Origin of the sequence: Pseudomonas sp. WS 5027 (genome assembly GCF_012985695.1) — a bacterium.
Classification (GTDB): domain Bacteria; phylum Pseudomonadota; class Gammaproteobacteria; order Pseudomonadales; family Pseudomonadaceae; genus Aquipseudomonas; species Aquipseudomonas hygromyciniae.
On sequence record NZ_JAAQWU010000024.1, the window covers coordinates 1 to 55,919 of the forward strand.

Here is a 55,919-nt window from a genome sequence, read left to right on the forward strand (position 1 = left end):
AAGCAGCCCCAAAACCAGCCGCTGCGGTGTATCTGGTACAACGCATTCGGCTTATTGGGGCTGCTTCGCAGCCCAGCGCGGGGCAAGCCCGCTCGCCACAACTGCGCTATCTGCCTGGATTTAGGCGTTGCGGCAAAGTTGTGTAGATACCTATGCCGCGATAGCAGTGTGTCAGCCACTTATTCATTAACTGATAGACCGTCATCGCGGACAAGCCCGCTCCCACAGTCGCGACCATTGAGTGCACACAAAAACGCAACACTGTAGCGCTTCGAATGTGATGGTCGCTGCTGCCCAGGGTTTATATAGTCCAGAGCAACAGCCACCCGCCATGAGCCCCAAGGCCCATCACCAGGAAGCGCTCAATGACCGATCTTCATGACCTCACGGCCGCCCAGTTGCTGGAGCAATTCTCCAGCCGCCAGCTCTCCCCCCTCGACTACTACGATCACCTGCTGGCCCACATCGACCGCTGGGAGCCGAAGATCCGTGCCCTGTACGCCTTCGATCCTGAGCAGGTGCGCCGACAAGCCCAGGCCTGCACCGAGCGCTGGAACAAAGGCCAGCCCAATGGCGCGCTCGATGGCGTGCCCGTGACCATCAAGGAGTTGGTGGCTACCGAAGGTACGCCGATTCCCCTCGGCAGCGCCGCCACCCGCCTGACTCCGGCCCTCAGGGACGCCCCACCCGCCGCGCGGATGCGTGAAGCCGGGGCGATTGTGCTGGCCAAGACCACTGTCCCGGATTTCGGCATGCTCTCCTCCGGCCTGTCGAGTTTCCATGGCATCACCCGCAACCCGTGGAACACCGCCAATAACACCGGTGGCTCCAGTTCGGGCGCTGCCGCGGCGGCGGCTGCCGGTTACGGGCCACTGCATATCGGCACCGATATCGGCGGCTCGGTGCGCCTGCCCGCCGCCTGGTGCGGCCTGGTGGGCTTCAAGCCGACCCTGGGGCGCATCCCGATCGACCCGTATTACACCGGTCGCACCGCCGGGCCCATGACCCGCACGGTCGACGACTGCGTGCTGATGATGCAACACCTGGCCCGCCCCGACGCCCGCGACGCCACCAGCCTGCCGCCGCTCACCCGCGAGTGGAGCAACCAGCCGCTGTCGGTCAAGGGCCTGCGTATCGGCCTGATGCTGGAGCCCGGCGCCGGCCTGCAACCGGAAGGTTTCGTGTGTGAAGCGGTGGAACAGGCTGCACGCCTGTTCGAAGCCCATGGCGCCAGAGTCACGCTGATCCCGCCGATCATGGACCGCGCCCAGCTCGACGGCCTCGACCAGTTCTGGCGCGCCCGGCAATGGGGCGACTTGTCGGCCTTGAGCAGCGAGCAGTTCGATAAAGTCTTGCCGTACATCCGCGACTGGGCCGCGCCCGGCGCCGATATCAGCGGCGTGCAGGCGGTGCAGGGGTTCAACCAGACCTTCGAGATGCGCCGCCGCGCCGCCCAGGCCTTCAGCGACCTCGACCTGATCCTGTCGCCCACCAACCAGGTCAACGCGTTCCCCGCCCAATGGCCGTCACCGAGCAATGATCCACAACTACCGTTCGAACACATCGTGTTCACCGTGCCCTGGAACATGGGCGAACAACCGGCGCTGTCGATCAACTGTGGTTTTGCTGCCGATGGCATGCCCATCGGCCTGCAGATGATCGCTCCCCGTTTTGCCGATATCTGGCTGCTGCAAATCGCAAAAACCTATGAGAGCTGGCGTGGCGCAATCCACCAATGGCCGAACCCGAACTGACCTTGACGCTGTAACAGAACTGCCCACCCACACGCCCGTTCCCTGGCCCCAAGGCCGGGGCCTGGGCGACCTATAACTAAAACCGAGGGGCTGGTATGCACACTGAACAATTGACTCGCGAGGGTCCCGAGCACACACCCGAAACGCCATCACCTGACGCCGGCAGGAAGAGCATCTTCGCCGTGGTGCTGGGCAATGCCGTGGAGTTTTTCGACTTTGGGGTCTACGCGACCTTTGCGGTGATGATCGGCCATACGTTTTTCCCGTCCGACAGCGCCTTCGTCAGCTTGATGCTGTCGGTCACGGCCTTCGGCATCGGCTTTATCGTGCGGCCCCTGGGCGCGGTGCTGATTGGCGCCTACGCCGACCGCGTCGGGCGCAAGCCGGCGATGTTGCTGACCCTGGTGATGATGGCGGTAGGCACCGGCAGTATTGCGATATTGCCCGGCTACGAGACCATCGGGATCGCCGCGCCGATCCTGCTGGTGGTCACCCGTATGATCCAGGGCCTGGCCTGGGGCGGTGAAGCCGGCCCAGCCACCACTTACATCCTCGAAGCTGCGCCGCCGCATAAACGCGGCACCTATGCCTGCTGGCAAGTGGTGGCCCAAGGCGTCGCCGCCATGGCCGCGGGGCTGGTGGGTTATACCCTGACCAAAGTGATGTCCCCCGAAGACCTCAACAGCTGGGGCTGGCGCGTGCCGTTCGTGTTCGGCCTGCTGGTGTTGCCGATTGGTATCTACATCCGCCGCAACCTGGCCGAGACCTTCCACGGCCAGGGCGAAACCACCAGCACCGGCGATCTGGTGCGCGAAGTCTGCGGCAAGCATCGGCGTGCCCTGGTCCTGGGTTTGCTGATTCTCTCGGGTAGCACCATCACCCAGTACTTCCTCAACTACATGACCACCTTTGCCCTGACCGAGCTGAAACTGCCCACCAGTATCTCCATGCTCTCGACCCTGGTGGCCGGTGCGGCCATGGCGGTGTGCGCAGTGGCCGGCGGCATGTTGTGCGACCGCTTCGGGCGCCGCGCAATTTTAATGACGCCACGGGTAGTGCTGTTGCTGATCCTGTTCCCGGCGCTGCAGTTAATGACCGAACACCCCAGCCCCTCGACCTTCCTCCTGACCCTAGCGGTGCTGTCCGGCCTGCATGGCATGAGCGGCGCGGCGTTGATCGTGTTGCTGGTGGAGAGCTTCCCCAAATCCGTGCGCTCGACCGGGTTCTCCATCGTCTACGCCTTTGGTGTGGCGGCGTTTGGCGGCACCGCGCAGATCATCATCACCTGGCTGATCGGCACCACGGGCGACCCGATGTCACCGGTGTGGTACCTGCTGATCGCCAACCTGGTGTGCCTCACCGCCGCCTGGTTCGCCAAGGAAACCCGGCCAGTGCTTCCCGGCACGCCGACCCGCGAAACCCGGCTCAGAGAAGCCCCGGTTCGCTGAACAGCGCGTATGCACCCTTCATGTAGGAGCGAGCTTGCTCGCGAAGACCGTCAACGATAACGCGCGCATTCTGGATGCACGCGGCGGTCTCCGGCTTTTCGCGAGCAAGCTCGCTCCTACAGTTTCTTCTCTGTGTGGGGATTAACCATGTATCCACGTCTTTTCCTGGTCGCCACCCTGGCGACCGGCACCCAGGCTTATGCGCAAGAAAACGCCCAGGCCAGCGCTCCCGGCTTTATCGAAGGCAGCAGCCTGGACCTGAACCTGCGTCACTACTATTCCAACCAGCACACCCAACGCAGCACTTACCTGAGCATCAAGAAACCCGGCGGCATCCAACCCACCCGCGTGCGCGAAACCTGGGTACAGACCGCCATGCTCAAGTACAGCTCCGGCTATACCCAAGGCGTGATCGGCGTGGGGGTGGATGTGGGAGTGTTCAGTGCGGTCAACCTGCAACGCGGGCATGGCAAGGTGGCCAATGGCGGCGACCGCGTGCTGGTGGACAGCGACGGCGACGCGATCCCGACCTGGAGCCGGCTGGGGGTGGGTGATGTGCGGTTTCGCCTGTCCAACACCGAGCTCAAGGCCGGACGCCTGATGACCGAAAACCCGATCCTGCGCTACAAGGACAACCGCGCCCTGCCCTCAAGCTTCCAGGGCGTGGGCCTGTACAGCAACGAACTGGACTGGCTGTCGGTCCAGGGCGGCAGCTTCGATCGGGCCATCCCGCGCACCGGTACCGGCGCCGAGCGCCTGACCACCACCTTCGGCAACCGCGCCTACAGCGGCGCACGCATCAGTTACCTGGGAGCCACGCTCAAGCCGGGCTACGGTCTGGAAGCCAGCCTCTACGGCTCACGCTTCGAGGACATGTGGGACCAGTACTACCTGGGGCTGACCCATCGCATCGGCGACAGAAACGCCGTCGCCCTCAAGACCGCCCTACACTACTACCACACCGAGGATTCCGGCCAGCAGCGCCTGGGTTATATCGACAACGACGCCGCCAGCCTGGCCGTGACCGCCAACCACCAGGCCCACAGCCTGACCCTGGCCTGGCAACAGGTGTTCGGCAACGAGTACTTCGACTATGTGTGGGAGTCCACCGGCAACTACATGGCCAACTCGCTGTACTCGGACTACAACGGCCCCAACGAAAAATCCTGGCAACTGCGCTACGACCTCGACCTGGCTGCCTACGGCGTGCCCGGCCTGACCGCCAGCCTGTGGCACGCCAAGGGCTGGGGCATCGACGGCACGCACTACGAGGGGGATCGCAACGGCCATAACACCGGCTACAACGTGCGCGGCCTGGACAACGCCAAGCACAACGAAAACGGCTTGATGCTGGCCTATGTGGTGCAATCGGGGAAGCTGAAAAACTCGGTCCTGCGCACCATCGTCTACAACCACCGCGCCAGCGGCGGGCAGATCGATGGCAGCTACGACGAATTCAGGATCGTCGGTAACTTCCCCATCAACCTGTTCTGACCCCCGCCCGTCGGCACCAGGCAATGCCGACGGGTAATTTTCAGAATTCTTACACCCTGTATGCGACTGCTCCGGCATTGGCTCGCCGCCGCCCTTGGTAAAAAACCTGTCCCTACGGACGGTTACCCAGGAACGCGGATGAAACCTTTGAAAGCAGCAGCGCTTTGCGTCATCAGTGGATGGATGATGCTCTTGAGTTCACCCGGCCATGCAGCGCCGCCGGGGATTGAATGGCTGGTGGATTGCCCGCGCCTACCCGGGCAGGCGCTTGATCATGAGGTAGTGGAACGCACCCAGTGCGGCATCGTCACCGTGCCGCAAAACCATCAGGCAGCGGGCGCACGCACGTTGCGCCTGACCCTCACCCGGGTCGGTGCCCGCCAGCCGCTGGAGCGCCGGGGCGTGATCTTCGTTCGGCCGGCCACGCCACAGGCAGACCTGCACGGGGTGTTCGCCGTGCATTTGGCGACGGTCTGGAAGTACTACAACAGCGAGGCTTACCGCACGCTGACCCAGTTCTACGATGTCATCGAATTGAGCCTGCGCAACGTGCGCGATGAGACTGCCAACGAACAGTCGGCCTGGGACATGGAATTCGTGCGCCAACAACTGGGCGAGCAGCGGATCAGCTTCCTGGGTATCGCCCAGGGCAATTCCGTGGGTGCTGGTTACGCTACGTTGTTTGCCGAGCGCGTCGAGCACATGGTGTTGATCCAGCCCAGCGACACTGCCCAGGCGTTAGCGCCACTGCCCGCGACCCTACAGCTCAAGGGCCCGTATCTACAGAGCACCACGGATGCCAGCCAGTGCGTCAACCGCTGGGCCGGCACCTACCTGGCCCAAGGCAGGCAGCCGCCGCCGTCGGCCCGTTGCCTGGCCGACTAAGGCCTCAATCCACCAGCGCGCACCGCTGCATCGCGCTGGCCAGCATCTCCTGGCACTTGAGCACCGCAACCGAACGCGGTCGGTTGCGGTACCCGCACAGGTCGATGCGGATCCGCCCCAAGTGCTCATCGGCAATCGGTACCGCCACCAGGCCATCTCCCAGGTCGCGGGCGTCGGCATCCACCTGGGGCAGGATCAACACCGCCGCCCGTTGTCGGGCCAGGCTTTTCTGCACCTCCAGGGAACTGGTGGTGAACACCGGCTGGATCGTCACCCCACGCTTTTTCGCCGCGGCCTCCAGGGCCTGGCGCACGCCGTACGCCGAGTCGGGGATGGCCAGGGGCTGGCCTTCAAGCTCGCGCAGTTCGATGCTATCGCGCTGGGCAAAGGGGTGTTCGGCACTGACCAGCACCCGATGCCATAGCTCACATTGCGCGGTGACTTCAACATCGGCCCGCTCCTGCAGATAGAACGCCAGGCCCAGGTCGGCCTCACCGCTGCACAGTGCATCGAGGGTGGCTGAAGCGCTGGCGATCACAATATTGAACGTGACCTTGGGATGGGCCCGGTAGAACGCCGCGAGCACCGGCGCCAGCACCGTGGAAACGATACTTTCTGACACATGAATACTGATGTTACCCGCCACCTGGCTTTGCCGGCTGGCGATCACATCGCGCACCTGATCGAGGCCGCGCAGGGTACTGGTGACCTGTTCGGCCAGGCACTCGCCCTCCACCGTCAGGCGGATGCCACGCGGGCCGCGCTCAATCAGGGCGGCGCCAAAGAAGTGTTCCAGGTGCTCGATCTGCCGGCTGACGGCAGTGGGCGTGACGTACAAACGCTCGGCCGCCTTACGCAACGAGGCGCAACGCGCCACCTCGTGAAAATACCGCAAGGCTCGTAATTGCATGGTCGGTTGCTCCTGCACAAAGACTGGAGCGCTAAGGCACGCAATTACTGCGCCAGGCTCAAGTTTTATGAGCACGACACATTCCCTGTGGGAGCGGCGGTGCGACGATTCGACTTGCTCGCGAATGCAGTGGGTCAGTGGTGGATATGTCGGCTGATACACCGCATTCGCGAGCAAGCCCGCTCCCACAGGGCGCCCATGGCCATGGTTTACGACCTGTTTTACCTGAAAACGACCCCTGCCGTTGACGCTCCGTCCCAAGCCCTATTAAGTGCTATTTATCCGCATTAATACGATAAATAGAAAACCATGCTCAGCCGCCCCCTGCGACGCAAACGCCAGAAGCTTTCCGATGTGATTGTCGAGTCGGTCAAGCGCTCGATTGTCACCGATGCACTCAAGCCCGGCGACCGCTTGCCCACCGAGCGCGAGCTGATGGAGAGCTTCCAGTGCTCCAAAGGCTCGGCCCGCGAAGCGCTCAAGGCCCTGGAAGTCGAAGGCCTGGTCAGCACCCGCACCGGCCCCACTGGCGGGGCCTATCTGAACCAGGCCGGCACCGAACCGGCCAGCCGCGCCTTGCGCAACTACCTGCACTTCCAGCACCTGGATGGCGAGCAGGTGTACCAACTGCGCAAGGTGATCGAGGTGGAACTGGCGGTGTCGGTGCTGGGGCGCTTGAGCGAGGAAGACTATCGCGCCCTGCAAGACAACGTGGATTTTTGCAGCGCCCCGGAAGACAGCGAGGCCGGCCAGCGTGAGCAACGCCTGGCGGAACTGGAATTCCACAACCTGCTGGCCAGGGCCTGCCCCAACCCGCTGCTGAGTTTCATGGCGCAGTTTCTCAACGACCTGCTGCGCGACCTGGTGGTGCTGAAAAAAGCCTACAAGCCCAAGCGCAAGCAATTCGACGCCGCCAACCTGGACTATCACAAGCAACTGCTGAGCGCCTTTCGCGCCGGCGACGAAGCGGCCGTGCGCAGCCTGATGCATGAACACATGTGCGACGCCGAACACCACATGACCGCGCTGGAAGGCCAGGTCAGCCCACACTTTCTGCTGGAGTTCGACCACTCCTGAACACACCACACATCCAATGTGGGAGCGGGCTTGCTCGCGAATGCAGTGGGTCAGCGATGGATATGTCAACTGATACACCGCATTCGCGAGCAAGCCCGCTCCCACATTTGGACCGCGTTTCACTTCAATAAAAAAGGCCTGCCCACAGGCCGTGCTCCACCGTATCGCCATTGCCACTCCTGCCAATAACTAAACCAGGGAGTCACCCCATGCAGCGTCGTACGTTGTTGAAAGCCAGCCTCACCGCCGCCGCCGCGCTCAGCCTTCCGCTGGGCGTGCGCAGTGCATTCGCCGCCGAACCGTTTACCTTTTACGGCCTCAAGTCCATGTCTGGTGCGTTTGCCAGTTATGGCAAATTTGCCGACATGGGTTCACGCCTGGCCGTGGCGCAGTACCCGGACTTGTTGGGGCGCCCGTTGAACTACAAGGTGATCGACACCGAAGGCAACGCCGGTAAGGCGGTGCGCAAGGTCCAGGAGGCGATTGGCCAGGATGGCGCGCGGTTCTTCCAGGGCTGCACCCTGTCGTCCTCGGCGCTGGCGGTGGCCAAGGAAGTGGCCAAGGTCGGCGGTGTATTCATGACCCCGGTGGGCGCCGATGAAGTCACCGGCAAGGACTGCAACAGCGCGACTTTCCGCTGGTCGGTGCCCACCTACGGGGCGATCCGCGAAACCCTGGTGCCGCTGATCAAGCTGCTGCCGGACGCCAAGCGCTGGTACACCATCACCCCGCAATACGTGTTCGGTGAAGCCTTGCTCGAAGGCGCCAAGGCGGTGCTGGCCGAGAGCGGCCTGGAGCATGTGGGCAACAGCTATCACTCGTTGCAAGAGCAGGAATTCTCCGGCTACCTGACCAACGCCATCGCCGCCCGGCCCGACGTGCTGGTGTTGCTCAACTTCGGCAGCCAGTCGTCCAACACCCTGCGCCAGGCGGTGAACTTCGGTATCAAGGAGCGCATGAAAGTGCTGCTGGTGTGGTCCGCCGGCCTCGACCAGTTCCAGGAACTGGGCAGCGATGTGCTCGAAGGTGTGTACCTCGGCGCGCAGTACTGGCACCAGGTCGACACCCCGCTCAACCGCGAACTGGTCAAGCTGACCCAGGCCAAGTACGGGATCAATCCCACCTACCCGCTGGCCGCTGACTACATCAGCACCAAGGTCATGCTCGACACCATCAAGGCCACCGGCAGCTTCGACGGCCCCACGGTGGCCAAGGCCATGCAGGGCCTGAGCTACGACGGCCCGACCGGCAAGGAAACGATCCGCGCCGGCGACCACCAGGTGATCAAGGATTACTACCTGCTGGTGGGCAAAGCCGCAGGCGACATGGCCGACAAGGACGACCTGGCCAAGGTACTCAGCGCCGGCCAGTCGTTCCCACCGGTAGAAGCCACGGGCTGCACGCTCGGCTGATCCGCCTACTTTCAGCGGTAAAACACGACAGGGCCGTTGACGCGGCCGCCTGTTGGAGGGTTCCTGCATGCTCAATCTTTATCTGTTCCAGATTCTCAACGGCCTGGGCCTGGGAATGATCTACTTCCTGATTGCGGTCGGGTTGACCATCATTTTCGGCCTGCTCAACTTCGTCAACTTCGCCCACGGCGCGTTTTTTTTGCTGGGGGCGTACATCTGCTACACCGCCGTCAGCCTCACCGGCAGCTTCTGGCTGGCCCTGCTGATCGCGCCCCTGGTGGTGGCCGCACTGGCCTGGCTGATCGAGCGATTATTGATCCAGCGGATCTACCACCTGCCCCACATGTTCCAGATCCTCGTGACCCTGGGCATCGCGTTGATCATCCAGGAAGCCAGCGTGATGATCTGGGGCCCGGTGGGCAAAAGCGTCGCCGTCCCGGAACTGCTGCGCGGGGTGTTGGTGGTCGGCGACTTTGTGTACCCCTACTACCGCCTGTTTTTGATTGTGTTCTCAGGGCTGGTGGGCCTGGGCCTATGGCTGCTGCTGGAGCGCACGCGCTTTGGCGCCCTGGTGCGAGCTGGCAGTGAGAGCACCGAGACCGTATCGCTGCTGGGCACCAATATTTTCCGCCTGTTCTCCATGACCTTCGCCCTCGGCGTGGCCCTGGCCGGCATCGCCGGGGTGCTGTTTGCCCCCTTGCGCGGCGCCCAGCCTTTTGTCGGCCCGGAAATCCTCGGCATTGCCTTCGTGGTGGTGGTGATCGGCGGCATGGGCTCGTTCGGCGGTGCCCTGGTGGGCGGCCTGCTGGTGGGCGTGGTGCAAAGCCTGATGACCACACTCTGGCCCCAAGGCGCGAGCCTGATGATCTACGGCGCCATGGCCGTGGTGATTCTGGTACGCCCTTACGGCCTGTTCGGGAGAGCCTGACATGAGCGAGAAAAATCCTCTGCCGTTTGCCAAAACCCAGTCCAAAGCCATGTTGCTCTGGGTGCTGGCGGTGCTGATCGGCCTGCCATTGATATTGCCCTCGGCGACCCTGGCCACCGAGATCCTGATCTTTGCCCTCGCCGCCCTGGCCTGCAACCTGCTGCTGGGCTACACCGGGCTGCTGTCGTTTGGCCAAGGCATCTTCTTCGGCGCCGGCGCCTACTGCGCGGCGTTGTTGATGATTCACCTGCAACTGGGCCTGTTCAGCGCGCTGCTCGGCGCGGCGCTGGCCGGTGGGTTCCTGGCATTCCTGGTGGGCGCCCTGGCGATCCGCCGCACCGGTATCTACTTCGTGATGCTGACCCTGGCCTTCAGCCAGATGGCCTACTTCCTCGCCTACACCCTGAGCGACTGGACCGGCGGCGACAATGGCCTGCTCAGTGTGCCGCGCCCGGAAATCCGTATCGGCGACACAGTACTGCTGTCCCTGGCCGACGCCCGGGTGTTCTACGGCTTTGTCGCGGTGCTGTTCCTGCTGATCTTTATCGGCGCGCGCCGGGTGATCGCCTCGCCGTTCGGCAGCACGCTGATGGCGATCCGCGAAAACGAAACCCGCGCCTCGGCCATCGGCTACGACACACGCCACTTCAAGATCCTGGTGTTTGTGCTGTCTGGCGCGGTCACCGGGATTGCCGGGGCGCTGTACGCGATGCTGCTGCACTTTGTGCCGCTGTCCAATATCGATCTGGTGATGTCGGAGAACATCCTGATCATGACCATCGTCGGCGGTACCGGCTCGCTGTTCGGCTCGTTGCTGGGGGCCGGTTCCATCGTACTGCTGGGGGACTTTCTGTCCGACCTGTGGCCGCGCTGGCTGATGCTGCTGGGGGTGATCCTGATCCTGGTGGTGATCTTTATGCGCGGTGGCTTGTGGGGCGGCCTGGCGTCGCTGTTCGAACGTGTGCGTGGCAGCCGCAAGGCCGCCGTCGTGACCAAGGAGGAGCTGCTATGAGCATCCTGCTGGAAACCAAAGACCTGGAACTGGCCTACGGCGCCTTCCATGCCGTCAACGGCGTCAACCTCAAGGTCGAAGCCGGCACCATCCACACCATCATCGGCCCCAACGGCGCTGGCAAGACCAGCCTGTTTCACTGCCTGACCGGCGAGCGCCAGGCTACTGCAGGCGCGATTCATTTCGACGGCCAGAACCTGATGCGCAAACCGGCCCACGGCCGCGTGGGCCTGGGCATGGCCCGTTCGTTCCAGCTCACCAGCCTGTTCCAGAACCTCAGCGTGCGCGAGAACCTGCGCCTGGCCGCCCAGGGCCGCGACGGCGTGCGCGCCCTGAACTTCTGGCGCCGCGTCGACAGCCAGCGCGAGCACCTGGAAATGGCCGACCAGGTCCTGGAACGCCTGCAACTGACCGCCCGCGCCGAAACCCTGGCCGGCGAGTTGTCCCACGGCCAGCAACGGGTGCTGGAGGTGGGGATGTCGATCTGCTCCAAGCCCAAACTGTTGATGCTCGACGAGCCCACCTCGGGCATGGGCATCGACGATATTCCGATCATGACCCAACTGATCAGCGACCTGGGCCGCGACCACACCGTGCTGTTGATCGAGCACAACATGAGCATCGTCATGTCCATCAGCCAGCGCATCACCGTGATGAGCCACGGACAGATCCTGGTGGAAGGCACGCCGGAATTCGTCCGCGCCGACGAGCGCGTGCGCACTGCTTACCTGGGAGAGGCCGCCTGATGCTGACCGTCGACAACATTCACTCCTACTACGACAAGAGCCACGTCCTCGAGGGCGTATCCCTGACCGTCAACCCCGGCGAACTGGTGACCCTGCTCGGCCGTAACGGTGCGGGCAAGACCACCACCTTGCGCAGCATCCTGGGGATTATCTGCCCGCGCCAGGGGCAGATTCATTTCAACGGTAAACCGCTGGTGGGGCAGAAAATCTTTGAAATCGCCCGTCAGGGGTTGGCGCTGGTCCCCGAAAACCGCGGGATTTTCCGCCTGCTCACCGTGGAAGAAAACCTGCGCATCGCCGTGCGCAAGACCAGCCGCTGGCAGATGGAAGACGTGTACGCGATGTTCCCGCGCCTCAAGGAGCGGCGCAAAAACGCCGGCCATGCGTTGTCCGGTGGCGAGCAACAGATGCTCGCCATCGCCCGCGCCCTGCTCAACGACCCCAAGCTGCTGATCCTCGACGAACCCACCGAAGGCCTGGCCCCGGTGATCGTCGATGAACTGGTGAAGATCCTGCGCAAGATCAAGGACGACGGCCTGCCGGTGCTGCTGGTGGAGCAGAACCTGTTGGTCTGCGACAAGCTTGCCGACCGCCACTACGTGCTCGAACAGGGCCGTGTGGTCTACGAAGGCAGCGCCGAGGCCTTTCGCGCCGACCCGACGATCAAGAACCGCTACCTGGCCCTGAGTGCCTGACCGGAGACTGCTGATGAATAGCTTTGCGCAACCGCTCAAGAGCAACGCCCCGCTGATCAACCGCGACCGCCTGTGGCAATCCTTGATGGACCTGGCCCAGCTCGGCGCCACGGCCAAGGGCGGCGTGTGCCGCCTGGCCCTGACCGACCTGGATCGCCAGGCCCGCGACCTGTTTGTGCAGTGGTGCACCGCTGCCGGGTGCAGTGTCAGCGTGGATGCCATCGGCAATATCTTTGCCCGTCGCGCCGGACGTAACCCTGACCTGCCACCCGTGATGACGGGCAGCCATATCGACACCCAGCCCACGGGCGGCAAGTTCGATGGCTGCTACGGGGTGATGGCCGGCCTGGAAGTGATCCGCACCTTGAATGACTTGGGCGTGGAGACCCAAGCGCCGATTGAAGTGGTGGTGTGGACCAACGAGGAAGGCTCGCGCTTCCCGCCGTGCATGATGGGTTCCGGGGTGTTTGCCGGAAAATTCGACTTGCAGGAGACCCTCGACAAGCAAGACGAGCAAGGCCTGTCGGTGGGCGCGGAGTTGCAGCGCATTGGCTACGCCGGCCCGCGCGCGGTGCTCGGCCATCCGGTGGGCGCCTATTTCGAGGCGCATATCGAACAAGGCCCGGTGCTCGAAGATGAAGCCATCACCCTTGGCGTGGTCATGGGCTGCCTGGGCCAGAAGTGGTTCGACCTGACGTTCACCGGCGTCGAGGCCCACGCTGGCCCAACGCCGATGCGCCTGCGCAAGGACGCCCTGGTGGGTGCCGCGCAGGTGGTCAGCGCGGTCAACCGGATCGCCCATGAACAACAACCCCACGCCTGCGGCACCGTCGGCTGCCTGAGCCTGCATCCGGGCTCACGCAACGTGATTCCCGGCCAGGTGCAGATGACCATCGACCTGCGCCATCTGCATGCCGACAAACTGCAAGCGATGGTGGATGAAGTGCGCGAGGTGATCGAGGCAACGGCCAAGCAGCATGGGCTGAGCTATGAACTGACCCCCACCGCCGACTTCCCGCCGCTGGACTTTCATCCTTCTTGCGTCAACGCCGTGCGCGATGCGGCCAGTGTGCTGGGCTTGAGCCATATGGATATCGTCAGCGGCGCCGGGCACGACGCGATTTTTGTCGCCGAACTGGGCCCGGCCGGGATGATTTTTGTGCCGTGCGAAGGCGGCATCAGCCACAACGAAATCGAAAACGCCGCGCCGGATGACCTGGCCGCCGGCTGCGCAGTGTTGCTGCGGGCCATGGTCAACGCAGCCCAGGGAGGTGATGCGGCATGACTGATATCGCCAACCTGACGGCCGTGGAACTGCTGGCGCGCTACCGGGATAAAAGCCTGTCGCCGGTGGAAGTGACCGAAGACACGTTGCTGCGCATCGAGCGCTACAACCCGGTGGTCAACGCCTACTGCCATGTCGACCCCGAAGGCGCCTTGAACGCCGCGCGCGCCTCAGAACAGCGCTGGTTCAAAGGCCAGCCCTGCGGCGCATTGGACGGCGTGCCGGCGTCGATCAAAGACTTGACCCTGACGGCGGGCATGCCCACGCGCAAGGGCTCGCGCACCTCATCCGCCAGCGGGCCGTGGGACGTCGATGCACCGTTTTCGGCGTTTATGCGCAAGGCCGGCGCAGTGCTGCTGGGCAAGACCACCACCCCGGAATTCGGCTGGAAAGGCGTCACCGACAACCCGCTGTACGGCATCACCCGCAACCCCTGGGACACCCGCACCACGGCGGGCGGTTCGTCCGGCGGCGCGGGCGCGGCGGCGGCGCTGAACCTCGGCGTGTTGCACCAGGGCAGCGATGCCGGGGGCTCGATCCGCATTCCCTGCGCCTTTACCGGCACCTTCGGCATCAAGCCGACCTTTGGCTACGTGCCGCAATGGCCGGCCAGTTCCATGACGATCCTCTCGCACCTGGGGCCGATGACCCGCACCGTGGAAGATGCCGTGCTGATGCTGCAAACCGTGGCGCAACCGGACGCCCGGGACGGCCTGATTGGCGCCCCGCGCAGCACGCCGTGGCTCACGCCCGGGACGGACCTCAAGGGACTGCGCATCGCCTACAGCCCTGATTTTGGCTACGTGAACGTCGACCCACAGGTGGCCAAGGTGGTCGCGCAGGCGGTCGCGGGCCTGGTGCAACTCGGGGCGCATGTGGAACAGATCGACCCGGGGTTCAGCGATCCACTGGAGGTGTTCAATACCTTATGGTTCGCCGGCGCGGCGCGCCTGACCGGGCAACTGACCGGCGCCCAGTGCGACCTGCTCGACCCCGGCCTGCTGCGCATTGCGCAACAGGGCGAACGCCTCAGCCTGAACGACTACAACACCGCCCTCGAAGCACGGGCGGCACTGGTGGCGCGCATGGCGGCGTTCCATGAGCATTACGACATACTGGTTTCGCCAATGCTGCCAATCACCGCCTTTGACGCGGGGCACAACGTGCCACCGGGCTCGGGGCTGGGCGAATGGATGGAGTGGACGCCGTTCAGCTACCCCTTCAACCTCACCCAACAACCGGCGGCCTCGGTGCCGTGCGGGCTGGCGGCCAATGGGCTGCCGGTGGGGTTGCATGTGGTGGGGGCGCGGTTTGCCGATGAGCAGGTGTTGCGGGTGTGCCAGGTATACGCCCGGGCGTTTCCGACCCAGCATTTGCAGGCGCCGAAGGACTTGGGGTGAGACCCGGTCTGATGTGGGGGCGGGCTGGATTGCCTGCGATGGGCATGGTGGTGTACATATCCATTGCTGCGGTCATGGCGGCTTTTGGTTCCGCTCTTACAGCGGCTCACTTTTGAAGAGCGCAAAAGTAAGCAAAACGCCCTTGCCCCACCACTCGGTGCCTCGCCTAGGCTCGGCATGCCCGCAGTCAGGCATTGCTCCGTGGGCCCGCCGCGATCGGCCATCCATGGCCGTGTCGCGGCTACCCCGGCATCCTGCCGGGGTGCCCACTGCGCAATACCTGCCTGCGGCCATCGTGGTTTAACGGGGCGCCTAAGATCAAAAGCAGAGCAACAGAACAACCAAAGCCAGAGCGCGGAGCTGCATTCCCCTGTGGGAGCGGGCTTGCTCGCGAAGGCGGAGTGTCAGTCAATGCATTTATCAACTGACAGACTGCATTCGCGAGCAAGCCCGCTCCCACAAGGGTACGCGTACGCTTCGACGATCAGGCCGGCTGTCAGGCCGCCTCGCTCTGCTTGTGATTTTGATCTTAGGCACCCCGTTAAACCACGCTGGCCGTAATCCGATATTGATTTGGGGGGTAAACCGGCAGGACGCCGGTTTAGCCGCGCTGGGCCATGGATGGCCCATCGCGGCGGCCCCCCAAATCAATGTCGGATTACGGGCACACCGAGCCTAGGCGAGGTGCCGAGTGGTGGGGCAAGAGCCCTTTGGTTACTTTGGGGCTTTTCCAAAGTGACCCGCCGTCAGGGCGGAACCCTAAGTGGCCATGACCGCAGCAACGGATATGTACACAACCCCAGTCCGACAGACAGCCCGCAGCGCCAGCATCGCAGGCAAGCCAGCTCCCACACTCAATCGCATTTCACACACCGATTTTCGATTGTCACACTACAATGTCCCTCCCCACCCTCCGGAGCCGACATGGACATCGAACTGGCACGCACTTTCCTGGAAATCACCCGCTGCGGCAGCCTCGCCGCAGCAGCCGAGAAGTTGCACGTCACCCAGACTGCCATTACCGCACGTGTGCAAAAGCTCGAAAGCCAGCTCGACAGCACCCTGTTTGTGCGCAACCGCGCCGGGGCGCGCTTGACTGCCGATGGCGAGGCGTTTGTGGTGTATGCCAATCAACTGGTGCAAACCTGGGAAGCCGCGCGCCGTGACCTGCCGTTGCCCGAGGGCTATCGCAATGTGTTGCATATCGGCGGCGAAGTCAGCCTGTGCAACCCGTTGATGCTCGGCTGGGCCAAGGCCCTGCGCGAGCACATCCCCAGCCATGCACTGCGCACCGAAGTGCGTGATGGTGAATACCTGTTGCGCCAGTTGGAGCTGGGCGTGCTGGACGCTGCGCTGGTGTTCCAGCCGCAGTACTGGCCGGGGTTGCAGGTGGAGCAGGTGCTGGAGGAAAAACTGATCCTGGTGCGCCTGGCCGCCCGTCCCGATCCCTATGTGTATATCGACTGGGGCCCGGGCTTTCGCCAGCAACACGACGCCGCCCTGCCCGACAAGGCCCGCGCCGCGGTGAGTTTCAACTTGGGGCCACTGGCCCTGCAATACATTCTGGAGAACGGCGGCAGCGGCTATTTCCGCACGCGGGTGGTGCAGAGCTATCTCGAAAGCGGGGTTATGGAGCGCGTGCCCAAGGCTCCGGAGTTCAGTTTCCCGACTTACCTTGTGTACTCGCGCGAGCGCGATTCGGCGATCCTGCAACAGGCCCTGGTGCTGCTGCGCGGGGTGGTCAAGGCCGAAAGCGATTGGTCGCAACGCTGGGATCCGGTGCTTTGAACCCGTGCCCATGTTAGCCTCCTGATGTTTTCTCCTGGTCTGCCCTGTCGATGAACAAGAAAAAATCCGTCACCATCAGCGACATCGCCAAGCGGGTCAATATGACCACCATCACGGTGTCGCGGGCGTTGAGTAAACCCGACCTGGTCAAGCCCGCCACCCTGGCGCGGATCCTTGAAGTGGCACGTGAGCTGGACTACGTGCCCAACGCTTTCGCCCGTGGCCTCAAGCGCAGCGAAAGCCTGATCATCGGGGTGATCACTGCATCGGTGGACAACCCGTTCTACAGCGAGATGATCAAGGCGATTTCCCGCGAGGCGAAAAAGCACGGCTACACCATCATGCTGGTGGACACCGACGAGCTGGAAGAATTGGAAAGCAAGGCCGTGGACACCCTGCTGGGTTATCGCGTGGCGGGGATCATCCTCTCGCCGGTCTCCGACGAGCCCGACTACCAGCCCGATTACCTCGAGCGCCTGGGCAACGGCAAGACCCCGGTGGTGCTGCTCGACCGCACGATCCACGACAGCCCGTTCAGCCGCGTGGTGCTGGACAACTACCACAGTGGAATCGAGGCCGCGCAATACCTGTTGCGCCACAACCCCGCGCTCAAGCGCCTGCTGGTGCTGACCGGGCCTGAGCATTCGCGCATCACCGTAGAGCGCCTCAAAGGCCTGCGCGAAGTACTGGCCGAGCATCCCCAGGTGCAGGTCCAAGTGTGCGCCGGCGACTACACCTTGATGCCGTCCTACCTGCACACCCTCGACTACCTGGCCGCGCACTCCGCGCCGGACGCGATCATGGGCTTCAACCAGTTGATCACCCTCGGCGCCTTGCGCGCCCTGCGCATGCACAACATCCCCCACGATAGCCTGACCATCTGTGGCATCGACCGCTTGCCCTTTGCCGATATCTTCGGCGTGCCGATTGCCTGCGTGGCCCACGATGCGTCGCTGGCCGGCAGCAGTGCGGTGCGCCTGTTGCTCGACCGCCTGCAAGACCCGTACAAACCGCGGGACAAGGTGGTGATTGCCGGCACCCTGGAAAACGGCTAGCGGCTGGTGTAGCCGCCATCGATCGGCAGGCTGACCCCGCTGATCATGCTCGCCGCCTCGCTCAACAGGAACAGCACCGGTAATGCCACTTCGTGCGGCTGGGCGAAGCGTCCCAAGGGTATCGCCGCCAAGGCCGGGTCGCGCTTGGCCGGATCGGACCAGGCCTGTTGCGCCATCGGCGTCAGGGTCACGGTGGGGTTGACGCTGTTGACCCGGATCCCGAAACGCCCCCATTCAGCACATTGCACGCGGGTGATCGCATCCAGGGCGGCCTTGGAGGCGCAATAGCCGAGGTGATCGTCCAGCGCCACCAGCGACGCCTGGCTGGAGACGTTGACGATACTGCCAGCAATACCTGCGGCGATCATCGCCGCCGCCACTCGGCTGGCGACTTGCGCGGCGGCGCGGGCGTTGACGTTCATCACCAGGTCAAAGGCTGCGCTGCTGATCGCCGCTGCCGGCTCCAGGCGCGAGATACCGGCGCAATTGACCAGGCCGTGCATCGGCGGCAGGTCCTTGAGGGCCGCGTCCAGGGAGGCGCTGTTGGCAATGTCCAGGCACAGGGTTTCGCAACCCAATTGCGCGAGCGCGTTGACGTCACGGCCGATGGCGAAGACCTGGGCGCCACAGGCGATCAGTTGCAGGGCGATTTCCCGGCCAATGCCGCTGCTGGCGCCGGTGACGAGGATGCGTTGGTGGGTGAAGTCGAAGGTGGTGGTCATGGATTTCGGTCTCTAATGCAATGGAGAACCCTTGTGGGAGCGGGCTTGCTCGCGATGGCGGTGGGTCAGGTAGCTTATTTGTTACTGACACACCGCTTTCGCGAGCAAGCCCGCTCCCACATTTGGATAGGTGTGCACTTAGTGGCTTTGCAAGCTGTGCATGACGGGTTTGAGCGCGGGATAGAGCTGCAAGTAGTCGGCAAAAGCGCGGTCGTATGCCTGCACATTCTCAGCTTCAGGCTCAGCCCGCAGCTCCAACTGCACCCAGCCCTTGTCCATTTGCGCCTTATCCACCAGCCCCACCGTATGCGCCGCCAACAACGCCGCACCCAATGCCGCCTCCACTTCCTGGACGATGGTGTACACCGGGTAGCGGGTCACATCGGCAATGATCTGCATCCATAAATCCGAATGGCTCGCCCCGCCCACCACGATCAAGCGCGGGTCCAGTGAATGGGCGCCACGCATGCCCGCCTCGATGTTGTGCCGCAGGGCAAAACTCACGCCTTCGAGCACGGCGCGGTACAGGTGGATGCGGCTGTGATACAGGTTCAGGCCGACAAAGCTGCCGCTGGCCTGGTCATCCCACACCGGGCTGCGCTCCCCCATCAGGTACGGCAAAAACAACAGCCCTTCACTGCCCGCCGGGATTTTGCGCGCGCTTTGTTCCAGCAGCCACAGGCTGTCCTGGCCGGTGTCCTTGGCCTGTTGTTCCTCAGCCTGGCAGAACTGCTCGCGAAACCAACTGACCGAGGCGCCGGCGGTAATCGCGCCGCCGAAGATGTACAGGTCCTGCTGGCCGTTGTAGACATGGGGCATGCTCACCAGGCCATGCCGGGCATCCACCTGTTGGTTGAGGTAGCCCCAGCACATGCTGGTGCCGATCATCGCCACGTGGTTGCCCGGCCGGGTGACGCCGGCCGCCAGGGTCGCCATGGCCGCATCGACGCCACCGGCCAGCACCGGCATGCCCGCCGCCAGGCCCAGGCGTTGCGCCCACTCCGGCAGCAGGCCGCCCACCACTTCGCCCGAATACAGTAAGCGCTCGGGCATCATCGCCAACGGGATATCCAGCGCCGCCAGCATCTCGGCAGACCAGCCGCGCGCGGCCACATCGTAGATGCCGCCGATATTGCCGGCGCTGCTGTGATCCACCGCCACCTCGCCGGTCAGGCAGTAATTGATATAGCTGTTGGGCGGCAGCAGGTAGCGGGTGTTGGCCCAGACCTGGGGTTGGTGCTGCTTGAGCCAGAGCATCTTGGTGAAGCCGTAGTAGCTGTCCACCGAGTTGCCGGTGACCGCGAACAGGCGCTCCAGATCAACATGTTCGCGCACCCAGGCCACCTGCTCACCGGCGCGACGGTCCATCCAAATCAGACAGGGGTGCAGCGGTTTGATCTGCGCATCCACGGCTATCCCCGAGCCGCCGTACAAGCTGCTGATACACAACGCCTTGACCTGCTCTGTGGCGACCCCGGCCTTGCCCATGCACTGGGCCACGCAGGCCTGCACCGCATCCAGCCAGACCTGGGGCCACTGCTCGGCCCAGCGCACTTTTGGGGTATCCACGCGATAGCCCTGGCTGTGCTGGGCGATGATCCGACCCTCGCCATCCACCAGCAGCGCCTTGGTGCTTTGGGTGCCTATGTCTACGCCAATCACATAATGCATAGTCATTGTCCTGGCTTGAGCAGTACCTTGATCGACTTCACCGAGTTGGCCAGGTCGAACGCTTCAGCCCAGTTATCCAAAGGGAAGTCATGGGTGACGATGCCCTTGGACGTCACCAGGCCACGTTCGAACAGGTCGATGGCCACCGGGTAGCAATACGGCCCAAGATGCGCGCCGCGTACGTCCAGCTCCTTGCGGTCACCGATGATCGACCAGTCGGCGCTGGTCTCGGCACCGAATACGCTGAACTCGACAAAGCGTCCCAATTTGCGGATCAGCTCCAGGCCCTGGGTTACGCCGGCCGGCACGCCGGTGGTCTCGATATACACGTCGCAACCGTAGCTGTCGGTCAGGCCATTGATGATCTCGCGGGCGTTGTCCCGGGATGGGTTGATCACCACATCGGCGCCATATTTTTTCGCCAGTTCCAGGCGCTCGTCGACCATGTCGATGACCACCAGTTTTTTCGGGGTTTTCAGTGCGGCCACCTGCACCATGCACAAGCCCAGGGTGCCCGCGCCGGCAATCACCACCACGTCATCGAGTTGCAGGTCGCCACGGTTGACCGTGTGGATCGCGCAGGCCATTGGCTCGATCAAGGCCGAATCTTCCAGGGACACCGACTCGGGAATCTTGTGCACGATGGCCGTCTTGGGGATGCGCATGTACTGGGCCATGCCGCCCTCGGCCACTTCGCGCTGGAAGCCGAAGATGTTGTGCACCTCGCACATCCAATACTTGCCGGACTTGCAGAAACGGCACTTGCCGCAAGGCACGATTTGCTCGGCGATCACCTTGTCGCCCACCTTGACCTCGAAGTGCTCCTCGGCGCCCTCGCCCACTTGCTCCACATAGCCAAAAAACTCATGCCCCGGCACCACCGGCGCCTTGACCCAGGGGTTGTCGCCGCCCCAGAACATCGCCGCGCCCGAGTGGCATTTGCAGTCACTGGCGCAGATGCCGCAGGCGGCGATGCGGATCACCAGTTCATTGGGGCGCGCCTGGGGTTTGCTGATGCGCTCCAGGCGGTAGTCTTTCGGGCCGTGGCAGACGACGGCTTGCATTTGGGTGTGCTTATCCATGGTGTACTGACCTTTATTGAAGATGAGAGAGCCCGTCGCGGCCACGGCGGCCGCGTTGCGGTGATGGTTTTTTTACTTGTGGCGCTGACGGCTGATAAAGATCGCCAGCAAAATAATTGCGCCCTTGATCACGCTCTGTACGTAGGGCGAGACCCCGAGCATGTTCAGGCCGTTGTTCAACACCCCCAGCAGCATGGCGCCGAGCAAGGTGCCGACAATCACCCCGCGCCCACCGGCAATCGAGGCGCCGCCCAGGACCACGGCGGCAATCGCATCCAGTTCGAAACCGATCCCCGCATTGGGCTGGCCACTCATCAGGCGTGAGGTCAGCACCAGCCCGGCAATCGCTGCGGTCAGGCCGCTGATGCCATACACCAGCAGCTTGAAACGCGCCGCTCGCACACCGGACAAGCGCACCGCTTCTTCATTGCCGCCTATGGCGTAGATGTAGCGGCCGATGCGCGTGTGTTGCAGCAGTACATAGGCCACCAGGTAGGTGACCAGCATGATCAGGATCGGTACCTGAAGGCCCAGCAGGCTTGCACGGCCAAAGAAGCCGAACCACTCCGGCAGCCCGGAAATCGGATAGCCGTCGGTGTACATCAGGCCAAAGCCACGGGCAATGCCCATGGTCGCCAGGGTGACGATGATCGGTGGCATATGCAGGTAAGCCACGGGCAATGCCCATGGTCGCCAGGGTGACGATGATCGGTGGCATATGCAGGTAAGCCACGAACAGCCCGTTGCCGATACCAAACGCCACACCAATCAGCAATCCGGCGCCAATCGCCAGCCCCGGCGGCAGGCCCGCGACCATCAGCCCGGCAGTCAGGGTGCCGGACAAGGCCATCACCGGCCCCACTGACAAATCGATGCCACCGGTCAGAATCACGCAGGTCATGCCCACCGCGATGATCGCGTTGATCGACACCTGGCGGGCGATATTGGACAGGTTGCTGGCGGTGAGGAAGGTGTCACTGGCGACGATCATCACGGCCGTGACCACCAGTAGCCCGATAAACGGATAAAACGCCGGTGAGCGCACCAGCCGCGCCAGGTTCAGGCGCAGCCGGCCGGTCTCGGCGCGGTTAATGGACGTATTCACTTGAGCCCCCTGTTGCATGGCGCATAACCTCTTGTGGGTTGACGGCGGACGCTTCCAGTACCTTGACAATGGCGCCCTTGTGGAACACGGCGACGCGGTCGCACATGCCGATGATTTCCGGCAGCTCCGAGGAAATCATGATGATTGCGTAGCCTTGCTCGGTGAGCTTGCGCATCAACGCGTAGATCTGTGCCTTGGCGCCGACGTCGATGCCCCGAGTGGGTTCGTCGAACACCAGCACGTCGCAGTGATGGTTGATCCAGCGGGCAATCACCACTTTTTGCTGGTTGCCGCCGCTGAGGTTGAACACCCGGCTTTCGCCGCTTGGGGCCTTGATCGACAGCTGGCGCATCAGTTCATCAACACTGGCGCACTCCTTGCCCTTGTCGATCAGGCCGCTGGCGCCCTGGTATTTGCGCAGGTTGTTGATGGAGATGTTTTCGCGAATGCTGAAATCGGTGATCAGGCCTTCGCTCTTGCGGCTTTCCGGCAGCAGGCCGATGCCCTGGGCCAAGGCCTGGGCCGGGTCGTCGAGGCTGACTTTTACCCCGCGCAGCCACACGTCTTTGGTCACCGACGCCAGCGCGCCCATCATGCCCAGGGCCAGTTCGGTGCGGCCCGAGCCGACCAGCCCGGCAAAACCGAGGATCTCGCCCTGATGCAGTTGGAACTGGTTGTGTGGGCCATTGCGCTGCAATTGAATGTCCTTGACCTCTAGCAGCAACGGCCCGCGCGCGGCGGTGGGTTTGGGGGGGAAGCTGCATTCCAGTTTACGGCCCACCATCATCTCTACCAGGCGGTCGATATCGCTGTCCGCCACATCCGTGACGCCGACATTACCGCCGTCGCGCAATACGCTGATGCGGTCGCACACCTGGAAAATTTCTTCCAGGTGATGGGAGATGAAAATCACCGCCACGCCCTGGCGCTTGAGTTCACGCATGATCTCAAACAGCAGTTCGGCCTCACTCGGCGTGAGCGTAGCGGTGGGCTCATCAAGTACCAACAGCCGCGCATCCAGGGCCAGGGCCTTGGCGATCTCGACAAACTGCTGCTCGGCCACGCTCAGGTGCTTGATCGGGCATTGCAGGTCGATGCTCACGCCCAGGCGTTGGAACAGCGCCTGGGACGCTTGATGCATATCGCGCTTGCGCAGCAGGCCGAAGCGGTTGTTCAGCTCATGGCCGAGGAAGATGTTTTCCACCGCCGTGAGGTATGGAATCAGGCTGAACTCCTGGAACACAATGCCGATGCCGGCGGCAATCGCGTCACGATAGGTTGCGAACTGCTGCACCTGGCCGTCGATCAGGATGCGCCCTTCGTCCTGGTGCTCGACCCCACCGAGGATTTTCATCAGGGTCGATTTACCCGCGCCATTTTCCCCGAGCAAGGCGTGAATCTCGCCGCGCTCCACTTGCAGGTTGATGGACTTGAGGGCTTGCACCCCCGGGTAGCGTTTACAGATGTTTTCCAGTTGCAAAAGACTGCTCATGCCGCCGACCTCTCGTTCAGAAGGGTGCCCAGGGCCCCACGCTTGACGTGGGGCATGGACGGTTTACCAGCTGAAGTCCTTGGCCTTGGCCTGGTCGATCAGGGTGATATCCACCGGGACGGTGGCGGGCACTTGCGAGCCCCACTTCTTGGCCAGGGCGATGCCCAGGGCCAGGCGGATCTGGTCACGCGGGTACTGCGCCGAGGTGGCGATGAACTTGCTGCCGGGCTTGAGGATGGCCTTGATCGCTTCCGGCGCACCGTCGACGCTGACCAGTTTGACATCCAAGCCGCTGGCCTCGATGGCCGACAGTGCGCCAAGGGAGCCGTTGTCATTGACGCTGAAAACACCCTTGAGGGTGGGTTGGGCCTGGAGCATGTTTTCGGTCACGGTCAGTGCCTGGTCACGCTCCTGCTTGCCGTTCTGGATGCTGACAATCTTGATCTGCGGATGCTTGGCCACGGCCTCCTTGCAACCGCGCACGCGCTCGAGGATCGGTACCACGGCGATGCCGTCGAGGATTGCGATATTGCCGGCGTCACCGATGTTTTTCGCCAGGTATTCACAGGCCTGGAAGCCGGCGTCGAAGTTCTTTGAGCCGACGAAGGAGTCCAGCGGGCCATCGGCCTGGGCGTCTACCGCGACCACCACGACACCGGCGGCATGGGCCGATTTGACGGCGGACTGTACGCCCACCGAATCCGTGGGGTTGATCAGCAGGATATCGATGCCCTTTTGCAGCATGTCTTCGACGTCACTGACCTGCTTGGACACGTCGTGACGGGCATCGGTGATGATCAATTGCGCGCCGATGGTCGCCGCTGCGTCTTGCAGGGCGTCTTTCATGGTGACGAAGTACGGGTTGTTGATTTCCTGGAAGGAGGCGCCAATACGCATAGGCGCAGGCTGGGTGTCGGCCAGGGCGACAGTGGAGATGCTTAGAGCCAACAAACACAGGGTTTTCGGAAGCATTTTCATGGCGTGGGTCTCTGTTTTGTTTTTATTTTTAGAGCAAATGTTATCGTTAACATTTTGTCAGAAGCTAACAAGGAAATTGAACAGGCGCAAGCCCCTTGCGCGATCCCCGGTGGGAGTCGGTTCCTACCGGGGGGCGAGCCCAGCTCGCAAAATCTGCAGGCCGGACTAAGCTCACTCCCCAATAAAAAATACAACGAGCACCGCCATGACCCATCCCACCGAGGCCTTTCGCCAACGCTACCGCGCCGCTGTCCACCCGCGCTACAACCCGTGGCTGCATGCCGGTTTTGTACTGGCCTACGGTTTGTTCTGCATCATCCTGGCCTGGGGCAGCGCCCAACACATTCAAGCCTGGGAGTGGCTGACCATCCCCCTGACGCTGGTGTTCTTCAACCTGTGTATCTACCTCGTCCACCGTCACCTGGGCCATCACAAACATGGGTTTGCCAAGCTGTTCTATGCGCGCCATACCGGTGATCATCACAGCTTCTTCACACCCGGCCACATGACCTATGACAGCCCCAGGGACTGGCGGGTGATTCTGTTTCCGGCCTGGCTGATCGTCCTCCACAGCCTGGCCATCACCCTCCCCGCCTGGTGGCTGCTCAAGCAGTTCAATCCGAATGTCGCCGGGCTGTTCGCCGGGTGCATGATCCTCGGTTACCTGCTCTACGAAACCTTCCACGCCTGCGAACACCTGCCAGCCGGGCACCCCTTGGCCCGCTTGCCGTGGATCCGCCATATGCACCAACTCCACGCGTTGCACCACCGTCGCGAATTGATGCAGGGACGCAACTTCAACATCGTGCTGCCGTTGATGGACTATCTGTTCGGCACACTGCACTGGGAGCCCGTCTCAACCCCCTCCAAAGACTCTCGGGAAGCACCATGAGCCAAAAAATCCGTCATCTGCTATTGCTGGTATTGATCGCCATCGGCGCCTTTTTGCTGCTGATGCCCACCGAGGTCCAGCCGGTCAACTGGGCGCCGCCCAAGGCACCGTCAATGCAAGATGGGCCCTATAGCGAGAACCAGCGCCTGAAGGATGTCCAGCGCATTGGCGCCCAGGACATCGCCGGGCCCGAGGCCTTGCTGGTGGATGCCCAGGGCTTGCTGGTCACCGGCCTGCATGACGGGCGGATCATCCGCACCGCGCCAGACAGCAAGACCCTGGAAGTGCTGGCCAACACCGGCGGCCGCCCACTGGGCCTGGCACAGCACCCCGACGGGCGCCTGATCATTGCCGATGGGATCAAGGGCTTAATGGCCTTGGACGCCCAACGCACGTTAAGCACCCTGAGCACCAGCGCCAATGGCGTGCCCTTCGGTTTTACCGATGATGTGACGGTGGACGCTGCCGGACGCTATGGCTATTTCAGCGATGCCTCCAGCCGCTGGGGCTATGGGCAGGATGGTGAGGCGGTGATCGAGCATGGTGGTGACGGCCGGTTGTTGCGTTATGACTTCAGCAACGGCCAGACCGACGTGTTGCTCGATCAACTGCAATTCGCCAACGGCGTGGCCCTGGGGCCGGATGAAAGCTATGTGCTGGTCAATGAAACCGGGGCCTATCGCATCAGTCGCTATTGGCTCAAGGGCGACAAGGCTGGCACCCATGACCTGTTTATCGACAACCTGCCGGGGCTGCCGGACAACCTCACCTTCAATGGCCGGGACCGGTTCTGGGTGGCGCTGTATTCGCCGCGTAACCCACTGCTCGATGGCTTGGCCGGTTACCCCGCGATACGCAAGATGATGGTGCGGGCGCTGATGGTGGTGCCCAAGCCCATCGAGCGCAAAGCCTTTGTGCTGGGGCTGGATGTGAATGGCCAGGTGGTCGCCAACCTGCAGGATGGCAGCGCGGGCAATTACTCACCTATTACCAGCGCCCGCGAAGCGGGTGAGTGGCTGTACCTGGGCTCGCTGAAGAACACCAGCATGGCGCGCTTGCCGCTGAAGTTGGCCCTGTAGCAGGCGGCTTGCCGGCGATCGCCGACAAGCCGTTTTGGGTTAGCGCACGATGGTCTGGCTGCAGATATGCCCCAGGCTGACGTACTGCGAGATATTGCCGCCTACGCCAACACCCGGGAACTCCTTGAGCTCAATGCGCCAGCCGCCCATGTTGAACCAGGTGCGCCAGTTGTAAGTCTGGCCGGACGAGCTGTCCGGGTAGACCACATTGAGATCGCCGGAGCAGGTGCCCAGGTCGACGTTGCCGGACGCCGCGCCGGTGATACCGGTCTTGGCCTCGTAGTTGACCCAGTGGTAGTTGATGGTGTTGTCGAAGCGTTTGTCGACCCGCAGCACCGGGGTCACGCCACGCAGCGGCTCACCGGTGCTGTCCGACCACTGGGTGCTCCAGCTCAAGCTGCGGGAAGCCTGGGTGGCCAGTTGCATGATCGAACTGGGGATACGCACCACGTTGTCGCCATTCACATTGCTCTGGTTCAAGCGTGGCGCCGAGCCAAAGGACAAGAGGTATCGCGCCTGCGGGTTGAGCGCCACTGCCGGGTTGGCCCGCACCCGCACCTTGACGACGTAGCCCGGGGTAAGGCTTGGGTAGGTGGAGGTGCTGTTGGGTTGGATCACCACCCAGTTGTTGCCATCGAAGCGCTCGAAAATCCACTGGTCGCGTGTGCCCGCGCCATCATCGCCGAGGAACATGCCCACACCCTGGCCGCGCAACGAGGTGAAGTCGAAGTAATCGACATCGTTGATGCTGTCGAGGTTACCGACCACCTGATTCAGCGCGTCCGGCAGCGCGAACGCGGTTTGCGCGGTGTCATTGGGCTCGAAGGCGTCGATATTGCTGTCCACCGCCACGCCGAAACTGAACTGCGAGTTGCTCGCGGTGTTGGCCACCATGTACCAGTAATAATCGCCGGCGGGCATCACGCCATTGAGGTACTCGTCGGCGCTGCCTGGGTTATCCGAGGTGCCCAGCAGCGTCAGGTTGCCTTGGCCGTCGTCATGGAACAGGCTCAACGACATATCGGTGCCGGCGCTCTGGTTCAGCAGTTGGACCTGAATGCGCGCGCTTTGCGCCAGGTTGAAGTGGTAGGCCACTTGCGCCCCGGTTTCCACGCCGGTCACGTTGTACAGGGTGTTGATATCCAGGGTCGGGAACAACGGTGCAAAGGCTGCAATGGCTGCGCCTTGCAGTTGTTTCTCGCCAGGTTTTTGCAGCGCATCAACCACCGTATCCACCGGCGCGCTGCTGACTGCGGCCTTGCTTGCCACCGCCTTGGCCTTGCCGGCCTTGGCCGCCTGGAGTTTTTGCTTGAGTTCGGCCGCAAGCTTGGACGGCTCGACCTTGCCCCCCACTTTCAGCGCCTGGTCGACCGCATGCTTGACCGCCTGGGCGGACAGTTTGGCCGGGGCTTGCGAAGGGTACTGCTCGGCCAGGGCAAAGGCCGAAACGAAGCAGGAGGCCGCCATGGCGGCGCCCAGCATAAAGGCTTTTTTCGATTTCATTTTTTATCCATCCATAGTTAAAAAATTTGTGGCTTGGGTGCGCGGTGAAATCCGTTCACCTGGGATGGACTGTAGGATATGACTGTATGCATGTACAGTATTTTTTCAGATGAATGCGAGATGGATTCGATAAGCACTGTAGGAAGAAACGACAAAGCCCAGGCAGTGCTGGGCTTTGGTTTGCGCGGCTACCACTTGCGCCAAACGACCCAAGCCGTCAAGGCCGCGAAATAGATGACCGAGAAGTAAAACGGCCATGTGGCCCAGCGTTTGAGTGCCAATGGGACTGAGTCCAGCTCTTGCCTGGTCGTCTCACCACTTTTCACAAAGTGGCCGGGCCACGTAAAGAACTGCACGAACACGCCCATGCGCATGGTTTTATCAATCAGCTTGTTTCTGCCCCAAAAACGCTTGTAGTACTGGACTGTTTCGTTGTCGCTGAAATAGCTTTCCAACTCATCCAGTTTTTTGTACTGACCGTACAAAGTCAGGCCCAGGGAAACATACATTCCAAGTGCCAGCACTATCAGGATCAATGTGTATAACGACATGCCTATATTCCTGCTGGCTTGTACAGAAAATCGCCCATCTCTTCTCCAACAACCCCACCCAAAGCCCCCCCGCTACTCCCGCCAACAGCACCTGCAACAATCGCGCACATCAATTGCCCCTGCCCTTTCAACGCGACACCTAAAACTATCTTGCAAGCACTCCCACTGATCCGGCCCGCAATCGTCCCCCCCACCACAGCCCCCGAAACCCCGCCCACCAACTTCCCTCCCTCCACATACCTCGCCCTACTGCACAGCTCCCCCCGATCCTTCATACACGCCTCCTTGATCTCCAATCCCGCCACTCCCACATCCAACGCCAGCCCCACATACGTGCCATTGCCCAACAACCTTGAGGTTTGAGCAATGCTTTTGATGCGCTGGGCGTAACCCACAATTTCACTTTTATGCAGGTAGCTCTTGGTCGAAATCCCCAATACCTTTTTCAACGATTGATGGCTCTGCAAGCGGGTGCCAAACCGCGCCGCGCCTTGCAGTTGCACCTCCAACTTGTTGAACAACACCTGGCGATGGCGCACAAAGTTATTACGGTCCAGCACCCCGTCCTTAAGCTGGCGATGCAACCGTTCGACCTCCTCCAGTGTGTGCCTGACCTCATCCAGGTGCCGGCCCCATGCCGAGGTGGCACTGCCTACGCCCAATGAGCTGTAGCCAAGCAGGCTTTGCAGCAAATCATATTGGCCAACCACCGCTGCCCCGAGTGCCGCGTCCTGTTCCAGGCCGCGGCGGATTTGCTCGGCGTGGCGCATCAACCAGGCATCGTTGAAGGTGCAGGCCATGCCGTAGTCGTCGGGAATAATCACCATCTGCCCTGGCGTGACCAGGCCATGGCGCAAGTGCAGGTTCAACGCATCGAACTGCGTCGACAGTTGGTGGCTGGAGTCCTTGAGCAAACGGGTTTTCAAGCTCAAAAAATCTGTGGTCCGGTCATTGATATACGCCTGCGCCATCGCCCGCATCCCTGATGCAATGAATAGGGCGTAGGAATATATGTAAGCAGAACGGGCCTGGCACAAGCCCGGGGATGAAAAACGGCTTGGCGATGAAATTTGGGAAGTTGCCTACTTTTCGAGCGCTGCAGACCTACAGAAACGACCGCGAACATCGCCTTGCGACAACCGCGTTTTTTTCACATTGGAAACAACAAAGCCCAGGCAGTGCTGGGCTTTGGTTTGCGCGGCTACCACTTGCGCCAAACGACCCAAGCCGTCAAGGCCGCGAAATAGATGACCGAGAAGTAAAACGGCCATGTGGCCCAGCGTTTGAGTGCCAATGGGACTGAGTCCAGCTCTTGCCTGGTCGTTCATCACGCTTGATATGGTGGTTGGGCTGCATGAAAAAGCCGATGAGTATGCTCATCCGCATGACTCTATCGATACGTTTATTCCTCCCCCAAAAACGCTTGTTGCGTTGGACCGCCTTGTTCTCGCTGAAATAGCTTTCCAACTCATCCAGTTTTTTGTACTGACCGTACAAAGTCAGGCCCAGGGAAACATACATTCCAACTGCCAGCGCTATAAGGATCAATGCGTACAACGACATGTTCAAATTCCTGCTGGCTTGTACAAAAGATCACCCACCTCTTCTCCAAAAATGCCCCCCGCAGTCCCCCCGCCGAACCCGCCAGCACCACCACCGATAACCCCACACGCCAACCGCCCTTGTCCCTTCGTAACTACACCCAACACAATGTTGCAAGCACTCCCACTGATCCGGCCCGCAATCGTCCCCCCCACCACAGCCCCCAAAACCCCACCCACCAACTTCCCTCCCTCCACATACCTCGCCCTACTGCACAGCTCCCCCCGATCCTTCATACACGCCTCCTTGATCTCCAATCCCGCCACTCCCACATCCAACGCCAGCCCCACATACGTGCCATTGCCCAACAACCTTGAGGTTTGAGCAATGCTTTTGATGCGCTGGGCGTAACCCACAATTTCACTTTTATGCAGGTAGCTCTTGGTCGAAATCCCCAATACCTTTTTCAACGATTGATGGCTCTGCAAGCGGGTGCCAAACCGCGCCGCGCCTTGCAGTTGCACCTCCAACTTGTTGAACAACACCTGGCGATGGCGCACAAAGTTATTACGGTCCAGCACCCCGTCCTTAAGCTGGCGATGCAACCGTTCGACCTCCTCCAGTGTGTGCCTGACCTCATCCAGGTGCCGGCCCCATGCCGAGGTGGCACTGCCTACGCCCAATGAGCTGTAGCCAAGCAGGCTTTGCAGCAAATCATATTGGCCAACCACCGCTGCCCCGAGTGCCGCGTCCTGTTCCAGGCCGCGGCGGATTTGCTCGGCGTGGCGCATCAACCAGGCATCGTTGAAGGTGCAGGCCATGCCGTAGTCGTCGGGAATAATCACCATCTGCCCTGGCGTGACCAGGCCATGGCGCAAGTGCAGGTTCAACGCATCGAACTGCGTCGACAGTTGGTGGCTGGAGTCCTTGAGCAAACGGGTTTTCAAGCTCAAAAAATCTGTGGTCCGGTCATTGATATACGCCTGTGCCATCGCCCGCATCCCTGATGCAATGAATAGGGCGTAGGAATATATGTAAGCAGAACGGGCCTGGCACAAGCCCGGGGATGAAAAACGGCTTGGCGATGAAATTTGGGAAGTTGCCTACTTTTCCAGCACTGCAGACCTACAGAAACGACCGCGAACATCGCCTTGCGACAACCGCGTTTTTTTCACATTGATTTCACTGGCCGACCACGCACCGAACGCTAGATTGCCGGCCAACGCAAACAGCAATGTATGAGCTGCCCAGGGTGAAAAGTGTGGTTGACATGATCCAGGCCAAGCCCCTCGCCGACCGGGGCCTGGCGAAAACGCTCAAACAGGTGTGGCTGCGTTTTATCGCAATCATCGCCCTGTGCCTGGCGGTGATGGGTGCCATGCTCTGGCCTACCTCACCGCAGAACCTTGGCATCGACAATCGCATGGTCGCGTCGGGGGCCCTGGCAGCTTGGCGCAACGGCAACCTGATCGTACTGGTGCGTCATGCAGAACGCTGCGATCGCTCCAGCAATCCCTGCCTGGGCCCTCCAGATGGCTTGACCCGATCCGGCAGTGTGGCGGCGACCGCAGTAGGGGCCGCATTCCAGACCCTGGGCATGTCCCACAGCGATGTGTTGAGCAGCCCTACCACGCGCACTGTGCAAACTTCGCAGTTCATGTTCGACAACGCCCACGTGTTACCCGACCGCTTGACCTTGTGTGGCACCACACTCGCCCACGACCTGCCGGCCCGCAAGACCGCCGGGCGTAACCTGCTGCTGGTCACCCACAGCGAATGCATCGCCGACCTGGAGCGGGTGCTGGGTTATCCCCACGCCGAGGGCGCCGAATACGGCAGTTCGCTGTTTGTGCAAGTGGGCACCCACGGCAAACTCAAGGTGCTCGGGATACTCAACAGCCAGGACTGGGCATCTGCCCTAGAGCATCTTTAGCGGTCAGCACGCGCCGGCAACTCATGCCGGCATCACCCTGGTAATGGGATCACCCGCAATGGTCTGACGGACTTGTAGGAAAAGCTCGAATAGATTTCTTTCACACAGGGCAGCGTCTGCAACACCTCACGGGCAAACTCGCCAAAGGACTCCAGGTCCTTGGCCACCACTTCCAGTAAAAAATCATAGCGCCCGGACACGTTGTGGCAGGCGACGATTTCCGGGATGTCCAGCAGCCGCTGCTCAAACGCCCGGGCGATTTCCTTGGAATGGGTGTCCATCATGATGCTGACAAACGCCGTGACCCCATAGCCCAGGGCCTTGGGCGAGAGGATCGCCTGGTAGCCACTGATCACGCCGCTGTCTTCCAGGTTCTTGACCCGGCGCCAGCACGGCGAAGTGGTCAGGGAGACACGTTCGGCCAGTTCGGCAACGGTCAGGCGGGCGTTGCCTTGCAGGGCGTTGAGCAGGGCTTTGTCGGTACGGTCTAGTCCTACAGGCATGTCTTGCCTCGAATAGTTATTTTTATGGATTTTCATTCTTTGCCGCAGGCTTTTCCCAGCAAAGTAGGCAACGTTCGGCCTCGGTTATGAGCATAGCATTGTAGGAAATAAGGAGAGTCCTACATGAACAACAAACACAGCGGATTCGGCTTTTCTACCCGTGCGATCCATCACGGCTACGATGCGCAAGACCATCATGGTGCCCTGGTGCCGCCGATTTATCTGTCGGCGACGTTCGCCTTTCCTACTGCCGAATACGGCGCGGGCTGTTTTGCCGGCGAAGAAAGCGGGCACTTTTACACGCGTATCTCCAACCCGACCCTGGCCTTGCTCGAATCACGCATGGCCACCCTGGAAGGCGGCGAAGCGGCGGTGGCATTCAGTTCCGGGATGGGCGCGATTGCGGCAACGTTCTGGACCCTGTTGCGGCCCGGCGATGAGGTGATCGTCAGCCAGACGTTGTACGGCTGTACCTTCGCCCTGCTGCACCACGGTATCGGCGAGTTCGGCATCAAGGTGCGCCATGTCGACCTGTCGGACCTCGAAGCCCTGCGCGCCGCCCTCTCCCCCGCGACCCGCATGATCTACTGTGAAACCCCGGCCAACCCCAACCTGCAATTGATCGACATCGCCGCCGTGGCCAAGATCGCCCACCAGCAACCCAACGTGACCGTGGTCATTGATAACACCTACTGCACCCCCTACCTGCAACGCCCGCTGGAACTGGGCGCCGATGTGGTGGTGCACTCGGCCACCAAATACCTCAGCGGCCACGGCGATATCACCGCCGGTATCGCCGTCAGCCGCCATGACCTGGCGCAGCGTATTCGCCTGCAAGGCTTGAAGGACCTGACCGGGGCCGTGCTGTCGCCCCAGGACGCCTTTCTGTTGATGCGTGGCCTCAAGACCCTGGCCCTGCGCATGGATCGCCATTGCAGCAATGCCCAGGCCGTGGCCGAGGCCTTGCAGGCCCATCCGGCGGTGGAGTCAGTGACCTACCCCGGCCTGCGCTCCTTCCCACAATACGAGTTGGCGGCGCGGCAGATGAAACTGTCAGGGGGCATGATTGCCTTTGAACTCAAGGGCGGCATCGCCACGGGCAGGCGCTTTATGAACGCGCTCAAACTGTTCAGCCGCGCGGTCAGCCTCGGCGACGCGGAATCCCTGGCCCAGCACCCGGCGAGCATGACCCACTCCACCTACACCCCAGAGGAACGGGCCCAGCACGGGATTGCCGAAGGGCTGGTGCGCTTGTCGGTAGGGCTGGAGGACATCGCGGACCTGCTGGCCGATATCGAGCAGGCACTGGCGCATTGCGTCAAGCGCGCGCCGGCGAGCAAACCGACGACGCACGCTATGTAGCTGCCAGCTATTTGACCAGCCGGGTTTCCTTCGACGGCCGATAGCCGAAATAGGCGCTGTAGCATTTGCTGAAGTGGCTGGGGGACACAAACCCGCAGGCCACCAGCACATCGACCTGGGACAGCTCGGTGTGCTGCAACAGGCGCCGAGCCTCAGTGATACGCAGCTCCATGTAGTAACGCTGCGGCGTAGTCCCCAATTGCTCGCGGAACAGGCGCTCCAACTGGCGCCGCGAGCGCCCGGCATACACCGCCAGTTGCTCCAGGGCCAGGGGCTCTTCGAGATTGGCATCCATCAGGCGTACCACCTCGCGTAGCGGCGCACTCACGCAGATATTTTCTGCGGGTTTGATCCGCCGGTAACGCGACTCCTCAAAAGCCAGGATATCTTCGATACCCTCCACCAGCGCCTTGTCGTGCAGGCTCTTGATCCAGTCCAGGGCCATATGGAACGCCCCTGATGGGCTCGATGCACTGAGGCGATCACGATCGATCACGTACGGCTCGCTACTGACCTGGGTGGCCTTGGCGATTTCCGTCAGCGCCGGGCGGTGTTCCGGGTGGATGGCACAGCGATAGCCATCGAGCACCCCGGCCTTGCCCAGGAACCATGCCCCGTTCCATAAGCCGACAAGGATCACGCCCTGTTGCGCCGCGGCCTTGAGCAGTTCGATAAAGCTTTCGCTGGCTTTGAGCTGGGTGCGGTAGCCGCCGCAAATCACCAGTAGGTCGAGGTCGGCCAGCGCGCTGTGGTCCAGGCGTGCGTCGGGGCGAATCACCAAGCCCAGGTCGCTGATCACCTCCTGCTCGTCCAGGCCGAAGGTGCGCGAGGTGAACAACTCCGGACGCAGCAAGTTGGCGGTGATGAAGGTGTCCAGCGTCTGGGTGAAGGCCGGCAGGGAAAAATGCTCCAACAACACAAACCCTGCGCGCACCAGGCGCGGGGCCTGGCCCGGGGTTTCGTTCAGGTAGCGCAGGTTCTTGCCTTTCATGCCGCCGCTGAATTGCCGTCTTTCCATGGGTGTTCGACCTGTCTGCGGTCGCCGGCAAGCCGGCTCTACAAGGGCTTAGGGCTTGAGGTTTTTCAACTGGTTGAGCAGTTCGAGCAGTTGCTGCAATTGCTCTTCGCCGAACTGCTCCTGGATCTTCTGGTAGTTGCTTTCCATCCCCGCGCTCATCTCGACGAAGCACTGTTGACCCTGCTCGGTGAGGTTCACGAACACGCGGCGCTGGTCTTCGCTGGACTTGCGCCGGCGCACGATGCCGTCGCGCTCCAGGCGTGCCAGCACCCCGGTCATGCTCGGCTTGAGGATGCAGGCCAGGTGCGCCAGTTGATGGCTTTCCAGTTCACCTTGCTGGCGCAGGATACGAATCACCCGCCACTGCTGTTCGGTCAGTTGGTGTTCGTTGAGCAACGGGCGGAAAAACGCCATCGCGGCTTCGCGGGCCTGCAGCAGGGTCAGCGTCAAGGAAGGTCTGGGAGTGGACATGGTTCACGCGCAAAAGAGATCGAAGCGTCGAAGCTTAGGGTCGCCTCCCCGGGCATGCAAGCCGGCCGCCGCACAAACTCGTTAACCTCGACACGAATTATTTTTTGCCTGCACAATTTACCTACCCATAATAAATATAACATGTTAACAATATGCCGCCCCTTGAGTGATCTGAAGGGCGATACCTACAAAAACAACAAAAGGAATCTGTCATGCATTTGCGCCTCCTTCCCCTGGCGGCCAGCGCCGGCCTGTGCGCTACGTTCAGCCCCTTGAGCGCCTACGCCGAGTTTATCCAGGACAGCAAGGCCAGCCTCGACCTGCGCAATTTCTATATGAACCGCGACTTTCGCCAGACCAACGCCCCACAGAACAAGGCCGATGAATGGGCCCAGGGTTTTGTGCTGCGCCTGGAGTCAGGCTACACCGAAGGCTTGGTGGGCTTTGGCGTGGATGCCCTGGGTGAACTGGGGGTCAAGCTCGACTCCAGCCGCGACCGGCGTGGCACCGGCCTACTGGCGTATGGCGCCAGCCAGCAGCCCGTCGACAACTACAGCGAACTGGGCCTGGCGGCCAAGGTGCGGGTGTCGAAAACCGTGCTCAAGGCCGGCACCCTGCAGCCGCAATTGCCCGTGGCCGCCTACAACGACACCCGGCTCCTGCCCTCGACCTACACCGGTGAACTGGTCACGTCCCAGGACATCGCCGGCCTGACCCTGAACCTGGGTCGCCTGGAAAAACACAACCTGCGCGACTCCTCCAGCAACGACCAGATGAGCTACGCCGGCGTCGACAGCAGTCACCTGGACCTGGCCGGCGGCACCTATGCAATCACCCCCCAGTTGGCGACCACCTACTACTACGCGCAGATGCAGGATATCTACCGCCAGCACTTTATCGGCCTGGTGCACGACCTGCCGCTGGCCAACGGCATGAGCCTGCGCAGCGACCTGCGTTACTTCGACACCCGCGAGCAAGGCAGCCATGCACTGCGCGGGGCATCGCGAGTGGACGGTGGGCGGATCGACAACCGTTTCTTCAACGGCATGCTGAGCCTGTCGACGGGGGCCCATAAATTCGGCCTGGGCTACCAGAACCTCTCGGGCGACGGCGATTTCGCCTACCCCGGCATGGACCCCTACTCCGTCAACCTGGTGACCATCAACGTGTTCACCAAGGCCCAGACCGATGCCTGGCAGGCGCGCTATGACTACAACTTCGCCGCCCTCGGCCTGCCGGGGCTGACCTTCATGACCCGCTATGTGGATGGCAGCCATGTGCGGACCGCCAGCGTGCGCAATGGCCGCGAATGGGAGCGCGATACCGACCTGACCTACACCGTGCAGAGCGGGCCGCTGAAAAACGTCAACGTCAGGCTGCGCAACGCAACCCTGCGTTCGAGTAACGGCCTGACCAGCGATATCGACGAAAGCCGCATCATCATCGGCTACAGCCTGGCGTTGTGGTGATCAGCGCAGGCCCGCTTGGCGCAGGCGGTACTCCCCCGGCGTCATCTGTGCATAGCGCTGGAAAAACCGGCTGAAATAGGCCGGGTCCTTGAAGCCCAGTTGGTAGCAGATTTCATTGGCGGAACTGCCGGTAAACAGCAGCAGGCGCTTGGCTTCCTGCATCAGCCGTTCAAGCACCAGGCGCTTGGACGGCAGGTCGGCAATGCGTCGGCATACGTCGTTGAGCCGCGCTTCGGTGACGCCGATTTTTTCGGCGTACGCCGACAGCGGCCAATGCAACAAATAGTGGTCTTCGATCAGTTCATTGAAGCGATGGAAGATGCGCAGGTCTTCATGGCGCGCCGGTCGCGCTTCCAGGGAATTGGCGCTGAGCCTGAGCAGGCTGATCATGATCAGCCGGGTCAGGCTTTCCAGGGCCGCTGCGCGACCGGCGCCGGTGCTGTTGATTTCGTTGCACAGCTCGTCAAACAGCCATTCCAGCCGCTTTATCTCGGGCTGGAACTGCGGCCCCAGGCGGGCCAGCGCCACACAGGCCGGTGGCACGTGCGGGCCGGGGGCAAGGCTTGGGTCGGCATCGATCAGCGCCCGCACCCACTGCTGCCGGACGGTCAGGACATGGCCATCGGCATCGGCTTCGGTAACAAAGGCATGGGCCACGGTGGGCGGCGTAAGGAAAAACATCGGCCCGGATTCCAGGTACTGCTGGTCGTCAAGATAGACCCGCACGGCGCCGCTCTTGACGTAATGCACCTGGAAAAACCGGTCATGTCGATGCACAGGCATATTGCGCCCGAAAAAACCCGCCAGGTTGCCGAGGCGGTCGTAATGCACGTCGGCATCGCTGTAACGCTGGTCGTAGACCTGGCCGATGTTGATGTTGGGGATCGGTTTCACAGGCATCTCTTTATTGTTTTTTGCACCCGATGATTTTGCCACGCTTGACGGTAGTTAACATATTAATTATAACGTTAACACATTAACGAACTGCCTCCAGAGCAGTCGCCATCGCCAGGAGAAATCCATGAGCCGTACCCTGCATGATGTTGCCAGCGGCACCCTGTTCGGCGTCGCGCTGAACTACCAGGGCTTGCTGAACCAGCGTCTCGCCGAATTCGAGCAGCCGCCGTACCAGAAGCCCCCGGTCAAGCCGGTGCTATTTATCAAGACCCCCAACACCCGCAACAGCCATGACGGCATCGTGCTCCAGCCCCACGGCGAACGCCTGCAACCAGGCCCAGCCCTGGGTGTGGTGATTGGCAAAAGCGCCAGCCGTGTCAGTGTGGAAGATGCCCTGGAGCATGTGGCGGGCTACGTCATTGTCAATGAGTTCAGCCTGCCGGAAGACAGCTACTACCGCCCCGCCGTCAAAGCCAAGTGCCGCGACGGGTTCTGCGCCCTTGGCCCGGAACTGGTAGCCCGCGAGCAGATCGCCAACCCCCATCAGTTGAGCCTCAAGCTGTTCGTCAACGGCGAGCTGCGCCAGCAGAACACCACCGCCAACTTTGTGCGTGATATTCCCCGTTTGATCGCCGAGATCAGCGAATTCATGACCCTGCATGCAGGCGATGTGCTGATCACCGGGACGCCTGAAGGCCGGGTGGATGTACAGCCCGGCGACACCGTCGAAGTCGAGATCAGCGGCCTGGGCCGCCTGGTCAACCACATCCAGGCCGAGGAACAGCCATGAAGCACGCCCGTATTCGCTATGCAGGCCAGGTCCATCAGGTCCACGTCGAAGCCGATAACGCTGTGCGCCTGGCCGATGGCCGGCTGCTGGCCGAAGACCAGGTCGAGTGGCTGCCACCGGCCACCGGCAATATGTTCGCCCTAGGCCTGAACTACGCCGACCATGCCGCCGAACTGGCCTTCGCCCCGCCGACCGAGCCGCTGGCATTTATCAAGTCGCCGGGTACCTACACCGGACACAACCAGATCACTTGGCGCCCCGACAACATCGCCTATATGCACTATGAGTGCGAATTGGTGGCGGTGATCGGCAAGCCGGCACGCAACGTCAAGCGCGAGGACGCCCTGCAGTACTTGGCCGGCTACACCGTGTGCAACGACTACGCGATCCGCGACTACCTGGAAAACTACTACCGCCCCAACCTGCGGGTGAAAAACCGCGACGCGACCACCCCAGTCGGCCCATGGATCGTCGATGTGGCCGATGTGCCAGATCCGAGCAACCTGACCCTGCGCACCTGGATCAACGGTGAGCTGCGCCAGGAAGGCAGCACCCGCGACATGATTTTCGATATCCCCTACCTCATCGAATACCTGTCCAGCTTCATGACCCTGCAACCCGGCGACATGATCGCCACCGGCACCCCTGAAGGCCTGGCCGATGTGGTGCCAGGGGATGAAGTGGTGGTGGAAGTGCAAGGCGTCGGCCGCCTGGTCAACCGAATTGTCAGCGAGGCGGACTTTTTCGCCGCCCGCAAAGAGGCTTGAACACCATGATCAAACACTGGATCAACGGCCGTGAGGTCGAAAGCAAAGACACCTTCATCAACTACAATCCCGCCACCGGCGAGGCTATTGGTGAAGTGGCCAGCGGTGGCGCCGAAGAAGTCGCCCAAGCCGTGGCCGCCGCCAAGGAAGCCTTCCCCAAGTGGGCCAACACCCCGGCCAAGGAACGTGCGCGCCTGATGCGCAAGCTCGGCGAACTGATCGAGCAAAACGTTCCACACCTGGCCGAACTGGAAACCCTGGACACCGGCCTGCCGATCCACCAGACCAAGAATGTGCTGATCCCACGGGCTTCGCACAACTTTGATTTCTTCGCCGAAGTCTGCACGCGCATGGACGGCCACAGCTACCCGGTGGACGACCAGATGCTCAACTACACCCTCTACCAACCGGTGGGTGTGTGCGCGCTGGTGTCGCCGTGGAACGTGCCGTTCATGACCGCTACCTGGAAGACCGCACCGTGCCTGGCCCTGGGCAACACGGCGGTCTTGAAGATGTCCGAGCTGTCGCCGCTGACCGCCAACGAACTGGGGCGCCTGGCCCTCGAAGCGGGGATTCCCAAAGGCGTGCTCAACGTGATCCAGGGCTACGGCGCCACCGCCGGCGATGCCCTGGTGCGTCACCCGGATGTGCGGGCGATTTCCTTTACCGGCGGCACCGCCACCGGCAAGAAAATCATGCAGACCGCCGGCCTGAAAAAATACTCCATGGAGTTGGGCGGCAAGTCGCCGGTGCTGATTTTTGAAGACGCCGACCTCGAACGCGCCCTGGATGCCGCGCTGTTCACCATCTTCTCGCTCAACGGCGAGCGCTGCACCGCCGGCAGCCGGGTGTTTATCCAGGAGAGCGTGTACCCGCAGTTCGTCGCCGAGTTCGCCGCCCGCGCCAAGCGCCTGATTGTCGGTGACCCGCAAGACCCGAACACCCAGGTGGGCTCGATGATCACCCAAGCCCACTATGACAAAGTCACCGGCTACATCAAGATTGGCATCGAAGAAGGCGCAAACCTGGTGGCAGGCGGCCTGGAACGGCCGGCCAACCTGCCGGCACACCTGGCACGCGGGCAGTTTATCCAGCCCACCGTATTCGCCGATGTAAGCAACAACATGCGCATCGCCCAGGAAGAAATCTTCGGCCCGGTGGTGTGCCTGATTCCCTTCAAGGACGAAGCCCAGGCGCTGCAATTGGCCAACGAGACCGAATATGGCCTGGCGTCGTATATCTGGACCCAAGACATCGGCAAGGCCCATCGCCTGGCCCGTGGCATCGAGGCCGGCATGGTGTTTATCAACAGCCAGAACGTGCGCGACCTGCGTCAGCCGTTCGGCGGGGTCAAGGGCTCGGGTACCGGCCGTGAAGGCGGCCAGTACAGCTTCGAAGTGTTCGCAGAGATCAAGAACGTGTGCATCTCCATGGGTAGCCATCACATCCCGCGCTGGGGCGTGTAACTGTAGGAGCGGGCTGGCCCGCGAGGGTCGTTAACGATAACGCTGGCTGTCAGGGTTAACGCGGTGACTTTGCGTTTTTCGCGAGCGAGCTCGCTCCTACAGGGTCCGCAGAGCACCAACAAGAATAATGAAATCAGGAGAATGATCATGGGTGAAGTAGTCCTGGCGGCGAAAATCTGCCACGTGCCTTCCATGTACCTGTCGGAACTGCCGGGCAAGCACCACGGCTGTCGCGAGGCGGCGATTGCCGGGCACAAGGAAATCGGGCGCCGCGCCCGTGAACTGGGGGCCGACACCGCCGTGGTTTTCGATGTGCACTGGCTGGTCAACAGCGGCTATCACATCAACGGTGGCGAGCGTTTCCAGGGCACTTACACCAGTAACGAGCTGCCGCACTTCATCAAGAACATGGAGTACGCCTACCCCGGCTGCCCGGAACTGGGTGAACTGATCGCCGCCGAAGCCAACCTGGCCGGGGTGCGCACCATGAACCACAACATCCCGAGCCTGGAGCTGGAATACGGCACCCTGGTGCCCATGCGCTACATGCACATGGATGTGCCCGAAGAACAGAAATTCAACGTGGTCTCCATCGCCGCCTGGTGCGCCTGGCATCGCCTGCAAGACAGCTTCGCCTTTGGGGCTGCCGTGCGCCGGGCCATCGAGAAGAGTGATCGCAAGGTGCTGGTGCTGGCCTCGGGATCTCTGTCGCACCGTTTCTCCGACGACCGCGAGGCCGAAGCCAACATCCACAACTGGACCCGCGAATTCGACAAGCAAGTAGACATGCACGTGGTGCAGATGTGGCGCGAAGGCCGCTTCAAGGAATTCTGCGCGATGCTTCCGGACTACGCCGAGCACTGCTTTGGCGAAGGCAAGATGCACGACACCGCGATGCTCCTGGGTTTACTCGGCGGGCCTGAGTACAACCGCCCCGCGGAGATCATCACCGAGCCATTCGGCAGCTCCGGCACCGGCCAGATCAACGCCATTTTCCCGCTCTGAATACAGGTGGGAGCTGTCTCGCCCGGCCAGACAGCTCCCACATTGAATCGCGTACAGAAGGAGGCTTTGCATGCCGCATTTCATCGCCGAATACACCGACAACCTCGAATCCCAGGCCGACCTGCCGGGGCTGTTTGCAAAGGTCCACCAGGTGCTGGGAGACAGTGGCGTGTTCCCCCTGGGCGGCCTCCGCAGCCGTGCCGTACGCCTGGACACCTGGCGCATGGCCGATGGCAAGCACGACTACGCCTTCGTCCACATGACCCTAAAGGTCGGCCATGGCCGTGACCTGGCCACCCGCCAGACCGTGGCCGAAACCCTGTTCATGGTGATCACCGAACACTTCGCCGCCTTGCAGGCGCAACGGCTGCTAGCCCTGTCGTTCGAGATGATCGAGTTGCACCCGCAGTTGAATTTCAAACAGAACAACGTCCACGCGTTTTTAAGCAACCAGGCGGGCTGACATCCATCGACTGAACGAGATCATCTGTAGGAGCGAGCTTGCTCGCGAAGATCGTCAACGATAACGCGTGCCTGCTGGATAACCGCGATGGCCTTCAGGCCTTAGCAAGCAAGCTCGTGCCTACAGTGGGTTTCATTCGCTTGACGGGGCAGTCTCGCCTCCACAACGGCCTCTCAGACAAAAAGTACAACATCATGAGCACAGCCAATACCGCCCACAGCGTCACCCTTGCCGAGCACGATCGCACCCACAGCACCGTCACCTGGCGCCTGATGCCGTTGTTGCTGATCTGTTACCTGTTTGCCCACCTGGACCGGATCAACATCGGGTTCGCCAAGATGCAGATGAGCAGTGACCTGCACTTCAGCGACACGGTGTATGGCTTCGGTGCCGGCCTGTTCTTTATCGCCTACGCCCTGTTCGGCGTGCCCAGCAACATCGCCCTGGACCGCGTCGGGCCACGGCGCTGGATCGCCTGCCTGATGGTGGTGTGGGGCATCCTGTCCACCAGCATGCTGTGGATCGAAAGCTCCACCGGCTTCTACGTCCTGCGTTTTTTGCTGGGAGTGGCCGAAGCGGGCTTCTTCCCGGGGATCCTGGTGTTTCTCAACCGCTGGTACCCGGCGCGCCGCCGGGCGCAGATCACCGCCCTGTTCGCCATCGCCGTGCCCATGGCCGGGGTGATTGGCGGGCCGCTCTCGGGGGCGATCCTGGAAAGCTTCCACGATTTTGGCGGCATGCGCGGCTGGCAGTGGATGTTCCTGATCGAAGGCGCACCCGTGGTGCTGCTGGGCCTGGTGGTGCTCAAGTACCTGCCGGACAGCTTTGAAACGGTGAAATGGCTGGAGCCCGCGCAAAAGCAACAATTGCGCGAACAACTGAGCACCGAAGAAAAGCGCAAGTCCATCACCTCCTTTGGCGGCATCCTGCGCGACCCGCAAGTGTGGCTGCTGGTAGCGATCTACTTTGCGGTGATGCTCGCGGTCAACACCCTGGCGTTCTGGATGCCCACCCTGATCCACGGCGCCGGCATCGGCCGCGACAGCCAGGTCGGCCTGCTGAGCGCTGTGCCTTATCTGGCCGGCTGCTTTTTCATGATCGGCTGCGGACGCTCCTCGGATCGCAACCGCGAACGCCGCTGGCACTTGTGTGTGCCGCTGCTGATGGCTGCCGTCGGGATTGCCGTGGCCGGCCTGGCACCGGGCAATTCACTGGTGGTGATGGGCGGCCTGATCGTCGCTGGTATGGGCGCCAGCGCCGCGCTGCCGATGTTCTGGCAACTGCCGCCGGCCTTCCTGTCCAACTGCACCCAGGCGGCCGGTATCGCCATGATCAGCTCGTTTGGCAGCATCGCCTCGTTTCTCGCGCCGTACCTGATCGGCTGGATGCGCGACACCACCCAAAGTGCCAGCCTAGCCCTGTACGTGCTGGCACTGTTTATCGCCCTTGGTGGCCTGCTGGTGTTGCGCACCAACGCCGCCATCGTCAACCCTCAGTAAGAGACCCTCGTCATGCTCGATCCACAGCTCATCCTGCAAGCCGCCGCCCAGCTGGACCATGCCGAACGCAGCCGCGAACAGGTACGCCAGTTTTCCCTCGATCATCCGGGCATCACGATCGAGGACGCCTATGCCATCCAGCGTGCCTGGGTCGCCCAGAAGATCAAGGGCGGGCGCAAGCTGGTCGGGCACAAGATCGGCTTGACCTCGCGGGCGATGCAGGTGTCGTCGAACATCACCGAACCGGACTACGGTGCGCTGCTCGACGACATGTTGTTTGAAGAAGGCACCGACATTCCGTTCGAGCGCTTTATCGTGCCGCGGGTCGAAGTGGAGCTGGCCTTCATCCTCGGCAAGCCGCTCAAGGGGCCCAACTGCACGATTTTCGATGTACTCGACGCCACCGAGTGGGTGATCCCGGCCCTGGAGATCATCGACGCACGCATCCAGCAGATCGACCCGCACACCAAGGCCACGCGCAAGGTGTTCGACACCATCTCGGACAACGCCGCGAACGCCGGCGTGGTCATGGGTGGCCGTGCGGTGCGGCCGACCGAGATCGACCTGCGCAAAGTACCGGCGGTGCTGTACCGCAACGGCGTGATCGAAGAGTCCGGGGTCTCGGCCGCCGTGCTCAACCACCCGGCCAAAGGCGTGGCCTGGCTGGCCAACAAACTGGCGCCCTACGACGTCACCTTGCTGCCGGGGCAGATCATCCTCGGCGGCTCGTTTACCCGACCAGTGGCGGCCAGCCCGGGCGATACCTTCCATGTTGACTACGACATGCTCGGCTCGATTTCCTGCCGCTTCGTCTGACCCTTGGAGAACTGACTCATGGACATGCCTGTCAACCGCTTCAAGCAGCGGCTCAACAGCGGTGAAGCGCAAATCGGCCTGTGGCTCGGGCTGGCTGACGCGTACTGCGCGGAACTGGCGGCCAATGCCGGTTTCGATTGGCTGCTGATCGACGGCGAACACGCACCCAACGACTTGCGCGGCATGCTCGGCCAATTGCAAGCCATAGCGCCCTACGCCAGCGAGGCGGTGATTCGCCCGGTGATCGGCGATACCGCGCTGATCAAGCAAGTGTTGGATATCGGCGCGCAAACCTTGTTGGTGCCGATGGTCGAAAGCGCCGCCCAGGCCCGGGAGCTGGTGCGCGCCATGCGCTATCCGCCCCAGGGCATACGCGGGGTGGGCAGCGCCCTGGCGCGGGCTTCGCGCTGGAATAGCATCGACGGCTACCTGGACCAGGCCGATGCGCAGATGTGCCTGCTGGTGCAGATCGAAAGCCTCGAAGGCCTGGCCAACCTCGACGCGATTGCCGCCGTCGAAGGCGTCGACGGGGTGTTTATCGGCCCGGCAGACTTGAGTGCCTCCATGGGCCACCGGGGCAATCCGGGACACCCTGACGTGCAAGCGGCCATCGAAAATGCCATTGCGCGGATTCGCCAGGCGGGCAAGGCGGCGGGCATTCTCAGTGCCGATGAAAAACTGGCCCGGCGTTATATCGAGCTGGGCGCGGGGTTTGTCGCGGTGGGTGTGGATACCACGGTGCTGATGCGTGGGTTGCAGGGGTTGGTGGGGAAGTTCAAAGACAAGCCGGCGCCTGTGAGCACGGGCGGCGTGTACTGATCACCTTCCAACGCCGCAGGACCCAATGTGGGAGCGGGCTTGCTCGCGAAAGCGGTGTGTCAGTCAATATATTCGGTGACTGAACCACTGCTTTCGCGAGCAAGCCCGCTCCCACATTTTTGATTGGTAGTGTTCAGCGCTTGATGTTTTTCAGCTCATCGAGCAGCCCCAACAAGGTCTGTAATTTCTCCGCCCCCAGTTGCTCCTGCAAGCGCTGGTAGTTGGCCTCCATGCACTGGCTCATGGACGCAAAACTCGCTCGCCCCTTCTGCGCCAGGGTCACCAGTACCCGCCGCTGATCCTGCTCGGCCTTGCGCCGATGGATCATCCCCGCCGCTTCCATGCGCACCAGCACGCCGGTCATGCTCGGTTTGAGGATGCAGGCCAGTTCCGCCAGTTGATAAATCTCCAGTTCGTCGTGTTGATTGAGGATACGGATCACCCGCCATTGCTGCTCGGTCAGGCCATGTTCGTTCAGCGAGGGGCGGAAAAAACTCATGGCCGCTTCGCGGGCCTGTAACAGGGTGAGGGTCAGGGACTGCCGGGGTTTGAGCATAGAGTCAGGATCACGTGATATTTAGTTAATGTTTTAACGAAACTCTAACATCCCCGCCCCGCGCTCGCGCTATAACTTAGTGGTCGCGCACGTCCATGGCGCGCTGAATCAAAAGCCCCGGCACGCAGGATCAAGACATTGATCCCGCCAAGGCCCCTAATGAAGACATCTGCTTTAGAGCCTTCCTTCACTTTTCAGGCTGCGCCATGATCAATATCGAAACCCCCACGTATTACACCGCTACCAAGAAGTACAACCTGAGCTTTCCCACCCTGGAACAGGACATCGAGGCCGACGTCGTGGTGATTGGCGGCGGGTTTTCCGGGATCAATACCGCCCTGGAGCTGGCGGAAAAAGGCATCACCAATATCGTCGTGCTGGAAGCGCGCTACCTGGGCTTTGGCGGCACCGGGCGCAATGGCGGGCAGATCATGGCCGGCATTGGCCACGATCTGGAGAAGATCAAGAAAGACGTGGGTGAGGACGGCCTGCGCCAAGTCTTCGAGATCAGTGACCTGGGCGCCGACATCATCAAAGACCGCATCGCCAAGTACAACATCGACGCCGACTTCTGCCACGGCTACGGCTATATGGGCTTCAACGCCCGCCAGGAAAAGACCCTGCGGGCCTGGGAAAAAGACTTCAAGTCGATCAACAGCAAGCATGAAGTGCGCTTCCTCGGCGGCTCCGACGTCCAGCAGATCATCGGCTCCGACGCCTACAGCAGCGCCCTGCTGCACATGGGCGGCGGGCATGTGCATTCGTTGAACTTGCTGCTGGGTGAAGCCACTGCCCTGGCCAGTCATGGCGTGCGGATCTTCGAGAACAGCCCGGCACTGGAAGTCAGCTACGGCGAACGCATCACCGTGCGCACCGGGCGCGGCTCGGTCAAGGCCAGCAAGTTGTTGTGGGCGTGCGACAGCTTCCTCAACAAGCTGGAGCCGGAACTGCATCGCTCGACCATCAACACTTACGCGTTCCAGATGATGACCGAGCCGTTGAGCGACGAACTGATCCAGCGCATAAGCCCGATTCGCGGGGCCTACAGCGACATCCGCCCGGTGATCGACTACTACCGCGTGACCAACGAAAACCGCCTGTTGTTCGGCGCGGCCACGCCGTTGGTGGAGCACATTCCCGGCGATTTGAAGGCCTGGAACCGCAACCTGATGCTGAAGATTTTCCCCTACCTCAAGGACGTGAAAATCGACCTAGCCTGGGGCGGCCCAATGGCCTGCAGCCCCAATCTGTTCCCGCAGATCGGCACCCTGCCGGGGCGCAGCAATGCGTTCTTCGTCCAGGGCTATTCCGGTTTCGGCGTCACCCCCAGCCACATCATCTGCAAGGTCCTGGCCGAAGGCATGAGCGAAGGCTCGGCGCGCTATGACCTGGTCAGCTCGATCCACCGCCCGACGATTATCGGCAAGGACGCCATCCGCCCGCTGCTGCTGACGGCTGGCAAATCCTGGCACCAACTGTCCGGTTACTGGAATGGTCGCCGCTAACCTCTTTTTTATCCCTCTGGAGCACCTGCCATGACCCTCGTTACCCTCAACAAAGATATCCAGCTGTCTGAACTCGATGCCTGGGGCACCGTTGCCGATCTCGGCTCCGAAATCCTCGCCGGCGAACTCAAGGCCTTCGGCAAAATGACCTTCGGTGCGCCGACCGACCCGGTCAGCAGCGCCTACTTCGGCACGACCCAAGGCAAGTTCCGCATGGTCTACCCGTTTAACGAACAGGCCACGGTGGTCACCGGCGAGGTGCGCCTGACCGACGAGTCCAGCGGCCAAACCACGACTTACAAAGCGGGCGACAGTTGGTTCGTGACCAAGGGCACGCCAGTGCTGTGGGAAGTGCTCAGCGAGAGCTTCGTCAAACACTACTTCGCGGTCGTTTAACTACTTTGCTCTAAGTGGGAGCGGGCTTGCTCGCGAATGCGGTGGGTCAGTCAATGCTGTTCTGACTGACCCACCGCATTCGCGAGCAAGCCCGCTCCCACATTCGGTGTGTGGTGGTTGATGAATGGGGTTCAGGCCATCCGACTGGAACGGAACTCCTTGGGCGACAGTTCAAACTGCTTCTTGAACGAACGGCTGAAATGCGCCGAATCGGTAAAGCCCCATTTGTAGGCAATCGACGTAATCGACTCACTACGCAAGAACGGGTTGGTCAAGTCATCGGCGCTGCGCTTGAGCCGCGCGCGTTGGATGTAGCGGCAGACGCTGTCGTCCTGCTCCTCGAACAACCGGTATAAATGACGCACCGAGATGTTCAGCCGGCTGGCCAGGCCGACGGGACTCAGGCCGGGTTGGCTCAGGGACTCATCAATGACTTTCTGCACGTAGCTGCGCAGGTTATTACCTTGCAACGCGCTGGTATCGTCGTGCGCGTCGTCGTCCTGCTCCAGGGCTGAGCCCAGCAGCGACACAAAGGCACACTGCAACGCCTCGACCTCATCCTCGGCACCTTCGCTGCCTTTGCACAATTGGTCCATCAACGCGTGCAGCATGCGCCCACAGGCTTTGCTGGAGGAGATCTTGCCAAAGGTTTTCGATTGGCTGCCCAGTTGCCTGCACACCTGGGCGCGTGGCAACGACAGCGAGATATGTTCGATCAAGCCGAACGGGGTGATTTCAATGGAACCCACTGAGTCCATCAGCAGCAGTTCGCCAGGGGCCAGTTGCACGCGCTGGCCGTTCTGCACGACCTGTGAATAGCCGCTGCGTTGGCTGACCAAAAAGCAGTCCTGGTCATTATCATGGTCGGGGTTGGTGGTCTGGCGCTTGATCAGGCCGGCGTTGGTACGCAGGCTGGCCAAGGGCAACCCGCCGTTTGAAAGCATGGAAAACTCGCCGATAAACAACGAACGGTTGAAGGCCAGTTCGGTGTCGAAGTGGCCGCACATTGCACGCAAGTCGCGGTTCCAGGTGTCCAGCCCCTGTTGTGCACTCTGTTGGATACCCATGGGTGTCTCCACAATGGCTTATTGTTTTTGTCGGGCAATAGTTAACATGTTATCTATATGCACGCAACAAGTACCTGTCCGCCATTGTGTTTGCACTAATGATGCCAATCAGAGCGTGCGCAACACGCGCTGCAAGCCCGCCAGCGCAGCCAGCAACGCGTCCCGCTGTTCCCGACTCAAGGCGATGTAGCGCCGAAAGGCCGGCATGCGGTTGACCACCTCGCTGCCGCCCATATGCTCCAGGCACACATGCCATTGCTGGTCGCGCAGCTCGATGTGCAAGCGTTTGAAATCCAGGGGCATCAATGCCTGGAGCAAGGCGCTGTCCTGTTGCAGGCGCACCTGCAGTTGCCCCAGCAAAGCAGGTTCGCCCATACGTTGCCGACAACGGATCCCGGTCCGTCGAACGGCCCCGCCGTGGTGCAATACAAAGCACGCCGCGCCCTCTGTCGAGGCAGGCAGGCGCAGGCAGAATTGCGTCATGACCAGGTGCATCAACAACTGCGATTCGGTGCGCTCGCGGATTTCCAGGTGCAGGCTGTCGTCGTCCAGGGCAGCCCGCGCCAAGGTCGGCGAGACCTGCTCGAAACGCGCCAGCCCCAGGTTGCGTCGCAGTTGCCCAAGGGTACGCCCCGGCTGATAGCCCGCTGGCGCCCGTTGTGCGCTGAACAGTTCAGACAGCTTTTGCCGCAGCACTGACATAGCCGCTGTGAGCGTGACCCGGTTCATTGGCAAACTCCTTGGCCAGCACGTCTTCCACCGACGCAGGTTTGAATGGATTGACCTTCTGCACCACCAGGGTCCAGAACAGCGCATACACCGCCGTACCGCCCAGCATCACGCCGAACGGGACGTAGATATCCGCCGGGTTCATTCCCGGAGGCGTGATAAACCACATGCCCAGCAGGATCCCGGCGCTGGACAGCAACTGCGGCAGTGGGAACCACGGCGAGCGATAGGCCCGTGGCAAGTCGGGACGACGAATGCGCAGGATCACCACCGACACCGTGACCAGCAGGTAGGCAAAACTCCACGCACACACCGCCGCCAGTACCAGGTGCATGATGTTGTCGGTGTTGCCGCCCAGGTATAGCGCGTGCAGGCAGGGAATCAGCATCGCCACCAGGATGCACAGCACCGGGGTCTTGAAGCGCGGGTGCAGGTAAGTGAACACCTTGGGCAGCGCGCCATCCACCGCCATGCCGTAGAGAATCCGTGGCACACCGGCCATCAAGGTATTGATGGTGGCGGCACCGGCAAACAGAAAACCGATGCCCAGCCACAGCGGCCCGATCTGCCCCATGACCTGTTCGGCAAAGCGTGGGATCGCCATGGGCGTGTCCAGCAAATGCACGCCGCTGGCGGCGTCCAGCACCACGTTTTCGACCTGGCGCTTCATGGCCGCGCCATAGATAAACATGCACGTCGCCACGCCCATCAGGCCGAGCATCATCGCCCGCGGCATGACCTTGGCCGACTGGCGCAAGTCCGGCGCCAGCGGGGTGACGAATTCGCAGCCGACAAACATGAACATCGCCATGCCCACCAGGGACAACACAGTGACCAGGTCACTGCCCACCAGGGACTCGCCAAACCAGCCGTCCAGTTGCACCGCTGGTGCGGCGATCAAGCCCAGCACGCCAAACACCATCAAGGTGGTCCACATACCGAAGGTCAGGATGATTTCGGCGCGACCAAAGGCGCTGACACCAAACACATTGAGCACGCCGAATACCAGTACAAAACCGACGCCCAGCAGCCAGGAGCCGCCGGCAGATTCGGCCAGGGTATTGAGATGTTCAAAGTTCACCAGGGCCATGACCCCGGCGAGGATGGTTTCGGCGGTGCCGGCAAACACATGCACGATCAAATAGGCCGACAAGGTGCCGGTGATCGCAAAAAAACGGCCCATGCCGCAATTGATGTAGTCGTACACCGAGCCGGTGGTGGGCAGGATCGAGGCGGCCTCGGCGAAGGTCGTCGCCTGGGCCAGCATCATCACCACGGCGATCAGCATGGCCAGCGCAAACGCGCTGCCGCCGATGCCAAAGCCCATGGTCGCGGTGAGAATCACCGGGCTGGCCATGATCAGGCCAATGGTGCTGGCCAACGCGGTGGGAAAACCCACCGTGCCCCGGTTCAGGTGCGCGGTAAGTCTGTCATTGATCGACATGGTGCAGATCCTCGAAAGGGATTTTTTAGAAGTGTTTGCACTGTGCGCCCCGCCCAACCTGATCGTCTTGCCCCTGGCTGCCGCCGGTTTTGTTGCTCCCTGCCAGGGCTTGCGGCCTGGCGGCCAGGATCAATTGCCTGGCACGCAGGTGAAAGACTTGCGCCGCCGACGCTCGTCCTAATGCGTCCTCAACTTAATCTTGCTGGGGACTATAACAATGGAGCACACACTCAAAACCCGCCACCTGCGCCCGGCTGTCGGCCTGGGTCTGGCGCTGTTGATCGGCCAACCTGCGGCCCAGGCGATTGAACTGTATGCCGACGACGACACCACCGTCACCGGCAACTTCCTGGCGGTGTACGGCATGTTCAACAGCCGCAAGAACTACGAAGGCAGCACGGGTGGCTCGACCTGGCGCGAAGGCTTTATCAAGTATGGCTTGAGCGTCGACCAGACCCTGGGTGGCGTGGGCAGCGTGTATGGCACCGCTAACCTGGTGAGTTCCGGCACCTGGGGCGATGGCGATGCTTCGCGCGTGACCGACGGCAGCGAGCGCACCACCAAGTTCGACGAAGCCTTTGCCGGCTGGCGCTCGGGGGACCTGTTGCCGGCGTTGGGCAAGGATGGCCTAGACCTGTCTTACGGGCGTCAGATCATCACCGTGGGCGACGGTTTTATCATCAACGACGATGGCCCGAATCTGGGCAATGGTGTGGGCGACGGCGAGTTCGACCGTGGCGGCGCCTATTACATCGCCGCCCGGCATGCCTTCGACAAGGCGGCGGTGGTGCGCCTGGGCGGCAAGGACGGCCTGCATGGCAGCCTGATGTGGATCGAGTCCGACAACCGCGCCCAGGCCCTGACCGAAATGGCCATCGCCACCCTGGAGTACAGCGCCGCGCCGGGCACCCTGGGCCTGACGTACCTGCATGGCATTGATGTGGACGAACGCTATGCCAGTGACGTGCAAAAGCAGCGCAAGGGCATGAACCTCTACAGCCTGCGCGGCAGCGGGAATGCCGGGATCGACAACGCGCACTTCTCGTTTGAATACGCCTGGCAGGACAAGCACCCCGGCCCGGAAAAAGCCTGGTACGCCGAAGCCGGCTATACCTTCGCCGACCTGCCGTGGTCACCGGACGTGACCTACCGCTATGCGCGCTACTCGAAAAACTGGGATGCGCTGTTTGCCGGTTTCAACCGGGGCTTTGGCACCTGGGTCCAGGGGGAAGTGGCGGGCAACTACTCCGGGCCCTACAACACCAATACTGCGGTGCAGCATGTGGCACTCAAGGTCAAGCCGCTGGACAACCTGACCCTCGGCGCGCTGTTCTTCGACTACCAGACCGTGAGCAAACGCAACATGCTCGACCTCGATGGCCGCGAGCTGGACCTGTATGCCGAATGGGCGGTGAACGAGCACCTGATCATCACGCCGTTGATTGGCCTGTACCAACCGGACAAAGACCAGAACACCGGCGGCAACCAGGTCGGCGGTAACGGCACCAACGTGTATAGCCAGTTGGTGGTGGCGGTGCCGTTCTGAGGTTTGGTTGTGTGGTGTGACTTGCCTGTGATGGAGCTTGCCGGTAATGGAGCTTCCTGTGATGGAGCTTACCTGTGGCGAGCGGGCTTGCCCCGCGCTGGGCTGCGAAGCAGCCCCAAAACCTGCCGCCGCAGTTTGTCTGAAGAACCGCAGCGGGTTTATGGGGGGCTGCTTCGCAGCCTACCGTGGGGCAAGCCCGCTCGCCACAAGGAAGTGCTCTCCTACAAGAAAGCCTGCTCTGCTACAAGAAAGCCTGCTCAACACAACAACCCTACCCCCCGGCAGATGGCAGCCACAGACATACGCCCCGGCACGCACAGTCAAGCTGTAGCCGCCGGCGTTGGTTAGCCTCGGGTTTTCCTTTTTGATCAGGAACACCCCCATGAGCGATATCGCGCTGCTGCCCACCGTCGAAGCCTTTTTGCGTCGAGACCACGGCCTGTTTATCGACGGTGGTTACGTCCCCAGCCAGTCCAGCCAGACCCTGGAGGTGATCAACCCAGCCACCGGCCAGGTCATCGCCACGGTCGCCGACGCGCAAGCCAGTGATATTGAAGTGGCCGTGACGTCTGCCCGGCACGGCTTCAAACAGTGGTCCCAAACCGCTCCGGCGATACGTGGCAACGTACTGCTCAAACTCGCCGACCTGCTGGAACGCAACCGCGAGGAACTGGCGCAGATCGAGACCTGTCAGTCGGGCAAGATCATCCAGATTTCCCGCGCTTTTGAAGTGGACCAGGCCGCGCATTTCCTGCGTTATTACGCGGGCTGGGCAACCAAGATCAGCGGCCAGACCCTCACCCCATCGCTGCCCTCGTTTGCCGGCGAGCGCTACACCGCCTTCACCCTGCGCGAGCCGATGGGTGTGGTGGTCGGTATCGTGCCGTGGAACTTCTCAACCATGATCGCCATCTGGAAACTCGCCTCGGCCCTGGTGACCGGTTGCAGCATCATCATCAAGCCCAGCGAATTCACGCCGCTGACTCTACTGCGCATTGCCGAACTGGCAGTGGAAGCCGGCCTGCCTGCGGGCGTGCTGAACGTGCTGACCGGCGGCGGCCAAGTGGGCAAGGGGCTGATCGAACACCCAGGCACTGACAAGGTATCGTTCACCGGTTCGGTGCCCACCGGCATTGCGGTCGGCCGCGCGGCCATGGGCGCCGGCCTGACGCGGGCGACCCTGGAACTGGGCGGCAAAAACGCGGCGGCGTTCCTGCGCGATGTGCAGCTGGAAACCGCCGTCAACGGCATCCTCGAAGCCGGGTTCCTGCACTCGGGGCAGATCTGTGCGGCGGCCGAGCGGTTCTTCGTCCATCGTTCGCAGATCAACCCGGTCATGGAAGCCCTGGCCCAGCGTTTGAGCGCACTTAACATCGGCTCGCCGCTGGATGAACGCACCGAGTTCGGCCCGGTCGCCCATCGCCAACACCAAATAAAACTGGAAGGTTTTTTCGCCACCGCCCGCGCCGAAAACAACACGATTATCTACGGCGGCCAACCGATGGATCGCCCCGGTTGCTACGTCGAGCCCACGGTGATCCTCGCCAACAGCATCCACGACACGCTGCTCACCGAAGAAACCTTCGGCCCCATCGCCACCTTCCTGCCCTACGACGACGAGGACGAGTTGCTGGCACTGATGAACCACACCGCCGGCGGTCTGAGCGCCAGCCTGTGGACCAACGACCTGGGCAAGGCCCTGCGCATGGTCCCGGCCATCAACGCCGGCACGGTGTGGGTCAACATGCACACCCTGCTCGACCCGGCCGTGCCATTCGGTGGCAACAAATCCTCGGGGATTGGCCGGGAGTTTGGCAGTGCGTTTATCGAGGACTACACCGAACTCAAGTCGGTGATGATGCGTTATTGATCACTCTGGGATCAGCGCCTCCGCCTCGATCTCGATCAACCATTCGGGCAGCGACAGCCCGCTGACGATGATCCACGACGACGGCGGCGGGTTGCTCGGGAAACGCTCGCGCAACGCGGCGGCGATAGACTCCTGCTGATCGCGAGCGGACTCGACGATGTATAGGCGCAGCATGATCACATGGGACAGATCACCCCCGGCCACCGCCAGGACCTTTTCGATATTGTCCAGGGCGGTGGCGGTCTGCTCGGCGATGCCCGGGCCGACGGTGCGTTCGTCAGCGTCCACGCCAACCTGGCCGGACAGTAGAATGCGCCGGCCATCGCGCACTTCCATGGCCTGGCTGAAGCCGTATTGCAGGGAGTTGAAGACTGTCGGGGGATTGAGGACTTTTCGTTGCATGACGACTCCTTGTTGTCTGTAGGAAACAAGGCTACCTCAACAATTTTTCCGGCTCTTGGAGAAGTTGCATATTTCAACATCTGGAAACAGAACGCCTTGCAATCAACCTCTCCCCTGCCTATATTCGCGCCAGGCGCCATCTACGCCACCATTCGCGGAAAGGGCTGCGCCCAGGACATGACTGCCTATCACATCACTACGACTCCCAACCTTAAAGCGGACAAGGTTTGTGCAAGGAGATCGTATGTCGCAACGCCCCGCTTCAGCGTCCACTGACGGCCATATCAACCTTGAGCAGCAGCGCAAGCGCGCCAAGGAGCTTTTGCAACACATGAAACAAGGTACCGCGCCTGCTGAACTGGCGCTGGTCGCCAAAGCGCCGCCGACCCTTTCCGATGCTCAATGGCTGATTGCCCGACAGTTGGGTTTCAGCAGTTGGCCCAAGCTCAAGGCCCATGTGGATGCGGTGGATTTCGCCGCCAGCCACCCAGGGTTCGAGGCCAGTGATGAAGCGCGCACCACCCATTGGCGCTGCGGCAATGATATTGCCCACAGCCTTGGCGTGGCCGGGTTCAAGGGGCGCTTTCGGATGCTCAGCGATCCGTTGTGCATGGGCCCGG

52 protein-coding genes and 2 pseudogenes (1 of these 54 running past the window's edge) are annotated in these 55,919 nt (G+C 61.9%); 33 read left to right on the forward strand and 21 right to left on the reverse strand.

Features of this window, described 5'->3' with window-relative positions; genetic code table 11:
- Positions 1–365: 365 nt before the first annotated feature.
- From HBO09_RS23890 to HBO09_RS23905, 5 genes and pseudogenes are all read left to right on the forward strand, one after another.
- Positions 366–1,754: an amidase gene (locus tag HBO09_RS23890; protein ID WP_169998180.1), complete on the forward strand. Its 1,389-nt coding sequence runs from the start codon at positions 366–368 to the stop codon at positions 1,752–1,754.
- A 95-nt stretch (positions 1,755–1,849) separates the two neighbouring features.
- Positions 1,850–3,202, forward strand: a complete 1,353-nt coding sequence (locus HBO09_RS23895) for a citrate-proton symporter (RefSeq protein ID WP_262381322.1) — start codon at positions 1,850–1,852, stop codon at positions 3,200–3,202.
- A gap of 34 nt (positions 3,203–3,236) precedes the next feature.
- Positions 3,237–3,326, forward strand: a pseudogene (locus HBO09_RS29230) (outer membrane lipoprotein carrier protein LolA); the annotation flags it as partial.
- 23 nt (positions 3,327–3,349) lie between these two features.
- Positions 3,350–4,696 (forward strand): OprD family outer membrane porin, encoded by a 1,347-nt coding sequence (locus HBO09_RS23900; RefSeq protein WP_169998177.1) that lies wholly within the window; start codon positions 3,350–3,352, stop codon positions 4,694–4,696.
- 138 nt (positions 4,697–4,834) lie between these two features.
- Positions 4,835–5,581, forward strand: a complete 747-nt coding sequence (locus tag HBO09_RS23905; RefSeq protein ID WP_169998175.1) for an alpha/beta hydrolase — start codon at positions 4,835–4,837, stop codon at positions 5,579–5,581.
- A 4-nt stretch (positions 5,582–5,585) separates the two neighbouring features.
- Here HBO09_RS23905 and HBO09_RS23910 read toward each other — a convergent pair whose 3' ends face one another.
- Positions 5,586–6,491: a LysR family transcriptional regulator gene (locus HBO09_RS23910; RefSeq protein WP_032863678.1), complete on the reverse strand. Its 906-nt coding sequence runs from the start codon at positions 6,489–6,491 to the stop codon at positions 5,586–5,588.
- 309 nt (positions 6,492–6,800) lie between these two features.
- On the opposite strand from HBO09_RS23910, the gene HBO09_RS23915 reads away from it, so the two are divergent.
- The 10 genes from HBO09_RS23915 to HBO09_RS23960 all read left to right on the forward strand — a co-directional run bounded on the left by HBO09_RS23915 (position 6,801) and on the right by HBO09_RS23960 (position 17,889).
- On the forward strand, positions 6,801–7,568 hold the full coding sequence (locus tag HBO09_RS23915) for an FCD domain-containing protein (RefSeq protein ID WP_169998172.1): 768 nt from the start codon (positions 6,801–6,803) through the stop codon (positions 7,566–7,568).
- A 209-nt stretch (positions 7,569–7,777) separates the two neighbouring features.
- Entirely contained in the window at positions 7,778–8,980 is a 1,203-nt protein-coding gene (locus tag HBO09_RS23920; protein ID WP_169998169.1) for an ABC transporter substrate-binding protein, read from the forward strand.
- Positions 8,981–9,047: 67 nt separating this feature from the next.
- A complete protein-coding gene (locus HBO09_RS23925) occupies positions 9,048–9,908 on the forward strand; it encodes a branched-chain amino acid ABC transporter permease (protein ID WP_169900381.1) in 861 nt (286 codons plus the stop codon).
- 1 nt (position 9,909) lies between these two features.
- A complete protein-coding gene (locus HBO09_RS23930; protein ID WP_169998167.1) occupies positions 9,910–10,920 on the forward strand; it encodes a branched-chain amino acid ABC transporter permease in 1,011 nt (336 codons plus the stop codon).
- Positions 10,917–11,666 carry an ABC transporter ATP-binding protein gene (locus tag HBO09_RS23935; RefSeq protein ID WP_169998164.1) on the forward strand — a complete coding sequence of 250 codons (750 nt, stop codon included), beginning with the start codon at positions 10,917–10,919 and terminating at the stop codon, positions 11,664–11,666. The genes HBO09_RS23930 and HBO09_RS23935 overlap by 4 nt, the downstream gene beginning before the upstream one ends.
- A complete protein-coding gene (locus HBO09_RS23940; protein ID WP_029293283.1) occupies positions 11,666–12,361 on the forward strand; it encodes an ABC transporter ATP-binding protein in 696 nt (231 codons plus the stop codon). The genes HBO09_RS23935 and HBO09_RS23940 overlap by 1 nt, the downstream gene beginning before the upstream one ends.
- A 13-nt stretch (positions 12,362–12,374) precedes the next feature.
- Positions 12,375–13,646 carry a Zn-dependent hydrolase gene (locus HBO09_RS23945; protein ID WP_169998161.1) on the forward strand — a complete coding sequence of 424 codons (1,272 nt, stop codon included), beginning with the start codon at positions 12,375–12,377 and terminating at the stop codon, positions 13,644–13,646.
- Entirely contained in the window at positions 13,643–15,046 is a 1,404-nt protein-coding gene (locus tag HBO09_RS23950) for an amidase (protein ID WP_169998158.1), read from the forward strand. Before HBO09_RS23945 ends, HBO09_RS23950 begins: the two co-directional genes overlap by 4 nt.
- Positions 15,047–15,970: 924 nt before the next feature.
- Complete coding sequence (locus tag HBO09_RS23955) at positions 15,971–16,834, forward strand: LysR family transcriptional regulator (protein ID WP_029293277.1); 864 nt, start codon at positions 15,971–15,973, stop codon at positions 16,832–16,834.
- A gap of 50 nt (positions 16,835–16,884) precedes the next feature.
- Positions 16,885–17,889 carry a LacI family DNA-binding transcriptional regulator gene (locus HBO09_RS23960; RefSeq protein ID WP_169998155.1) on the forward strand — a complete coding sequence of 335 codons (1,005 nt, stop codon included), beginning with the start codon at positions 16,885–16,887 and terminating at the stop codon, positions 17,887–17,889.
- On the opposite strand, the gene HBO09_RS23965 is transcribed toward HBO09_RS23960, so the two are convergent.
- From HBO09_RS23965 to HBO09_RS23990, 6 genes and pseudogenes are all read right to left on the reverse strand, one after another.
- Positions 17,886–18,611 (reverse strand): SDR family oxidoreductase, encoded by a 726-nt coding sequence (locus tag HBO09_RS23965; RefSeq protein WP_169998153.1) that lies wholly within the window; start codon positions 18,609–18,611, stop codon positions 17,886–17,888. The genes HBO09_RS23960 and HBO09_RS23965 overlap by 4 nt on opposite strands.
- Positions 18,612–18,749: 138 nt before the next feature.
- Entirely contained in the window at positions 18,750–20,282 is a 1,533-nt protein-coding gene (locus tag HBO09_RS23970) for an FGGY-family carbohydrate kinase (protein WP_169998150.1), read from the reverse strand.
- Positions 20,283–20,284: 2 nt separating this feature from the next.
- A complete protein-coding gene (locus HBO09_RS23975) occupies positions 20,285–21,364 on the reverse strand; it encodes an alcohol dehydrogenase catalytic domain-containing protein (RefSeq protein ID WP_169998146.1) in 1,080 nt (359 codons plus the stop codon).
- Positions 21,365–21,436: 72 nt separating this feature from the next.
- Positions 21,437–22,487 (reverse strand): annotated as a pseudogene (locus HBO09_RS23980) (ribose ABC transporter permease).
- Complete coding sequence (locus tag HBO09_RS23985) at positions 22,453–23,961, reverse strand: sugar ABC transporter ATP-binding protein (protein WP_169998142.1); 1,509 nt, start codon at positions 23,959–23,961, stop codon at positions 22,453–22,455. Before HBO09_RS23985 ends, HBO09_RS23980 begins: the two are co-directional and overlap by 35 nt.
- A gap of 63 nt (positions 23,962–24,024) precedes the next feature.
- Positions 24,025–24,939, reverse strand: a complete 915-nt coding sequence (locus tag HBO09_RS23990; RefSeq protein WP_169998140.1) for a substrate-binding domain-containing protein — start codon at positions 24,937–24,939, stop codon at positions 24,025–24,027.
- 205 nt (positions 24,940–25,144) lie between these two features.
- Between HBO09_RS23990 and HBO09_RS23995 the strand changes: the two genes are divergently transcribed.
- Both HBO09_RS23995 and HBO09_RS24000 read left to right on the forward strand, forming a co-directional pair.
- Entirely contained in the window at positions 25,145–25,831 is a 687-nt protein-coding gene (locus HBO09_RS23995) for a sterol desaturase family protein (RefSeq protein ID WP_169998138.1), read from the forward strand.
- On the forward strand, positions 25,828–26,910 hold the full coding sequence (locus HBO09_RS24000) for an SMP-30/gluconolactonase/LRE family protein (protein WP_169998136.1): 1,083 nt from the start codon (positions 25,828–25,830) through the stop codon (positions 26,908–26,910). The genes HBO09_RS23995 and HBO09_RS24000 overlap by 4 nt, the downstream gene beginning before the upstream one ends.
- A 39-nt stretch (positions 26,911–26,949) precedes the next feature.
- Here HBO09_RS24000 and HBO09_RS24005 read toward each other — a convergent pair whose 3' ends face one another.
- The 5 genes from HBO09_RS24005 to HBO09_RS24025 all read right to left on the reverse strand — a co-directional run bounded on the left by HBO09_RS24005 (position 26,950) and on the right by HBO09_RS24025 (position 31,498).
- The gene (locus HBO09_RS24005; RefSeq protein WP_169998134.1) at positions 26,950–28,413 is read right to left on the reverse strand and encodes a hypothetical protein; all 1,464 of its coding nucleotides are present in this window, start codon (positions 28,411–28,413) and stop codon (positions 26,950–26,952) included.
- A gap of 188 nt (positions 28,414–28,601) precedes the next feature.
- Positions 28,602–28,964 (reverse strand): hypothetical protein, encoded by a 363-nt coding sequence (locus HBO09_RS24010; RefSeq protein WP_169998132.1) that lies wholly within the window; start codon positions 28,962–28,964, stop codon positions 28,602–28,604.
- A gap of 2 nt (positions 28,965–28,966) precedes the next feature.
- On the reverse strand, positions 28,967–29,935 hold the full coding sequence (locus tag HBO09_RS24015) for a hypothetical protein (protein ID WP_169998130.1): 969 nt from the start codon (positions 29,933–29,935) through the stop codon (positions 28,967–28,969).
- A gap of 259 nt (positions 29,936–30,194) precedes the next feature.
- Entirely contained in the window at positions 30,195–30,527 is a 333-nt protein-coding gene (locus tag HBO09_RS24020) for a hypothetical protein (protein WP_346266442.1), read from the reverse strand.
- Positions 30,528–30,529: 2 nt separating this feature from the next.
- A complete protein-coding gene (locus HBO09_RS24025) occupies positions 30,530–31,498 on the reverse strand; it encodes a hypothetical protein (protein ID WP_170060974.1) in 969 nt (322 codons plus the stop codon).
- Between the two features lie 278 nt (positions 31,499–31,776).
- Here HBO09_RS24025 and HBO09_RS24030 point away from each other — a divergent pair, with 278 nt between their 5' ends.
- Positions 31,777–32,439 carry a histidine phosphatase family protein gene (locus HBO09_RS24030; protein ID WP_262381327.1) on the forward strand — a complete coding sequence of 221 codons (663 nt, stop codon included), beginning with the start codon at positions 31,777–31,779 and terminating at the stop codon, positions 32,437–32,439.
- A 32-nt stretch (positions 32,440–32,471) separates the two neighbouring features.
- Here the strand turns inward: HBO09_RS24030 and HBO09_RS24035 are convergent, their stop codons facing one another.
- Positions 32,472–32,942: an Lrp/AsnC family transcriptional regulator gene (locus tag HBO09_RS24035; protein ID WP_159908299.1), complete on the reverse strand. Its 471-nt coding sequence runs from the start codon at positions 32,940–32,942 to the stop codon at positions 32,472–32,474.
- Positions 32,943–33,065: 123 nt separating this feature from the next.
- On the opposite strand from HBO09_RS24035, the gene HBO09_RS24040 reads away from it, so the two are divergent.
- Positions 33,066–34,304, forward strand: coding sequence for a methionine gamma-lyase (locus HBO09_RS24040; RefSeq protein ID WP_169998121.1), 1,239 nt, complete (start codon positions 33,066–33,068; stop codon positions 34,302–34,304).
- 7 nt (positions 34,305–34,311) lie between these two features.
- On the opposite strand, the gene HBO09_RS24045 is transcribed toward HBO09_RS24040, so the two are convergent.
- Positions 34,312–35,322, reverse strand: coding sequence for a GlxA family transcriptional regulator (locus HBO09_RS24045; RefSeq protein ID WP_169998119.1), 1,011 nt, complete (start codon positions 35,320–35,322; stop codon positions 34,312–34,314).
- A 48-nt stretch (positions 35,323–35,370) separates the two neighbouring features.
- Positions 35,371–35,793, reverse strand: a complete 423-nt coding sequence (gene hpaR / locus HBO09_RS24050) for a homoprotocatechuate degradation operon regulator HpaR (protein ID WP_169998117.1) — start codon at positions 35,791–35,793, stop codon at positions 35,371–35,373.
- 212 nt (positions 35,794–36,005) lie between these two features.
- Between hpaR (HBO09_RS24050) and HBO09_RS24055 the strand changes: the two genes are divergently transcribed.
- Complete coding sequence (locus HBO09_RS24055; protein ID WP_169998115.1) at positions 36,006–37,262, forward strand: OprD family porin; 1,257 nt, start codon at positions 36,006–36,008, stop codon at positions 37,260–37,262.
- On the opposite strand, the gene hpaA is transcribed toward HBO09_RS24055, so the two are convergent.
- Positions 37,263–38,162, reverse strand: a complete 900-nt coding sequence (hpaA, locus tag HBO09_RS24060; RefSeq protein ID WP_169998112.1) for a 4-hydroxyphenylacetate catabolism regulatory protein HpaA — start codon at positions 38,160–38,162, stop codon at positions 37,263–37,265.
- A 121-nt stretch (positions 38,163–38,283) separates the two neighbouring features.
- Here hpaA and HBO09_RS24065 point away from each other — a divergent pair, with 121 nt between their 5' ends.
- The 8 genes from HBO09_RS24065 (at position 38,284) to hpaI (ending at position 45,784) form a co-directional block, all read left to right on the forward strand.
- Complete coding sequence (locus HBO09_RS24065; RefSeq protein ID WP_169998110.1) at positions 38,284–38,949, forward strand: fumarylacetoacetate hydrolase family protein; 666 nt, start codon at positions 38,284–38,286, stop codon at positions 38,947–38,949.
- Positions 38,946–39,716: a fumarylacetoacetate hydrolase family protein gene (locus tag HBO09_RS24070; RefSeq protein WP_169998108.1), complete on the forward strand. Its 771-nt coding sequence runs from the start codon at positions 38,946–38,948 to the stop codon at positions 39,714–39,716. Before HBO09_RS24065 ends, HBO09_RS24070 begins: the two co-directional genes overlap by 4 nt.
- Before the next feature lie 5 nt (positions 39,717–39,721).
- Positions 39,722–41,182, forward strand: a complete 1,461-nt coding sequence (gene hpaE, locus HBO09_RS24075; protein WP_169998106.1) for a 5-carboxymethyl-2-hydroxymuconate semialdehyde dehydrogenase — start codon at positions 39,722–39,724, stop codon at positions 41,180–41,182.
- A 147-nt stretch (positions 41,183–41,329) separates the two neighbouring features.
- The gene (gene hpaD / locus HBO09_RS24080) at positions 41,330–42,187 is read left to right on the forward strand and encodes a 3,4-dihydroxyphenylacetate 2,3-dioxygenase (protein WP_169998104.1); all 858 of its coding nucleotides are present in this window, start codon (positions 41,330–41,332) and stop codon (positions 42,185–42,187) included.
- Positions 42,188–42,257: 70 nt separating this feature from the next.
- Positions 42,258–42,650, forward strand: coding sequence for a 5-carboxymethyl-2-hydroxymuconate isomerase (locus HBO09_RS24085; RefSeq protein ID WP_169998102.1), 393 nt, complete (start codon positions 42,258–42,260; stop codon positions 42,648–42,650).
- A gap of 194 nt (positions 42,651–42,844) precedes the next feature.
- Positions 42,845–44,149, forward strand: a complete 1,305-nt coding sequence (locus tag HBO09_RS24090) for an MFS transporter (RefSeq protein WP_169998100.1) — start codon at positions 42,845–42,847, stop codon at positions 44,147–44,149.
- Between the two features lie 12 nt (positions 44,150–44,161).
- Entirely contained in the window at positions 44,162–44,965 is an 804-nt protein-coding gene (gene hpaH, locus HBO09_RS24095; protein WP_032863733.1) for a 2-oxo-hept-4-ene-1,7-dioate hydratase, read from the forward strand.
- An 18-nt stretch (positions 44,966–44,983) separates the two neighbouring features.
- On the forward strand, positions 44,984–45,784 hold the full coding sequence (hpaI, locus tag HBO09_RS24100; protein ID WP_169998098.1) for a 4-hydroxy-2-oxoheptanedioate aldolase: 801 nt from the start codon (positions 44,984–44,986) through the stop codon (positions 45,782–45,784).
- A 133-nt stretch (positions 45,785–45,917) separates the two neighbouring features.
- On the opposite strand, the gene hpaR (HBO09_RS24105) is transcribed toward hpaI, so the two are convergent.
- Complete coding sequence (hpaR, locus tag HBO09_RS24105) at positions 45,918–46,340, reverse strand: homoprotocatechuate degradation operon regulator HpaR (protein WP_169998096.1); 423 nt, start codon at positions 46,338–46,340, stop codon at positions 45,918–45,920.
- 206 nt (positions 46,341–46,546) lie between these two features.
- On the opposite strand from hpaR (HBO09_RS24105), the gene HBO09_RS24110 reads away from it, so the two are divergent.
- Entirely contained in the window at positions 46,547–47,845 is a 1,299-nt protein-coding gene (locus HBO09_RS24110; protein WP_169998094.1) for an FAD-binding oxidoreductase, read from the forward strand.
- Positions 47,846–47,875: 30 nt separating this feature from the next.
- Positions 47,876–48,241, forward strand: coding sequence for a cupin domain-containing protein (locus tag HBO09_RS24115; protein ID WP_169998092.1), 366 nt, complete (start codon positions 47,876–47,878; stop codon positions 48,239–48,241).
- 131 nt (positions 48,242–48,372) lie between these two features.
- Here HBO09_RS24115 and feaR read toward each other — a convergent pair whose 3' ends face one another.
- From feaR to HBO09_RS24130, 3 genes are all read right to left on the reverse strand, one after another.
- Positions 48,373–49,308, reverse strand: a complete 936-nt coding sequence (feaR, locus tag HBO09_RS24120; protein ID WP_169998089.1) for a transcriptional regulator FeaR — start codon at positions 49,306–49,308, stop codon at positions 48,373–48,375.
- Between the two features lie 108 nt (positions 49,309–49,416).
- The gene (locus tag HBO09_RS24125; protein ID WP_169998087.1) at positions 49,417–50,037 is read right to left on the reverse strand and encodes a DUF3156 family protein; all 621 of its coding nucleotides are present in this window, start codon (positions 50,035–50,037) and stop codon (positions 49,417–49,419) included.
- A complete protein-coding gene (locus HBO09_RS24130; protein WP_169877448.1) occupies positions 49,982–51,481 on the reverse strand; it encodes an APC family permease in 1,500 nt (499 codons plus the stop codon). Before HBO09_RS24130 ends, HBO09_RS24125 begins: the two co-directional genes overlap by 56 nt.
- 217 nt (positions 51,482–51,698) lie before the next feature.
- Between HBO09_RS24130 and HBO09_RS24135 the strand changes: the two genes are divergently transcribed.
- Together HBO09_RS24135 and HBO09_RS24140 are read left to right on the forward strand one after the other, a co-directional pair.
- A complete protein-coding gene (locus HBO09_RS24135) occupies positions 51,699–53,027 on the forward strand; it encodes a hypothetical protein (protein WP_169998085.1) in 1,329 nt (442 codons plus the stop codon).
- Between the two features lie 382 nt (positions 53,028–53,409).
- Complete coding sequence (locus HBO09_RS24140; protein WP_169998083.1) at positions 53,410–54,897, forward strand: aldehyde dehydrogenase family protein; 1,488 nt, start codon at positions 53,410–53,412, stop codon at positions 54,895–54,897.
- On the opposite strand, the gene HBO09_RS24145 is transcribed toward HBO09_RS24140, so the two are convergent.
- Positions 54,898–55,299 (reverse strand): Rid family hydrolase, encoded by a 402-nt coding sequence (locus tag HBO09_RS24145; RefSeq protein WP_169998081.1) that lies wholly within the window; start codon positions 55,297–55,299, stop codon positions 54,898–54,900.
- Positions 55,300–55,543: 244 nt separating this feature from the next.
- On the opposite strand from HBO09_RS24145, the gene HBO09_RS24150 reads away from it, so the two are divergent.
- Positions 55,544–55,919 carry the beginning of a DUF1835 domain-containing protein gene (locus tag HBO09_RS24150; protein ID WP_169998079.1) on the forward strand. The gene runs 872 nt beyond the window's last position, so 376 of the gene's 1,248 nt are visible here — the first part of the coding sequence; its start codon is at positions 55,544–55,546; its stop codon lies off the right edge, out of view.

What these genes read in the sequence shown, in the direction of transcription:
- HBO09_RS23890 (WP_169998180.1), top strand. Translation starts at nt 366, where the DNA reads ATGACCGATCTTCATGACCTCACGGCCGCCCAGTTGCTGGAGCAATTC.
- HBO09_RS23895 (WP_262381322.1), top strand. Translation starts at nt 1,850, where the DNA reads ATGCACACTGAACAATTGACTCGCGAGGGTCCCGAGCACACACCCGAA.
- HBO09_RS23900 (WP_169998177.1), top strand. Translation starts at nt 3,350, where the DNA reads ATGTATCCACGTCTTTTCCTGGTCGCCACCCTGGCGACCGGCACCCAG.
- HBO09_RS23905 (WP_169998175.1), top strand. Translation starts at nt 4,835, where the DNA reads ATGAAACCTTTGAAAGCAGCAGCGCTTTGCGTCATCAGTGGATGGATG.
- HBO09_RS23910 (WP_032863678.1), bottom strand. Translation starts at nt 6,491, where the DNA reads ATGCAATTACGAGCCTTGCGGTATTTTCACGAGGTGGCGCGTTGCGCC.
- HBO09_RS23915 (WP_169998172.1), top strand. Translation starts at nt 6,801, where the DNA reads ATGCTCAGCCGCCCCCTGCGACGCAAACGCCAGAAGCTTTCCGATGTG.
- HBO09_RS23920 (WP_169998169.1), top strand. Translation starts at nt 7,778, where the DNA reads ATGCAGCGTCGTACGTTGTTGAAAGCCAGCCTCACCGCCGCCGCCGCG.
- HBO09_RS23925 (WP_169900381.1), top strand. Translation starts at nt 9,048, where the DNA reads ATGCTCAATCTTTATCTGTTCCAGATTCTCAACGGCCTGGGCCTGGGA.
- HBO09_RS23930 (WP_169998167.1), top strand. Translation starts at nt 9,910, where the DNA reads ATGAGCGAGAAAAATCCTCTGCCGTTTGCCAAAACCCAGTCCAAAGCC.
- HBO09_RS23935 (WP_169998164.1), top strand. Translation starts at nt 10,917, where the DNA reads ATGAGCATCCTGCTGGAAACCAAAGACCTGGAACTGGCCTACGGCGCC.
- HBO09_RS23940 (WP_029293283.1), top strand. Translation starts at nt 11,666, where the DNA reads ATGCTGACCGTCGACAACATTCACTCCTACTACGACAAGAGCCACGTC.
- HBO09_RS23945 (WP_169998161.1), top strand. Translation starts at nt 12,375, where the DNA reads ATGAATAGCTTTGCGCAACCGCTCAAGAGCAACGCCCCGCTGATCAAC.
- HBO09_RS23950 (WP_169998158.1), top strand. Translation starts at nt 13,643, where the DNA reads ATGACTGATATCGCCAACCTGACGGCCGTGGAACTGCTGGCGCGCTAC.
- HBO09_RS23955 (WP_029293277.1), top strand. Translation starts at nt 15,971, where the DNA reads ATGGACATCGAACTGGCACGCACTTTCCTGGAAATCACCCGCTGCGGC.
- HBO09_RS23960 (WP_169998155.1), top strand. Translation starts at nt 16,885, where the DNA reads ATGAACAAGAAAAAATCCGTCACCATCAGCGACATCGCCAAGCGGGTC.
- HBO09_RS23965 (WP_169998153.1), bottom strand. Translation starts at nt 18,611, where the DNA reads ATGACCACCACCTTCGACTTCACCCACCAACGCATCCTCGTCACCGGC.
- HBO09_RS23970 (WP_169998150.1), bottom strand. Translation starts at nt 20,282, where the DNA reads ATGCATTATGTGATTGGCGTAGACATAGGCACCCAAAGCACCAAGGCG.
- HBO09_RS23975 (WP_169998146.1), bottom strand. Translation starts at nt 21,364, where the DNA reads ATGGATAAGCACACCCAAATGCAAGCCGTCGTCTGCCACGGCCCGAAA.
- HBO09_RS23985 (WP_169998142.1), bottom strand. Translation starts at nt 23,961, where the DNA reads ATGAGCAGTCTTTTGCAACTGGAAAACATCTGTAAACGCTACCCGGGG.
- HBO09_RS23990 (WP_169998140.1), bottom strand. Translation starts at nt 24,939, where the DNA reads ATGAAAATGCTTCCGAAAACCCTGTGTTTGTTGGCTCTAAGCATCTCC.
- HBO09_RS23995 (WP_169998138.1), top strand. Translation starts at nt 25,145, where the DNA reads ATGACCCATCCCACCGAGGCCTTTCGCCAACGCTACCGCGCCGCTGTC.
- HBO09_RS24000 (WP_169998136.1), top strand. Translation starts at nt 25,828, where the DNA reads ATGAGCCAAAAAATCCGTCATCTGCTATTGCTGGTATTGATCGCCATC.
- HBO09_RS24005 (WP_169998134.1), bottom strand. Translation starts at nt 28,413, where the DNA reads ATGAAATCGAAAAAAGCCTTTATGCTGGGCGCCGCCATGGCGGCCTCC.
- HBO09_RS24010 (WP_169998132.1), bottom strand. Translation starts at nt 28,964, where the DNA reads ATGTCGTTATACACATTGATCCTGATAGTGCTGGCACTTGGAATGTAT.
- HBO09_RS24015 (WP_169998130.1), bottom strand. Translation starts at nt 29,935, where the DNA reads ATGGCGCAGGCGTATATCAATGACCGGACCACAGATTTTTTGAGCTTG.
- HBO09_RS24020 (WP_346266442.1), bottom strand. Translation starts at nt 30,527, where the DNA reads ATGTCGTTGTACGCATTGATCCTTATAGCGCTGGCAGTTGGAATGTAT.
- HBO09_RS24025 (WP_170060974.1), bottom strand. Translation starts at nt 31,498, where the DNA reads ATGGCACAGGCGTATATCAATGACCGGACCACAGATTTTTTGAGCTTG.
- HBO09_RS24030 (WP_262381327.1), top strand. Translation starts at nt 31,777, where the DNA reads ATGATCCAGGCCAAGCCCCTCGCCGACCGGGGCCTGGCGAAAACGCTC.
- HBO09_RS24035 (WP_159908299.1), bottom strand. Translation starts at nt 32,942, where the DNA reads ATGCCTGTAGGACTAGACCGTACCGACAAAGCCCTGCTCAACGCCCTG.
- HBO09_RS24040 (WP_169998121.1), top strand. Translation starts at nt 33,066, where the DNA reads ATGAACAACAAACACAGCGGATTCGGCTTTTCTACCCGTGCGATCCAT.
- HBO09_RS24045 (WP_169998119.1), bottom strand. Translation starts at nt 35,322, where the DNA reads ATGGAAAGACGGCAATTCAGCGGCGGCATGAAAGGCAAGAACCTGCGC.
- hpaR (WP_169998117.1), bottom strand. Translation starts at nt 35,793, where the DNA reads ATGTCCACTCCCAGACCTTCCTTGACGCTGACCCTGCTGCAGGCCCGC.
- HBO09_RS24055 (WP_169998115.1), top strand. Translation starts at nt 36,006, where the DNA reads ATGCATTTGCGCCTCCTTCCCCTGGCGGCCAGCGCCGGCCTGTGCGCT.
- hpaA (WP_169998112.1), bottom strand. Translation starts at nt 38,162, where the DNA reads ATGCCTGTGAAACCGATCCCCAACATCAACATCGGCCAGGTCTACGAC.
- HBO09_RS24065 (WP_169998110.1), top strand. Translation starts at nt 38,284, where the DNA reads ATGAGCCGTACCCTGCATGATGTTGCCAGCGGCACCCTGTTCGGCGTC.
- HBO09_RS24070 (WP_169998108.1), top strand. Translation starts at nt 38,946, where the DNA reads ATGAAGCACGCCCGTATTCGCTATGCAGGCCAGGTCCATCAGGTCCAC.
- hpaE (WP_169998106.1), top strand. Translation starts at nt 39,722, where the DNA reads ATGATCAAACACTGGATCAACGGCCGTGAGGTCGAAAGCAAAGACACC.
- hpaD (WP_169998104.1), top strand. Translation starts at nt 41,330, where the DNA reads ATGGGTGAAGTAGTCCTGGCGGCGAAAATCTGCCACGTGCCTTCCATG.
- HBO09_RS24085 (WP_169998102.1), top strand. Translation starts at nt 42,258, where the DNA reads ATGCCGCATTTCATCGCCGAATACACCGACAACCTCGAATCCCAGGCC.
- HBO09_RS24090 (WP_169998100.1), top strand. Translation starts at nt 42,845, where the DNA reads ATGAGCACAGCCAATACCGCCCACAGCGTCACCCTTGCCGAGCACGAT.
- hpaH (WP_032863733.1), top strand. Translation starts at nt 44,162, where the DNA reads ATGCTCGATCCACAGCTCATCCTGCAAGCCGCCGCCCAGCTGGACCAT.
- hpaI (WP_169998098.1), top strand. Translation starts at nt 44,984, where the DNA reads ATGGACATGCCTGTCAACCGCTTCAAGCAGCGGCTCAACAGCGGTGAA.
- hpaR (WP_169998096.1), bottom strand. Translation starts at nt 46,340, where the DNA reads ATGCTCAAACCCCGGCAGTCCCTGACCCTCACCCTGTTACAGGCCCGC.
- HBO09_RS24110 (WP_169998094.1), top strand. Translation starts at nt 46,547, where the DNA reads ATGATCAATATCGAAACCCCCACGTATTACACCGCTACCAAGAAGTAC.
- HBO09_RS24115 (WP_169998092.1), top strand. Translation starts at nt 47,876, where the DNA reads ATGACCCTCGTTACCCTCAACAAAGATATCCAGCTGTCTGAACTCGAT.
- feaR (WP_169998089.1), bottom strand. Translation starts at nt 49,308, where the DNA reads ATGGGTATCCAACAGAGTGCACAACAGGGGCTGGACACCTGGAACCGC.
- HBO09_RS24125 (WP_169998087.1), bottom strand. Translation starts at nt 50,037, where the DNA reads ATGAACCGGGTCACGCTCACAGCGGCTATGTCAGTGCTGCGGCAAAAG.
- HBO09_RS24130 (WP_169877448.1), bottom strand. Translation starts at nt 51,481, where the DNA reads ATGTCGATCAATGACAGACTTACCGCGCACCTGAACCGGGGCACGGTG.
- HBO09_RS24135 (WP_169998085.1), top strand. Translation starts at nt 51,699, where the DNA reads ATGGAGCACACACTCAAAACCCGCCACCTGCGCCCGGCTGTCGGCCTG.
- HBO09_RS24140 (WP_169998083.1), top strand. Translation starts at nt 53,410, where the DNA reads ATGAGCGATATCGCGCTGCTGCCCACCGTCGAAGCCTTTTTGCGTCGA.
- HBO09_RS24145 (WP_169998081.1), bottom strand. Translation starts at nt 55,299, where the DNA reads ATGCAACGAAAAGTCCTCAATCCCCCGACAGTCTTCAACTCCCTGCAA.